Annotated in this window: 58 protein-coding genes and 2 pseudogenes (1 of these 60 running past the window's edge); 24 read left to right on the top strand and 36 right to left on the bottom strand. The window is 66.3% G+C overall.

Annotation, left to right across the window (positions count from 1 at the left end):
* The 3 genes from A5752_RS01915 to A5752_RS01905 all read right to left on the bottom strand — a co-directional run.
* On the bottom strand, window positions 1-1,143 hold the 5' portion of the coding sequence (locus A5752_RS01915) for a class I adenylate-forming enzyme family protein (RefSeq protein ID WP_067081154.1). 408 nt of this gene lie to the left of the window's left edge; only the first 1,143 of its 1,551 coding nucleotides appear in the window; its start codon is at window positions 1,141-1,143; its stop codon lies beyond the left edge, outside the window.
* 65 nt (window positions 1,144-1,208) lie between these two features.
* Complete coding sequence (locus tag A5752_RS01910) at window positions 1,209-2,168, bottom strand: esterase family protein (protein WP_067081151.1); 960 nt, start codon at window positions 2,166-2,168, stop codon at window positions 1,209-1,211.
* Between the two features lie 352 nt (window positions 2,169-2,520).
* Window positions 2,521-3,243 carry a hypothetical protein gene (locus tag A5752_RS01905; protein WP_197500519.1) on the bottom strand — a complete coding sequence of 241 codons (723 nt, stop codon included), beginning with the start codon at window positions 3,241-3,243 and terminating at the stop codon, window positions 2,521-2,523.
* 205 nt (window positions 3,244-3,448) lie between these two features.
* Here A5752_RS01905 and A5752_RS01900 point away from each other — a divergent pair, with 205 nt between their 5' ends.
* Entirely contained in the window at window positions 3,449-3,694 is a 246-nt protein-coding gene (locus A5752_RS01900) for a hypothetical protein (RefSeq protein ID WP_067081149.1), read from the top strand.
* A gap of 3 nt (window positions 3,695-3,697) precedes the next feature.
* Here A5752_RS01900 and A5752_RS01895 read toward each other — a convergent pair whose 3' ends face one another.
* Complete coding sequence (locus A5752_RS01895) at window positions 3,698-4,366, bottom strand: MOSC domain-containing protein (protein ID WP_067081146.1); 669 nt, start codon at window positions 4,364-4,366, stop codon at window positions 3,698-3,700.
* Window positions 4,367-4,491: 125 nt separating this feature from the next.
* Here A5752_RS01895 and A5752_RS01890 point away from each other — a divergent pair, with 125 nt between their 5' ends.
* Window positions 4,492-4,923 carry a DUF4383 domain-containing protein gene (locus A5752_RS01890; RefSeq protein WP_067081260.1) on the top strand — a complete coding sequence of 144 codons (432 nt, stop codon included), beginning with the start codon at window positions 4,492-4,494 and terminating at the stop codon, window positions 4,921-4,923.
* Between the two features lie 74 nt (window positions 4,924-4,997).
* Here A5752_RS01890 and A5752_RS27350 read toward each other — a convergent pair whose 3' ends face one another.
* Window positions 4,998-5,138: a hypothetical protein gene (locus tag A5752_RS27350; RefSeq protein ID WP_156613527.1), complete on the bottom strand. Its 141-nt coding sequence runs from the start codon at window positions 5,136-5,138 to the stop codon at window positions 4,998-5,000.
* Window positions 5,139-5,288: 150 nt separating this feature from the next.
* Between A5752_RS27350 and A5752_RS01885 the strand changes: the two genes are divergently transcribed.
* Both A5752_RS01885 and A5752_RS01880 read left to right on the top strand, forming a co-directional pair.
* Window positions 5,289-5,696, top strand: a complete 408-nt coding sequence (locus tag A5752_RS01885; RefSeq protein ID WP_067081144.1) for a hypothetical protein — start codon at window positions 5,289-5,291, stop codon at window positions 5,694-5,696.
* 21 nt (window positions 5,697-5,717) lie between these two features.
* The gene (locus A5752_RS01880; protein ID WP_067081143.1) at window positions 5,718-6,017 is read left to right on the top strand and encodes a hypothetical protein; all 300 of its coding nucleotides are present in this window, start codon (window positions 5,718-5,720) and stop codon (window positions 6,015-6,017) included.
* Between the two features lie 11 nt (window positions 6,018-6,028).
* On the opposite strand, the gene A5752_RS01875 is transcribed toward A5752_RS01880, so the two are convergent.
* The 3 genes from A5752_RS01875 to A5752_RS01865 are packed head-to-tail and all read right to left on the bottom strand — an operon-like array spanning window position 6,029 to window position 7,703.
* Window positions 6,029-6,340: a hypothetical protein gene (locus A5752_RS01875; protein ID WP_067081141.1), complete on the bottom strand. Its 312-nt coding sequence runs from the start codon at window positions 6,338-6,340 to the stop codon at window positions 6,029-6,031.
* A complete protein-coding gene (locus tag A5752_RS01870) occupies window positions 6,337-6,990 on the bottom strand; it encodes a DJ-1/PfpI family protein (RefSeq protein WP_067081258.1) in 654 nt (217 codons plus the stop codon). The genes A5752_RS01875 and A5752_RS01870 overlap by 4 nt, the downstream gene beginning before the upstream one ends.
* Before the next feature lie 5 nt (window positions 6,991-6,995).
* The gene (locus A5752_RS01865) at window positions 6,996-7,703 is read right to left on the bottom strand and encodes an HD domain-containing protein (RefSeq protein ID WP_067081139.1); all 708 of its coding nucleotides are present in this window, start codon (window positions 7,701-7,703) and stop codon (window positions 6,996-6,998) included.
* Between the two features lie 171 nt (window positions 7,704-7,874).
* On the opposite strand from A5752_RS01865, the gene A5752_RS01860 reads away from it, so the two are divergent.
* From A5752_RS01860 to A5752_RS01850, 3 genes are all read left to right on the top strand, one after another.
* The gene (locus A5752_RS01860) at window positions 7,875-8,393 is read left to right on the top strand and encodes a hypothetical protein (RefSeq protein WP_067081136.1); all 519 of its coding nucleotides are present in this window, start codon (window positions 7,875-7,877) and stop codon (window positions 8,391-8,393) included.
* Window positions 8,384-9,967 carry a threonine/serine exporter family protein gene (locus A5752_RS01855; RefSeq protein ID WP_067081134.1) on the top strand — a complete coding sequence of 528 codons (1,584 nt, stop codon included), beginning with the start codon at window positions 8,384-8,386 and terminating at the stop codon, window positions 9,965-9,967. The genes A5752_RS01860 and A5752_RS01855 overlap by 10 nt, the downstream gene beginning before the upstream one ends.
* Before the next feature lie 86 nt (window positions 9,968-10,053).
* The gene (locus A5752_RS01850) at window positions 10,054-10,401 is read left to right on the top strand and encodes a hypothetical protein (RefSeq protein WP_067081256.1); all 348 of its coding nucleotides are present in this window, start codon (window positions 10,054-10,056) and stop codon (window positions 10,399-10,401) included.
* Window positions 10,402-10,412: 11 nt separating this feature from the next.
* Here A5752_RS01850 and A5752_RS01845 read toward each other — a convergent pair whose 3' ends face one another.
* Window positions 10,413-11,060, bottom strand: coding sequence for an FKBP-type peptidyl-prolyl cis-trans isomerase (locus A5752_RS01845; protein WP_156613525.1), 648 nt, complete (start codon window positions 11,058-11,060; stop codon window positions 10,413-10,415).
* Between A5752_RS01845 and A5752_RS28195 the strand changes: the two are divergent.
* Window positions 10,999-12,225: pseudogene (locus A5752_RS28195) on the top strand (FAD-dependent oxidoreductase); the annotation flags it as partial. The gene A5752_RS01845 and the pseudogene A5752_RS28195 sit on opposite strands and share 62 nt — an antisense overlap.
* A 295-nt stretch (window positions 12,226-12,520) precedes the next feature.
* Here the strand turns inward: A5752_RS28195 and A5752_RS01830 are convergent.
* The 4 genes from A5752_RS01830 to A5752_RS27660 form a co-directional block, all read right to left on the bottom strand.
* Window positions 12,521-13,435 (bottom strand): MBL fold metallo-hydrolase, encoded by a 915-nt coding sequence (locus A5752_RS01830; RefSeq protein WP_067081124.1) that lies wholly within the window; start codon window positions 13,433-13,435, stop codon window positions 12,521-12,523.
* A 243-nt stretch (window positions 13,436-13,678) separates the two neighbouring features.
* Window positions 13,679-14,320: a hypothetical protein gene (locus A5752_RS01825; RefSeq protein WP_156613523.1), complete on the bottom strand. Its 642-nt coding sequence runs from the start codon at window positions 14,318-14,320 to the stop codon at window positions 13,679-13,681.
* A 251-nt stretch (window positions 14,321-14,571) separates the two neighbouring features.
* Window positions 14,572-16,260 (bottom strand): MOSC and FAD-binding oxidoreductase domain-containing protein, encoded by a 1,689-nt coding sequence (locus tag A5752_RS01820; RefSeq protein ID WP_067081118.1) that lies wholly within the window; start codon window positions 16,258-16,260, stop codon window positions 14,572-14,574.
* 65 nt (window positions 16,261-16,325) lie between these two features.
* Complete coding sequence (locus A5752_RS27660) at window positions 16,326-16,532, bottom strand: hypothetical protein (protein ID WP_197500524.1); 207 nt, start codon at window positions 16,530-16,532, stop codon at window positions 16,326-16,328.
* On the opposite strand from A5752_RS27660, the gene A5752_RS01815 reads away from it, so the two are divergent.
* The 5 genes from A5752_RS01815 to A5752_RS01795 all read left to right on the top strand — a co-directional run bounded on the left by A5752_RS01815 (window position 16,434) and on the right by A5752_RS01795 (window position 21,758).
* The gene (locus tag A5752_RS01815) at window positions 16,434-17,306 is read left to right on the top strand and encodes an alpha/beta fold hydrolase (RefSeq protein ID WP_067081251.1); all 873 of its coding nucleotides are present in this window, start codon (window positions 16,434-16,436) and stop codon (window positions 17,304-17,306) included. The two genes, A5752_RS27660 and A5752_RS01815, sit on opposite strands and share 99 nt — an antisense overlap.
* Before the next feature lie 65 nt (window positions 17,307-17,371).
* Complete coding sequence (locus tag A5752_RS01810) at window positions 17,372-18,727, top strand: TetR/AcrR family transcriptional regulator (protein WP_067081115.1); 1,356 nt, start codon at window positions 17,372-17,374, stop codon at window positions 18,725-18,727.
* 168 nt (window positions 18,728-18,895) lie between these two features.
* On the top strand, window positions 18,896-19,768 hold the full coding sequence (locus A5752_RS01805; RefSeq protein ID WP_067081113.1) for a DUF427 domain-containing protein: 873 nt from the start codon (window positions 18,896-18,898) through the stop codon (window positions 19,766-19,768).
* Window positions 19,765-20,211, top strand: coding sequence for a VOC family protein (locus tag A5752_RS01800; RefSeq protein WP_286159378.1), 447 nt, complete (start codon window positions 19,765-19,767; stop codon window positions 20,209-20,211). Before A5752_RS01805 ends, A5752_RS01800 begins: the two co-directional genes overlap by 4 nt.
* Before the next feature lie 53 nt (window positions 20,212-20,264).
* Entirely contained in the window at window positions 20,265-21,758 is a 1,494-nt protein-coding gene (locus A5752_RS01795; RefSeq protein ID WP_067081111.1) for a dihydrolipoyl dehydrogenase family protein, read from the top strand.
* A 13-nt stretch (window positions 21,759-21,771) separates the two neighbouring features.
* On the opposite strand, the gene A5752_RS01790 is transcribed toward A5752_RS01795, so the two are convergent.
* From A5752_RS01790 to A5752_RS01760, 7 genes are all read right to left on the bottom strand, one after another.
* Window positions 21,772-22,452, bottom strand: coding sequence for a DUF998 domain-containing protein (locus A5752_RS01790; RefSeq protein ID WP_067081109.1), 681 nt, complete (start codon window positions 22,450-22,452; stop codon window positions 21,772-21,774).
* Window positions 22,453-22,479: 27 nt separating this feature from the next.
* Entirely contained in the window at window positions 22,480-23,343 is an 864-nt protein-coding gene (locus A5752_RS01785) for a class I SAM-dependent methyltransferase (protein ID WP_067081106.1), read from the bottom strand.
* 294 nt (window positions 23,344-23,637) lie between these two features.
* On the bottom strand, window positions 23,638-24,291 hold the full coding sequence (locus A5752_RS01780) for a TetR/AcrR family transcriptional regulator (protein WP_067081104.1): 654 nt from the start codon (window positions 24,289-24,291) through the stop codon (window positions 23,638-23,640).
* Window positions 24,284-25,537, bottom strand: a complete 1,254-nt coding sequence (locus tag A5752_RS01775) for a cytochrome P450 (RefSeq protein WP_067081102.1) — start codon at window positions 25,535-25,537, stop codon at window positions 24,284-24,286. The genes A5752_RS01780 and A5752_RS01775 overlap by 8 nt, the downstream gene beginning before the upstream one ends.
* A gap of 180 nt (window positions 25,538-25,717) precedes the next feature.
* Entirely contained in the window at window positions 25,718-26,632 is a 915-nt protein-coding gene (locus tag A5752_RS01770; protein ID WP_067081099.1) for an MBL fold metallo-hydrolase, read from the bottom strand.
* A gap of 64 nt (window positions 26,633-26,696) precedes the next feature.
* Window positions 26,697-27,506, bottom strand: a complete 810-nt coding sequence (locus A5752_RS01765) for an LLM class F420-dependent oxidoreductase (RefSeq protein ID WP_067081096.1) — start codon at window positions 27,504-27,506, stop codon at window positions 26,697-26,699.
* 91 nt (window positions 27,507-27,597) lie between these two features.
* Window positions 27,598-28,158: a TetR/AcrR family transcriptional regulator gene (locus tag A5752_RS01760; RefSeq protein ID WP_067081093.1), complete on the bottom strand. Its 561-nt coding sequence runs from the start codon at window positions 28,156-28,158 to the stop codon at window positions 27,598-27,600.
* Window positions 28,159-28,242: 84 nt separating this feature from the next.
* On the opposite strand from A5752_RS01760, the gene A5752_RS01755 reads away from it, so the two are divergent.
* Window positions 28,243-29,139, top strand: a complete 897-nt coding sequence (locus A5752_RS01755; RefSeq protein ID WP_067081090.1) for an SDR family oxidoreductase — start codon at window positions 28,243-28,245, stop codon at window positions 29,137-29,139.
* A gap of 10 nt (window positions 29,140-29,149) precedes the next feature.
* On the opposite strand, the gene A5752_RS01750 is transcribed toward A5752_RS01755, so the two are convergent.
* Window positions 29,150-30,826: a GMC family oxidoreductase gene (locus A5752_RS01750; protein WP_067081088.1), complete on the bottom strand. Its 1,677-nt coding sequence runs from the start codon at window positions 30,824-30,826 to the stop codon at window positions 29,150-29,152.
* A gap of 758 nt (window positions 30,827-31,584) precedes the next feature.
* Window positions 31,585-32,475, bottom strand: coding sequence for a LysR family transcriptional regulator (locus A5752_RS01740; RefSeq protein ID WP_067081082.1), 891 nt, complete (start codon window positions 32,473-32,475; stop codon window positions 31,585-31,587).
* A gap of 125 nt (window positions 32,476-32,600) precedes the next feature.
* On the opposite strand from A5752_RS01740, the gene A5752_RS01735 reads away from it, so the two are divergent.
* From A5752_RS01735 to A5752_RS01725, 3 genes are all read left to right on the top strand, one after another.
* Entirely contained in the window at window positions 32,601-33,341 is a 741-nt protein-coding gene (locus A5752_RS01735; protein WP_067081079.1) for an SDR family oxidoreductase, read from the top strand.
* On the top strand, window positions 33,338-34,075 hold the full coding sequence (locus tag A5752_RS01730; protein WP_067081077.1) for an SDR family oxidoreductase: 738 nt from the start codon (window positions 33,338-33,340) through the stop codon (window positions 34,073-34,075). Before A5752_RS01735 ends, A5752_RS01730 begins: the two co-directional genes overlap by 4 nt.
* A 468-nt stretch (window positions 34,076-34,543) precedes the next feature.
* Window positions 34,544-34,945: a hypothetical protein gene (locus tag A5752_RS01725; RefSeq protein WP_067081074.1), complete on the top strand. Its 402-nt coding sequence runs from the start codon at window positions 34,544-34,546 to the stop codon at window positions 34,943-34,945.
* A gap of 18 nt (window positions 34,946-34,963) precedes the next feature.
* On the opposite strand, the gene A5752_RS01720 is transcribed toward A5752_RS01725, so the two are convergent.
* From A5752_RS01720 to A5752_RS01705, 4 genes are all read right to left on the bottom strand, one after another.
* Window positions 34,964-35,785 carry an acyl-CoA thioesterase domain-containing protein gene (locus A5752_RS01720; protein ID WP_067081071.1) on the bottom strand — a complete coding sequence of 274 codons (822 nt, stop codon included), beginning with the start codon at window positions 35,783-35,785 and terminating at the stop codon, window positions 34,964-34,966.
* 37 nt (window positions 35,786-35,822) lie between these two features.
* Entirely contained in the window at window positions 35,823-36,524 is a 702-nt protein-coding gene (locus tag A5752_RS01715) for an SDR family NAD(P)-dependent oxidoreductase (RefSeq protein ID WP_067081068.1), read from the bottom strand.
* 38 nt (window positions 36,525-36,562) lie between these two features.
* Window positions 36,563-37,138, bottom strand: a complete 576-nt coding sequence (locus A5752_RS01710; RefSeq protein WP_067081066.1) for a TetR/AcrR family transcriptional regulator — start codon at window positions 37,136-37,138, stop codon at window positions 36,563-36,565.
* 85 nt (window positions 37,139-37,223) lie between these two features.
* Entirely contained in the window at window positions 37,224-37,838 is a 615-nt protein-coding gene (locus A5752_RS01705; RefSeq protein WP_067081063.1) for a class I SAM-dependent methyltransferase, read from the bottom strand.
* Between the two features lie 100 nt (window positions 37,839-37,938).
* On the opposite strand from A5752_RS01705, the gene A5752_RS01700 reads away from it, so the two are divergent.
* Both A5752_RS01700 and A5752_RS01695 read left to right on the top strand, forming a co-directional pair.
* Window positions 37,939-38,817 carry an alpha/beta fold hydrolase gene (locus A5752_RS01700; RefSeq protein ID WP_067081059.1) on the top strand — a complete coding sequence of 293 codons (879 nt, stop codon included), beginning with the start codon at window positions 37,939-37,941 and terminating at the stop codon, window positions 38,815-38,817.
* Window positions 38,818-38,908: 91 nt separating this feature from the next.
* Entirely contained in the window at window positions 38,909-40,381 is a 1,473-nt protein-coding gene (locus A5752_RS01695; protein WP_067081056.1) for an MFS transporter, read from the top strand.
* A 10-nt stretch (window positions 40,382-40,391) separates the two neighbouring features.
* Here the strand turns inward: A5752_RS01695 and A5752_RS01690 are convergent, their stop codons facing one another.
* The gene (locus A5752_RS01690) at window positions 40,392-40,820 is read right to left on the bottom strand and encodes a type II toxin-antitoxin system Rv0910 family toxin (protein WP_067081053.1); all 429 of its coding nucleotides are present in this window, start codon (window positions 40,818-40,820) and stop codon (window positions 40,392-40,394) included.
* Between the two features lie 287 nt (window positions 40,821-41,107).
* Here A5752_RS01690 and A5752_RS01685 point away from each other — a divergent pair, with 287 nt between their 5' ends.
* The 4 genes from A5752_RS01685 (at window position 41,108) to A5752_RS01670 (ending at window position 45,292) form a co-directional block, all read left to right on the top strand.
* Window positions 41,108-42,304 (top strand): ABC transporter ATP-binding protein, encoded by a 1,197-nt coding sequence (locus tag A5752_RS01685; protein ID WP_197500521.1) that lies wholly within the window; start codon window positions 41,108-41,110, stop codon window positions 42,302-42,304.
* Window positions 42,305-42,392: 88 nt separating this feature from the next.
* Window positions 42,393-43,571 (top strand): polyamine ABC transporter substrate-binding protein, encoded by a 1,179-nt coding sequence (locus A5752_RS01680; RefSeq protein ID WP_067081050.1) that lies wholly within the window; start codon window positions 42,393-42,395, stop codon window positions 43,569-43,571.
* Window positions 43,572-43,574: 3 nt separating this feature from the next.
* A complete protein-coding gene (locus tag A5752_RS01675) occupies window positions 43,575-44,450 on the top strand; it encodes an ABC transporter permease (protein WP_067081047.1) in 876 nt (291 codons plus the stop codon).
* Entirely contained in the window at window positions 44,447-45,292 is an 846-nt protein-coding gene (locus A5752_RS01670) for an ABC transporter permease (RefSeq protein WP_067081044.1), read from the top strand. Before A5752_RS01675 ends, A5752_RS01670 begins: the two co-directional genes overlap by 4 nt.
* Here the strand turns inward: A5752_RS01670 and A5752_RS01665 are convergent, their stop codons facing one another.
* Window positions 45,293-46,159, bottom strand: a complete 867-nt coding sequence (locus A5752_RS01665; protein ID WP_067081040.1) for an EamA family transporter — start codon at window positions 46,157-46,159, stop codon at window positions 45,293-45,295.
* Between the two features lie 57 nt (window positions 46,160-46,216).
* Window positions 46,217-46,639 carry a hypothetical protein gene (locus tag A5752_RS01660; RefSeq protein ID WP_067081037.1) on the bottom strand — a complete coding sequence of 141 codons (423 nt, stop codon included), beginning with the start codon at window positions 46,637-46,639 and terminating at the stop codon, window positions 46,217-46,219.
* Between the two features lie 181 nt (window positions 46,640-46,820).
* Between A5752_RS01660 and A5752_RS01655 the strand changes: the two genes are divergently transcribed.
* Window positions 46,821-47,333, top strand: a complete 513-nt coding sequence (locus A5752_RS01655; protein ID WP_067081245.1) for an Rv2253/PknI dimerization domain-containing protein — start codon at window positions 46,821-46,823, stop codon at window positions 47,331-47,333.
* 5 nt (window positions 47,334-47,338) lie between these two features.
* Here the strand turns inward: A5752_RS01655 and A5752_RS01650 are convergent, their stop codons facing one another.
* The 7 genes and pseudogenes from A5752_RS01650 to A5752_RS27345 form a co-directional block, all read right to left on the bottom strand.
* Window positions 47,339-48,886 carry an MCE family protein gene (locus tag A5752_RS01650; RefSeq protein WP_067081035.1) on the bottom strand — a complete coding sequence of 516 codons (1,548 nt, stop codon included), beginning with the start codon at window positions 48,884-48,886 and terminating at the stop codon, window positions 47,339-47,341.
* Window positions 48,886-50,130, bottom strand: coding sequence for an MCE family protein (locus A5752_RS01645; protein WP_502686607.1), 1,245 nt, complete (start codon window positions 50,128-50,130; stop codon window positions 48,886-48,888). Before A5752_RS01645 ends, A5752_RS01650 begins: the two co-directional genes overlap by 1 nt.
* The gene (locus A5752_RS01640; RefSeq protein WP_067081029.1) at window positions 50,130-51,578 is read right to left on the bottom strand and encodes an MCE family protein; all 1,449 of its coding nucleotides are present in this window, start codon (window positions 51,576-51,578) and stop codon (window positions 50,130-50,132) included. The genes A5752_RS01645 and A5752_RS01640 overlap by 1 nt, the downstream gene beginning before the upstream one ends.
* Complete coding sequence (locus A5752_RS01635; RefSeq protein WP_067081240.1) at window positions 51,575-52,657, bottom strand: MCE family protein; 1,083 nt, start codon at window positions 52,655-52,657, stop codon at window positions 51,575-51,577. The genes A5752_RS01640 and A5752_RS01635 overlap by 4 nt, the downstream gene beginning before the upstream one ends.
* Window positions 52,657-53,679: an MCE family protein gene (locus tag A5752_RS01630; protein WP_067081027.1), complete on the bottom strand. Its 1,023-nt coding sequence runs from the start codon at window positions 53,677-53,679 to the stop codon at window positions 52,657-52,659. The genes A5752_RS01635 and A5752_RS01630 overlap by 1 nt, the downstream gene beginning before the upstream one ends.
* Complete coding sequence (locus A5752_RS01625; protein WP_082963695.1) at window positions 53,676-54,896, bottom strand: MCE family protein; 1,221 nt, start codon at window positions 54,894-54,896, stop codon at window positions 53,676-53,678. The genes A5752_RS01630 and A5752_RS01625 overlap by 4 nt, the downstream gene beginning before the upstream one ends.
* Before the next feature lie 7 nt (window positions 54,897-54,903).
* Window positions 54,904-55,025: pseudogene (locus A5752_RS27345) on the bottom strand (ABC transporter permease); the annotation flags it as partial.

Raw genomic sequence — 55,025 nt, 5'->3', positions numbered from 1 at the left:
GTTTTCGTCGAAGGTCTCCCACCGCTCGCGCTTGTTGTAGCCGGCCATCACGCCGATCCCGCGGATCAACAGTTCGCCGACCTCGCCGTCGGGCACCGGGGCGCCATCGTCGTCGACGATGCACATGTCGGTGAACGCGAACCCGCCCGCGGTTTCGGACATGGTGCGGTGCACGGGATACCCGTCGGGGACGTCGACCATCGCGATGTCGAGCGGCCCGTCGCGCAGCATCGGGGCGCTGGACAGATCCCGGTCGGCAAAGCTCGGGTGTTCGCGCATGCGCTGGGTGAACGCGGGCCATCCGATGACGCCGGCGGCCCGCTCGCGCTCGATCAGATCCAGCGCGCCCTCGGCCTCCAGACGGGGCAGGACGAGCACGGTGACGGGTTCGTGCAGCGCACCGGTGGCCGCGAGTAGCCCGCCCACCCAGAAGAACGGCATCGCGCACAGGACCCGCACCGCGCCTTCGCTTTTGGTGACCATTCGGATCGCGGCGGGCCACGTGGACGTCTGCCGTACGAGGGTGCCGTGGGTGTGCATGACGCCCTTCGGGTCCGCGGTCGAGCCCGAGGTGTGAATCACGACCGCGAGATCGGCTGGCGAAACCTCGGCCTCGGCTGCGGACAGCACCTCGGCGGGCACCCCCTCGCCGTCGCACCCGGCCGCCCAGGAGGGAACAGGGCCGTCGACGATTACGACACGACGCAGGTACGGGGCGGCGATTAGCGCCAGCCGTCCACCCTGTTGGGTCGTCAGCTCCGGCCATGCCGCTTCGAACCGCTCAGCGACGTCGATGCTCAGGACGCGGCCGGGAGCGACGATCACCGCGACGTCGGCCAGCCTTGCGACTTTGGCGATCTCCGCGGGCGCGTAGAGCGTGCTGAGTGGGACGGCCAGCGCGCCGACGCGCGAGATGGCCAGCCACCAGACGATCCAGTCGACGCCGTTGGGGAAGTACAGCCCGACGCGGGTGCCCTTGCCGACACCTTGGCCCAGGAGCCACCGCGCGAGGACCGCCGAACGCTGGTCGGCGTCGCGGTAGGTGAGGCGTTCGGTCGGGGTGACCAGATAGGTGTGGTCGCCGAACTCGGTGGAGGCGCGCGCCAGGAGCGCGGGAACGGTCGGTCGCGGCTGCTGCGTCACGCAGTGATTGTCTCCAACGCGAACTGGGCGACCGCACGAGGCGGTCGCCCAGTGGCGTCAGGACCTCAGGCGCCCAGCGTGGCCTGGATGTCGCCCTTCATCGCGGCCAGTTGCGAACCCCAGTAGCCCCAGCCGTGCGTGCCGTTGGCGGGGAAGTTGAACGTGCCGTTGCTTCCGCCAGCGGCCGCATAGGCCTTCTGGAAATTCTTGTTGCTGTCCAGGGTGATGGTCTCGAGGAACTGACCGGCGATATCGCCGCCGCCGCCGAGCTCGGAGGGGACGCCGTTACCGCAGTACACCCAGATGCGGGTGCCGTTGGCCACCAACTTGCCGACGTTGACCGTCGGGTCGTTGCGCTTCCAGGCCGAGCTGCCGGGCGGGCCCCACATCGCGGTGGCGCTGAATCCGCCCGCGTCGCGCATCGCGACGCCGACCAGCAGCGGCCAGATGCCGTCGGAGAGGTTGAGGAAGCCCGAAAGGGACGCCGCGTAACGGAACTGGCCGGGGTGGTAGGCCGCAAGGATCAGCGCCGCGCTGCCCGACATGGACAGGCCGACCACCGCGTTGCCGCTGGGCGAGATGCCCTTGTTGGCCGAGAGATACGCGGGCAGTTCGGACGTCAGGAAGGTCTCCCACTGGTAGTTGTAGCTGCCGCCGTTGCCGACCGCGGGGCCCTGCCAGTTGGTGTAGAAGCTCGACATGCCGCCGACCGGCATCACGACCGACAGCCCCGACTCGAAGTAGGTCTCGAACGCGGCGGTGTCGATGTCCCACCCGCTGTTGTCGTCACGCGCCCGAAGGCCGTCGAGCAGATACACCGCGTGCGGTCCGCCGCCTTGGAACTTGACGGGGATGTCGCGGCCCATGGCCGCCGAGGGAACCATCAGCGTCTCGACGGGCAGGCCGGGCCGCGAATAGGCCGCGGCGGTGGACGTGCCACCCACGACCGCGACAAGGCCCGGTATGAGCAGGGCCGCCAGCGCGCCGGCCATCATGCGGCGCGTCCATCTGTGTAGCAATGTCATCGCTGTGAACTTCCTGGTTGTGTGATACCGCCGAGCGGTCTCGCGGACGAGGCACACCGGCGCCTGGTCTCGGCTGCCGATTCAGGTGCGGATGCTTCACACCTGCCGCGTCGGGAACACCTGCCGCGCGTAGCCGCTGCTGAGGGATATGTCGGCATCGGCGGCGGCCCCGTTACCGGGCGTGGGGTGCGTCACTGTTCCGTAATGGTGGTCCCGGGGGCGGGCCGGCCGGATCGGCGGCGGCGTGGCAGGCGACCCGCACAGGCGCCAGTGTCCTCGTGCTCGGTCGCACCTTCTGTTCTGGGAGGGGTGGCCTGTTCTGGGAGGGGTGGCGCGATCCGAAGGCGCGCGACTAACCGCGCGGCAACAACGAGATCTTCTGTCCGATCTTCCTCGACAGCTGGGTGGTCAGATTCTCGATGTCCGAAACGGTTTCGAGCACCACGCCGTCGGTGGTGTGTTCGGCGCACAGCGCCGCCGTCTTGGCCGTCAGGCTCAGCAGTTCGGAGCAGTAGTTGAGGTAGTGGTGGAGCTGCTCGGCGTCGAGCCCGTGCGGCGTGCTCTGCGCGGTGGGTACGTAATTCGGGTTGACCTGCTCGGGATCCTTCGACAGCTGGTGCATATCGATGACGTGGGTGAGTGACCGCAAGCGGTGCGAGAGTCCGAGCAGGGAACGGCGCTCGAGTCTTTCAGGGAATGCCCACAAGAACACCACGGCGATCGCGGCGAAGATGAGGTCGTTGACCACGCTTTCGGTCAGCGGCACCCAGTCGGCGGTGCGGTCCAACCCGTCGAGAACCGCCGAGCGCAGGCCGTACCCGAGGGCGATGAGGGCGGCGACAACGATGGCGATGCCGGTGGCGCGTGCGGCCAGCGTGGTGCGGCGCAATCGTGCGTGGGACAGGGTCGCCTCGTCGTCGACCGACATCACGAGCTGGCCGAGTTCGCGCGCGGTCTTGGTCAGGCCACGCTGTCCGAACCGCGCGTCGATGCGACGTTCGAGTTGCTCGACGGTGGCCGCGACGTGTGCGCCGTTGAGCCGCACCCGGTCATCGACTGGACTGGTTTTCGCCACGTCAAGACTCTAGAGCGGGAGCGGTTGTCGATACGCGTGGGATGCGCACATCGCCACCCTGGCGAAATTCAGTTGAGAATCCGACGTGAAGCGGGAATGTTCCGGTTGTGCGGGCGGTTGTCGAATCCGTATATGACAGCGCCGTTTGGAACAGAAGAGCTCGGCGTTCAGGTTTGCCGAGATATTTCGAGTGGAGCGATCAGACGTGAATTCGAGGCGATTGAAGCTGTTGTTGGCGATGGTCGGCACCGGGGCCGTGTTTGCGAGCGGGTTGACGCTGGCCTACGCCGAGACCCACTCCGCGACCGGGGCGCCGGCGGTCGCGGCACCGCAGTTGACCACGGGGGAGACGTCGACCAAGTCGACGGCACCCTCGACTCCGGAGACGTCGGTCGCGGTCCCACCGATCACCACGGCGCCCTACACCATTCCGACCGGCGAACCTCAGTAGCCGTCACTTCCCGCTGGCCGCCAGGCGCCGCCGTGCGTATCCCTTGAGTTCGGCGGACAACGCGTCGGCGGCGAGCAATTCCGGAAGCAACGACGAGTCGGACATCCTTGCGCGGAAAGCCAACTCGACGGTCACGTCGTGATCCGGGCGGTGCTCGACGACGATCTCGTCACCTGCGCCCACCGTTCCGGGTGAGATAACGCGAAGATACGCACCGGGTTCGGCGGCCGCGGTGAACGTTTTCATCCAACGGTCGATCTGCAGGAAAGCCGCGAATGTCCGACACGGCGTGCGCGGCGCGGAAACCTCGAGCAACAGGCCGTCGGAGCCCACGCGCCAGCGTTCGCCGATGCGCGCCCGTGTCACCTCAACGCCTGTGGTGGTGAGGTTTTCGCCGAACATGCCGTTGGTCAGCGGACGCTCGAGTCGGCTTTCCCACTCGTCGAGGTCTTCTCGTGCGTAGACGTAGACCGCTTGGTCGTCGCCGCCGTGCAGCTTCGTGTGGCCGATGGTGTCGCCGACCAGCCCACTGCCCAGGCCACCGCGCAGCGGTCCCGGCGCACGCACGGCCACCCGGTCCGGCACGGCGATCTTGTCGATGCCCGTGTTCCTCGATGGCGCATCGGGATTGACCCGGACCCGCGCGATGTTGACCGACAGCACTTCAGACACCCGGACAGGGTATCTACGGGCGCCGGACATCGCGTCCCGAGATTTTCCGGTCGAGCCCTTAACAAGGACTACTACCGAGCGTAGTATTTGCGGTGTCAATGTCGACGAACACGGAGGATGCATCCCTGAAGTGGAGTTTCGCCCAGATCGGCCTGGTGGTCATCGCCGCCTTCCACGTTGTCCAGGCGGTGATCGGGTTCATCGTCGAGCCGAGCTTCGCGACAGGCCCGGACGCGCCGACCGCGCAGATCTTCGGTATGGACTACAACGGGTGGCACGCCGTCGCCGGGCTCGCCCTTTTCGGACCGGGGCTGGTCTTCGCGTTCCGCAAGTCCTGGTCGGTGTTATATCTGCTCGCTGCGGCGGTGGCCGGGGCGCTGCCGGGCATTTGGGCCTTCTTCTCGCACCAGGTCGCGTACGTGTTCACGTTCCCCAACAACATCACCGATGCGGTGGTGCACTTGGTGACCGCCGCGGTGATGTTGGCGGTGGCCGGTATCCAGATTCGCATGGACGGCGGTCTGCGGAATTCGCTTGCCGATCTGCACGGCAGCTAGTGTGCGTTCAGATCGCTGAAACCCTTGATGGGGTATTGATTTGCGATCTGCATGCACACTAGCGGCATCCCCGTTTACTCGGTGCCGTCCTTGTCGTCGGCCGAGGGCAGGCCCTCGGGCGGCGGCGTCGAGTACGCAGGAGCGGTCGGCGGAATGCCCTGCTCCGAGCTGTCGTCCTGGTTCGCGTCGTCGGCCGGTTGTTCGGGTGAGCTCATCGGTTCTCTCCTAGTCCGTGATCGTCTCGCCGAGCGATACCCCCGCCCATAACCGGAGAAACCGCGTAGTTGGGATCGGTAGCCGACCGGTTTCCGTCTACTTGCCTGTACGACGCCTGTCGGCGCCGATACTGAGCAAGAGGACCCAACATGAAAGCACCTCGTACGCCGAAGCGATTCTTAGGCGCGGCACTGATGTCGCTCGCGCTGGCGAGCGCGGGTCTCGGGTCGGTGCCGGGCATCGCTTCGGCGCTGCCCGGTGGGCCGGCGCCCGAGCAGGCTTGGCCCGGATGCCCGAATTCGAATCCCTCGGGACCGTGCCACTGGTGCCCGGGCGATCCGCCCGTGCAGACCGGAAACCTGCGCGTGAACCCGGTGGTGTGGGACAACAACGTGTGCCACACCTATTGGTACGTCTACCACGGGCAGGGCAACGTGGCGCAGAACATCTTCGAAGGCGAGGCGCCACCGCCGCCGCCTCCGCCGCCGCCCAACTTCACACCGCCACTTCCGCCGGGCTGGTGCTGGTCGCTGTTCCTCGCCGGACCGTGCCCCTGAGGACACGGCTAGTATCGGCCGATGGGTGAGCCGCAACTGACCGATGACGGCCACTTCATCGTCGTCAACGGCCGCCGGTGGCGCGCCACCGATCCCGCCATACCCGAGGACCGACGCGCGGAGTTGACGCGAATACTGATGGCATGGCGCCGAGAAGTGCGCCGCACCAAAGGAACTGACGGCGAGCAGGCGGCGCGCGCCGGTGTGGAGGCGGCCAAGGTCGCCCTCGGTGAGCGAGGCACACCGCCGTGGTGGGAGCAGACCGGCGAACAGCGGCGCCGACGGTGGGAGGCACCGGTCGCGTCGCCAGACGACGAGTGACCCTTCGCCTGTCAGACGCGTCGCACCCCGGACACCGTCGACCGAGGCAGCCGTCCGGCACGGGAATGGCCGCTCATCCGGTCACCACGCACGTGAACATCGAAGTCGAGCTTGAGCCTCATCGGTTTGGTCACCGTCTGCCGCCACGTGACCCGTTGCCCCTCAAGGTCTTCGACGACGGCGATGTCGACCAGCGGCACGCTCTCGGCATTACTCGCCGCGGTGCCGCTGATCCCACCGGCCTGGTTGGTGAAGCTGTACACGACGTGCAGGGTGCCGACCGGCGTCTTGATACTGACGTCCCAGTCGCCGACCACGCTCATGCGCCCGACACTTCGCGGCCGGTGTCGGTCCACACGGTACCGCGTCGCTCGTAGGCGAACAGTTCCTCGACGGCGAGCGCGATCCGCGGACCGTAGCTTCGATCAAGCAGATGCAAAGCCAGGTCCAAACCGGACGTGACCCCGCCGGCGCTCACCAGGTCACCGTCGTCGACAACCCTGGCCGACACCGGAATTGCGCCCGTCGCTTCGAGAACGTCCACACCGAGGTGGTGGGTGTTGGCGTGGCGACCATCGATGAGACCGGCCATCGCCAGCGCGAGTGACCCCCCGCAAACGGTCGCGACGGTGACGTCCGGGTTGGCGAAGGCTTCGCGCATCAATGGCACGGCCGCGGTATCGCCGAAGCGGGCTAGCAGAACGGGAATGGTGGCAACCTCGTCCGGGTCGCCGTCGAGCGGTCCCGATGCGCCGGGGACGATCACGTACCCCGGCTTGGTGGGATCGAGTCGGCCGGTGGCGTTCAGGACCATCCCGCGCGAACCGCTGACCACCGACCGCGGGCCTTCCGCCGAGACGAACTCGACGTCGAGTTCACCGCCGACGAAGTCGCTACCCGCGACGAGCACTTCGAACGGGGCGATCGCGTCAAGCGGGTCGAAGCCGTCGAACAATAGGATCTGCGCGTGCATCGGCGTCACTGGGGGACTGCGCCGGTGCGCAGCGGTCGGTCGCCCCACCCGGAACCATCCAACAGATCGAAGAACGTGATCGCCGACCCGGTGATCAATTCGTGAAGATGGGCGGGAAACGACAACGGTGGAGCCTTCATCGGGTTGTCGCGCACATCGCGGACGATGGCGTCGGCGATCGCGTACCCGAGATCGTGGCGCGGCCACGCGGCGTGAACGCGGTCGGCGAAACCAGGGGAGAGCAGATGCTTGTCCATGCCGTTGATGTCGAGGGCGATACCGCTGAACGTCACCGCTTGCTCGGGCCCGAACCGGTGTGCCAGCCCGACGCTCGTGTGTAGGGCGATGGCCTGCCACACCGTGACGATCCCCTGCCCCGAAAGGCCGTGCCGGCGAAGGAAGTCCGCGGCCGCGTCGGCGCCATCGACCTCGAACCTCTGATCCCCTCCGCCGACGCCGGTGACGCCGAGGTCGTGCAGGACGCAGGCGAGGAAGACGAGTTCGTCGTCGTAGTGCGCGCCGCTGCGCACCCCTTGCGCCGCCGCGATCTCCCGCGCGAACAGGTAACTGCGGACACAGTGGTTGACGACGAATTCCGGAGACACCTCGGATACGAATCGCATTGCCGCCGAGCAGATCTGCGAGTCGGGGAGATTCCACCCACCGGCAAGGGGTTCGATGTCGGCCAGCGTGGCCGATTCTTCATTGCCCATACCTCTCACAGTGCCCGGCGCAACCGCACCCGGCTAGTGGCAAAAGAGACAATGACCGACGGAATCTAGCCAACAGTCTTTGCCACCTCGGACGCAGGGCCGATCCTCCGATATCGCTGTGTGACAGTCGAATACGCGCGGTATCGCCTCGCGCCGCTATCGTGGGTTGGCATGCAGGACTGGACCGCCGCCGCGGCGATAGGGGGCTCGGACTGCGAGCGCATCGGTGACGCGTTCCTGGCCCAGCCCGTGCTCGCGCTCACCAGCCTGATGTACGTCGGCGCGGGACTTGCCGCGCTGTGCTGGGCGCTCCGGGGGCGTGCACTGGCGGCCGGGGCCGTGGGAGCCGCACTGGTCGTCGTCGGTTTCGGCAGCTTCGTCTATCACGGTCCTCAGCCGGCCTGGGCAGGGCCGGTCCACGATTGGCCCATCGCAGTCTTGGCTGCGGCATGCGTGGTCGCGCTCATCCGAGGCGCGCGACGGCGGCGGACGGTTGTGGTCGTCGCGGCCGCGAGCTTCGCGCTCGGGCTCGCCGCGTATGCCGCCGGACGCACGGGCTCACCGCTGTGCCGGCCCGAAAGCGTGTGGCAGTACCACGGCGCGTGGCACATCTTGTCGGGCGCCGCAGCGGGATTAGCCGCCTGGGCCACTGTGCGCGCACGTCAGTATCGTTCACCTCGATGCCGCTAGATCGAACGCCAGGCGGTCGCGTCCGCCGTAGCCTGCGAAGCGCGCTGCGCGGCCCGCGCGACCCCGCACCCATTGCGGGTCAGCGGCGCCGGCGTTCCGACGGAATGGGCGATCTGCACACCCGCAAGGTGCTCGACCTGACCATCCGCCTCGCCGAGGTGATGCTGTCCTCCGGATCGGGTACCGCCGACGTCGTCGCGACCGCCCAGGACGTCGCCCAGGCGTACCGGCTGGCCGACTGCGTCGTCGACATCTTCGTCACCACCGTCATCGTGTCCGCGCTGCCGACCGCTGACAGCCCACCCGTCACGATCGTCCGAGCCGTTCACAACCGCTCGACGGACTACACGCGACTCGGGGAACTCGACCAGCTGGTGCAGCGGATCACCTCGGGCGGTGTGACCGTCGACCAGGCGCACGACGCGATGGACGAGTTGACCGAACGCCCGCACCCTTATCCGCGGTGGCTGGCGACCGCGGGGTGGGCCGGTTTCGCGCTGGGCATTGCGATGCTGCTCGGCGGTGGCTGGTTGACCTGCATCCTGGCCGCGGTGACGTCGGGGGTCATCGACCAGGTGGGCCGACGGTTGAACCGCATCGGCACGCCGTTCTTCTTCCAGCACGCCGCGGGTGCGGCGATCGCGACCTCGGTCGCCGTGGCCGCCTTCCTCTACGCCGACCTCGGGCCGACGGTCATGGTGGCCACCGGCATCGTGATGTTGTTGTCCGGGTTGACGTTCGTCGGCGCGATGCAGGATGCGGTGACCGGCTACATGCTGACCTCACTCGCACGTCTCGGGGAAGCGGTGCTGCTGACGTCGGGGATCGTGGTGGGCATCCTCGCGGGACTGCAGATCGCCCAGATCGCCGGCGTCACGATCTCACTGCACGTCGACGCGACCGAGTCGTTCATCGCGCCGAGCGGAGCGGTGCAGATCTCGCTTGCGGTGTTCGGCGCGGGGTTGGCGGGCGCCTGCCTGACCGTGGCGAGCTACGCGCCGTTGCGGGCCATCCTCACCGCCGGGCTGGTTGCCGGGCTCGCCGAGGCGGTGCTGATCGCGCTGGGCAACGCGGGATTCGGTCAGGTCTTCGCCAGCGGCGTGGCCGCGGTGGGAGTCGGCCTCGTCGCCACGCTGATCTCGATCCGTAGACAAGCGCCCGCCTTGGTGACGGCGACCGCGGGCATCATGCCGATGCTGCCCGGCCTGGCGGTGTTCCGCGCGGTGTTCTCCTTCGCCGTCGACGGCAACTTCGACAACGGGATACGGCAGATGATGTCGGCGATCGCCATCGCGCTGGCCCTCGGCAGTGGGGTGGTGCTGGGTGAGTTCATCGGCTCTCCACTGCGTTTCCGGGCGGGCCGGATCGGCGACTTCGTCCGCAAGGAAGGCCCGCCGGGGCTTCGTCGTGCCGTGGGCCGCGTCGTGCAGTTGCGTCCGGCCGAGGATCAGCCGACGGAGATCATCCCGCGCACACGCAGTGTCGCGTTGGAGCCGGAATCGACCGGGGACTCGGAAGAAGAACCCGAGGAACCCGACGCGTCCAACGGCGGCGAGAGCCCCGAACGACAGTAGGCGGCGACACGCCCCGGGTTTGGCCGCAGCAAATGCAGGCTATAAATTCGAAGCATCGGATTCGCTCGACCGCTGGAGGCATGCTCATGAGGTTGTCCAAGACCACGCTGGCTGCCATCGCAGGCGGATTGACAGCGACGACACTGGGGCTGAGCGCTCCGGCAAGCGCACAGCCCGCTCCACCGCCGCCGCCTCCGCCGCCGGCCCTGGCCGCCGAAATGCCTCCGCCACCGCCTCCGCCGGGTGTGGCTCCGCCGCCGCCTGCGAGGCCGATGGCCGGGGAGCCGGTTCCGGCATGGGCACCGCGCAAACCGGCGGAGACCTGGCTCGGAGAGCCCGTCGTCTGGTTCTCCGGTTGGGGCGGCCGTTGGGGCGTGTGGAAGAACGGCGCCTTCATCACGCTGTCGATGAATCCGGTCACCGGCGGCGGCTGACCGTTCCGGGTCTACCTCGAGGCGTCGAGGATCTTGATCGCGAAGACGAGGGAGTCGCCGGCCTGGATGCCCGCCGCGGGTTGACCTTCGGGGTAGCCGTCGGCTGACGTCATCGCGACGGCGACCGTCGACCCGACCTTCTGTCCGGCGATGGCCTTCTGGAAGCCCGGTACGACGCCGTCGAGCGGGAAGTCCACAGGCATACCGCGCTCGTAACTGCTGTCGAATACGGACCCGTCGCGTCCGTTGACGCCCATGTAGCAGACCAGGACCTTCGCCGTATCGGAGACGACCGGTCCGTCGCCGGGCTTGAGTGTGTGCACCTGGGTCTCGGTGACGCTGAACGGCGACTGTACCTCGATGAGCGGTGCCGCCGAGTCGGTGGATCCGGTGACGTTCACGCTGCCGGTGTCGCCGCTGAGCGTCCACTCCGGAGTGCCGCCGGGCTGCGGTGCCCCTGTCGGACACATTGCGCTGGCGGGGTCGCCCGTCTCGACGGGCGGTGGAACCAACTCGTCGGCCAGCGACGACGTGCTCGTCGAGGGCGGCGTGGTGGTCGACGACGCCTCTGTGTCGGAGCCGCATGCGGCGAGGGTCATGACCAGCGATGCGGTGCAGGCCAGCAGTCCGGCGGGGAGTGACACACGCGAGGGATTCACGGCCGTCAGGCTACAGACTGCCCGGCCGGTCGGGTCTCAGTGGTCGCGGACTGGCCACTCTTGGCCTGAAACCGCACTCTCGACGGCGCTGTGTGCCACCGTTTGGGGTACGGCCGGGCCGAAGAGGGGCGCGATGACGACGCGAGAAGCCGTGGTGTGCGGCGCGAGTATGGGTGGGCTGCTCGCCGCGAGAGTGCTGTCGGATGCTTATGACTCGGTCACGCTGGTCGAACGGGACAGACTGCCCGAGGACGTGTCGCAGCGAGCCGGGGTGCCGCAGGGACACCACGTGCACATGCTGATGAGCCTGGGCTTGAAGATTCTCGAGGGGCTGTTTCCCGGAGCGACGAAGGAGCTGCAGGACGCCGGCGCCCCGATCTTCGACAACCGCGACCTGTCGGGGGTGTACGTCGAGGTTCGCGGGCATGCGTTATGTCGAACGGGGGCGCTCGCCAAGCCCGATGACATGCCGGTTCAGCCTGCGAGCCGTCCATTGTTGGAATCCGTTGTGCGCGAACGGGTTTGTGCACTGCCGAATGTCAAGGTCCTCGACGGCCACGACGTCGTCGGACCCGTGTTGAACGACCGCACGGTGACCGGAGTTCGTATCGTCGACCGCACCGGCGCGCATCAAACGATACTGTCCGCCGATCTCGTGGTCGACGCAACCGGTCGTTCGGCACGTACACCGGCGTTCCTTGCAGCGCATGGCTTTCCGCGTCCGGTCGAGCAGTCGTATCGGGTGCGACTGACCTATACCAGCCAGCTCTTCCGCCTGACGCCGGACGCCCTGGGCGACAGGGTGATCTTCGTCAGCCCGACGAAGGAACGACCGACAGGCGTCGGGATGCTCGCCCACGAGAACGACACAATGGTCGTGACGCTGATCGGCGTGGCCGGACACCAGCTGCCGACCCGGTTGCCCGAGATGCTGGCAGCAGTGGCGGCATGTGTCCCGCCGGAGGTCAGCACCGCACTCGCGGCCGCAGAACCGGTCGGGGAGACACACCACCGACAGTTTCCGACCAGCGTGTGGCGTCGCTACGACAAGTTGTCCTCGTTCCCGGAGCGTCTGTTGGTCATCGGCGATGCGGTGTGCAGCCTCAACCCGATGTACGGGCAGGGCATGACGTCGGCACTGCTGCAGGCTCTCAGTCTTCAGGAGACGTTGGCCGCCGACGGCGCCTCGGCGACCCACGACTATTTCCGCGGTGTCGCTCGGCGGCTGACGCCTTTCTGGTGGGCCAACCGGCTCAACGACTTCAGCTTCCTACCGACGAGCGGATGGAAAGCGTGTCCGCAGCGGGCGCTCAACTCTTACGTCACCGCCTACATGGCAGCCGCGTCGAATGACATTGCGATGTCCGAGACCTTCCTTCGGATGCTGCAAGGCGTCGATCCCGGGACAATCCTGATGCACCCCAGGCAGATCGCGCGGGTGGTCGCCACGCGCCGAACCGTCAGTAGCCCCAGACCTCGGGCACGCACCGGAAGACGTCGCCGGCGGTCGCCACCCGGCAGACCGACGGGAACGGCAGATGGGTGGCGACCAGAGCCTCGCCGGTTGCGGCCAGCTCGCGCAGCAGCTCGATGCGGACGCGGGCGGACTCCTCCGGATCGTGTTCGAACCCGTTGTGCCACTCCGGATTGTCGAAGCCCGGAGCGAACACGGCGTCACCGGCGAACGTCAACCGGTCACCCCGTGAGTCGAGTCGGACGATGGCGTGCCCCGGGGTATGGCCGCCGGTGCGCGCGACCAGCACGCCCGGCGCCAGTTCATACTCCGATTCGAAGGTCCGCATCTGGCCGCGATATTCGGACAGGAACCGCGACGCGATCGATCGCAGCGCGTCCGGCACCGGTGCCGGCATGTCGGTGTGGGAGAAGTCGGGTGCCTCCCAGAACTCGGCCTCGGCTGCCGCGACGTGGACCCGCAGATCCGAGCGCAGCCGTTGCTTGAGACCCTCGGTCAGCAGCCCGCCGACGTGGTCCATGTGCAGATGGGTCAGCACCACGTCGGTCACCGCCGACGGATCGATGCCGGCGGCCTCCAGGCGATGCACGGTCTGCCCGGCGCGCGGGAAGTCGGGGAACTCCACACCGAGCCCGGCGTCGACCAGGATGGTCCGGTCGCCGCTGCGCACCACGACGACGTTCAGCGGCCAGTCGAGCACGTCGTGGGGGAGGAACCGATCGTCGAGCCAACTCCCGAACTCGTCCTGGTCGGCGTTGGTCGCCATCGTCCGGGCCGTTATCGGTAGCACGCCGTCGCTGATCACCAGAACCTCGATGTCACCGATCTGCACCGCATAACGCGACGGAACCAACTCGTCGAGTCCGGTCGTAGCCGAACCCGAGATGCTGTCGACGCTCATGGCTGTTCTCCTCGTGAAGTCGCATTTACCTGGCTGTGTCGTGGAACGCACGGTGGCAACGTGATTCATCCCGGAGTACTTCATTCTGGTGCTGGTGATCGGCGCTCTGCTGATCACCTTGCCGGCGGTGAGCGCAGTTTCGGGTGGCGGACCACCTGTGCCACCGCCGCGATGACGGTGGCGGCCGGCCTGACGGGGGTGGTATCCCTCAGCGCTCTCTAAGCAGTTACGCCACTGTCGATGTCAACGGGGTGCGGTGACCACAAGCTCGTGGTCACCTGCGGCCCAGGCAGATTCGAACACATCGGTCGTGACGTGCTCGCCCTTCGTATCGTCGCCGCCGCTGTCGCCGAGATAGACGGCGTCGTTGTCGTAATCGATCGCGGCGACCGTGACCAAGTGACCGCATCCCGTCTTGTCACCATCGGTTTCCCAGATGGTATTGGAGTTCACACACACGATCGCCTGCCGGTCGTCACCCAGATATCCCGCCAAGGCGTCCATCCCCGTCGCGAGCCCACCCTTGGAAGCGGTTTCGTCGTTGGTGTAGTCGGCTTCGATGCCGTAATGCTTGAGCAGGAGCAGAAGATCGGTTGTGCACGTGCCATGGCCGACACCGCCGTCACTGGGGTCGACGCTCTCGTCGTACACCGGCTGCCCTGGATCGCAGTCGCTGGGCGTTTTCGCTGCGAGGTCGATGATTTCGCGCTCGGTCGGCGCGGACCCGTTGATCTCGCCGATCACCATGCGGGTGGCCATCAGCCCGCAATCGCTTTCGGTCTGCTCCTCCCAGTAATCGATGGCGGCCGCCGGATCTCCGTAGACGCCACCGGTGAACTGGGGTTGGGAATCCTGCTGCTCGTCTTTCGGCTTGTTCTCGGCCACCTCGGCCGGCGGGGCCGTGGTTGATTCGTCGGCTTTCGCCGCCGGGGACTCGGAGGGCTCGGTAGAACCACCGCAGGCCGCACCGCCGACGACGGTCAGGCTGGCGATCACGGTCGCGGCGAGAACCATCCGGCCTCGCTCGCGTCGCTGGCGAAGTAGCACTTCGCGAAGCTAGCAGACGGCTGTGCGTTTTCTTGGCATTTATTGACGCGTCTGTCGCTGAATCCGACCCAGCCCGATGGATCCGCCGCTCATAGGTCGAGCACGACATCGGTTAGCGGTGCCGCACAACAGATCAGCGTCGAATCCCGTCCCGGTAGCTCCAAGGGCTGTCTCGGATACGCCACGCTCCCGGCGACGAGTCCGGTGACGCACACATGACAGACACCACTGCGGCACGAGTACCGCGTCGGCACATCACAGGCTTCGGCCAGTTCCAACAAGGTCTGATAGGACTCGCTCCAGCGAACCGTCAGACCGACTCGCGAGAACGTGACACGTGATCCGTCCGCAGACTGCATCTCGGGCGGATGCGGGGGTACTGGAGGACCAACGGCCTTCAACCCGGGGTTGATCGGTGGAAGCGTCCCGAACGTTTCGGCTCGAATCCGTGCCGGCTCGAACCCGACGTTGGTCAAGGCCTCACGCATCGCCGCCATGAAACCCGTTGGTCCGCAGAGGTAGACGTCAGCGTCCTGCGGCAGGTCCAATGCGGCGAGGAAGTCACGATCCAACCGGCGGCCCGGCCTTCCGCCGGTGTAATGGACGTACTGCTCAGCACGCGGCAACTGCCGCAGGAGACCGGCGGCCTCCTCGATGAAGGCGTGAGACTCTCTGTCCCTGGCGCTGTGGATCCATACGATGCGTTGTGAAAACGCCTGGGCGGCGAGTTCATAGAGCATGGCGAGCAGGGGCGTGACCCCGATTCCCGCCGACATCAGCAGTATCGGGCGCGCCTCGGGGGAGAGGTGAAAGTCGCCGCGCGGCGCTGCGGCGTCGATGGTCGCCCCGGGGCCGATCCGCTCGTGCAGCCATCCGCTCACCACGCCGCCAGGCTCACGCTTCACGCTGATCCGATAAGTGCCCGCGGTCGAATCGCCGGATAGTGAGTAGCTCCGCAGCGGCGGCGGGTCACCGGCCCCGGTGGCCCGGACCACGAGATGATCACCGGCCTTCGCAACGGGCAGCGGCTTGTCGGCGCCGAGTTCGATCGACATCACGGCGGGCGTTTCGTGATGGACGTCAACGACACGAAGTGGCATGAATCCGTCCCACGACGGAGCGCCCGTTGGCTCGACGGGCGGGTCGAGGAGGTCGCGGAAGGACTCCTTCCAGCCCGGGCTCAGAGCGGCGACATCCAACGCCAGGCGCAAACGGTCCGGATCACGGTCGGGCAGGTAGAGAAGCGCGTCGACCTCGGCGACCGTCAGTTGGTTCCGCCCGCGCTCGGTGAGGACGATGTCATCGCCCGCTTGTACCCGTCCCTCGTGAAGCACGCGGAGGTAGAACCCGGGTCGGCCGTGAGAAACCATGAGCTGTGGGAGATTTGGCTCATCGAGACGCATCCCGACACGGAAACAGGTGACCCGCGGTTGCGTCACCTCGAACAGCGCTTCCCCGATGCGGTACCGGTCACCGATACACACCTCGTCGTCGGGCAATCCACTGACAGTGAAGTTCTCGCCGAATGCTCCGGCCCGCAGATCGTCACGCCCGAGGTGGGACTTCCAGTGGTCATAGGCCTCGATTTGATAGACCAGGACGGCCCGATTCTCACCGCCGTGGCCGTGAAGGTCGCCTTGGCCGTCGCCGTCGAGATTGAGGCGCCTGGCAACGACCGGTCCGGAGACCGTCGTTTTGAAGATTCCGGTGTGCACCGTGCGTCCGCGCCACGGCACGTCCCTCGGCAACCCGACATTGACCGCGTGGAGCGTCGGCACGGGCGCCTCCTCTCCACGGCATGCCCAAGGGGCATGACCAGACTCTACGTCACTGTGTTCAAGAATCAATGCCCGTCGCCGTCTAGAAAGTGGTTGCCGGGCACGCCGGTTGCGCGCATAATGGGTGGCTTGACCCACTTTTTTAAACATCCAGCCGGAAAGGCGGATTGCTGATGGTCAGTGTTCATCACCGCTACACCACCGTTGACGGGCATCGTTTGTTCTTCCGGGAAGCTGGCGACGGCGGTGCGCCCACAGTTGTTCTCTTGCATGGATTTCCCACCAGCTCCCACATGTTTCGCCATTTGATACCGCTGCTGGGCGAGGACTATCACGTGGTAGCCCCCGACCACCTCGGGTTCGGGCTGTCAGATGCGCCGACCGCCGAGAAGTTCGCGTACTCGTTCGATGCGCTGACGGACCTGACGGCGGGCCTACTGCAGAAACTGGGCATTGGTCAGTACGCCATGTATGTCCAGGACTACGGCGCACCTATCGGATGGCGTCTCGCGCTGAGGGATCCAGCGGCGATCACGGGGATCATCAGCCAGAACGGAAACGCCTACGACGCCGGATTCGTCGAAACCTTTTGGAAGACCGTGTGGGCGTACCACGAACGAAATGACGAGGACACCGAGTCTGCGATTCGCGCCTTCCTGACGCTGGACGCCACGCGATGGCAGTATCTCACCGGGGTCTCCGATGAGAGTTTGGTCGACCCGGAGGCTTGGCTCCACGACTTCGCTCTGCTCGCACGGCCCGGGAACGCCGAAGTGCAGCTCGCACTGTTTCGCGACTACGCGACGAATCCGCCGCTCTATCCGCGGGTGCAGGATTACTTCCGAAATTCCGGCGTCCCACTTCTGGCGGCGTGGGGGCGCCACGACCCAATTTTCGGCCCGGCCGGCGCCGAGGCCTTCGCCGCAGACCTGCCCGACGCCCAGATTCATCTGCTCGACGGCGGGCATTTCCTTCTCGAGTCGGCACTCGACGAGGTCGCAGCGCTTGTGCGGAAGTTCCTCTCCCAGCTACCGAGAGACAGCTGACGATCGACTGCTGTCGGCCAGTCCGCCGTCCTCGAGCCCCGCCACCAGGTATCTTCATAGGGGAGATGACCACCGCGGATGCTTCGAAATCGCGAAGTTTCACAGCCAAGGGATTCGCGACGCGAGAGAAGATCTTGCGTGCCGCAGCAGATGTGTTGCTCGAGACGGGTCTGTCGGCCTTCAACCTGGACAAGGTGCGTCGCGCGGCGTCTGTCAGCGGCTCCCAACTGAACCATTACTTTGTCGACCGTCAGGAACTGATCCGGGCGGTGATCAGACGGCAGACCGAGACGGTGCTGCAATTCCACCGCCAGCCGAAGGTCGGCGGACTCGACACGTTCGAGGACTGGTCGCGGTGGGCCGACCTGAACCTGCGGTACTTGCGCAAAATCGGGTACCGCGGCACCGCCACGTATCACGCATTGGCAGGCCAGCTTGCTAAGTCGAACGACAGTACCCGCCAGACTTTCGCCGAAGGTTATTGGCGGTGGGTGAATCTCCTCGAGGATTCGTTCGCCCGGATGAAGAACCGCGGCCTGCTGATCAAGTCGGCCGAACCGCGTCAACTCGCGTTGATGGTCGTCAGCATGCACCAGGGCGCCGGAATACTGTCCTTCGCTTATCGTCAGGAATGGCCGTTGGCCGATGCCACCGGCTTCATCGTCAACTATCTGCATCTATTGGCCAAGGACCCGGCTTTACGGACCGTCCGTGCTCCGCGCCGCCTGAGCAGACGCGCCGCCATCGCCTCGACCGCACCCGATGATGCGGCCCGATACACGGCGAAAGGCATGGCCACGCGGGCACGAATCATCGACGGCGCCGCGGAACTCATCCTCGAACGCGGGGTCAACGGCACCAGTCTGGAAGACATTCGACGCGCCGTCGGAGTCAGCGGATCTCAACTGTCACACTACTTTTCCGACAAGCAGGCGCTCACCCGTCAGGTGATCGCCGCCCGCACCGAGTTCGTCGTCGACTTCCACACCCAACCCCGGATGGGCCGTCTGGATACCATTGATTCACTTCGGAAGTGGGCCGATCTGTGCTGGACTCAGGACGGTCAGAAGTATCTGCGCAACGGGTGCGTCTACGGGTCGTTGACCGGTGAGCTACTCGAGTCCGACGATGTGGTTCTCGACGACCTCGCCGCCGGATACGACCGTTGGCTCAGCCTTTTCGAGGACGGACTGACGGCGATGCGTGAACGCGGTGACCTGACATCCGAGGCCAATCCTCGTCATCTGTCGGCCGTGCTCGTCACCGCTCATCAAGGTGGCACTCTGCTCACACACATCACCGGTTCGTCCGAGCCCTTCAAGGCGGTCGTGGAAGCCGCCCTGAACTACGTTTCCTCCTTCGCCGCCTCCACGCGCACACGCAGAAACTCTCCTGCCGCCGGGCGGGCACGCCCCTCCTGAGGGCGATAATCTGGGCATCAGCAATTTCTCAGCGAGGGTCTGGACTTTTTGGGTTATATAGCCCAGAATTATGGGAGGAACATCCCAATATTCCGATATGTGTTCCAGGGGCTGCGCTGAGCATGCGACGTGGCGCCATTCGCGATGACCGTAGTAATTGGAGGAATCATGGGATTGGCTTGGCAGCAGGGCCCGTTGGCCGTCGGATCCGTCGGCCAGTTCCTCGCCGCCGAACCGATTCCAAGGCTGCTGTTCGCCGAGCCGCTCAGACGCCGCATGCGTGTTCGCCTGGGAGGGACGTGGATCGCCGACAGCGAGGATGTCGTGCTGCTGCATGAGCCCGGCCGCTACCCGGTGGCATACTTCCCGAGTCGCGACGTCGAGGCTGGTGCGCTGGTCGAGGACGGCCACAGGACCGAACACGCCGACCTCGGACCCCTCAGATGGTTCAACGTCAGGATTTCCGGGCAGGAGGTGCGGCGCGCGGCGTGGCAGTTCTCCGACCTCCCGTCGCACGGGGCCGTGCTCGCCGGACGCGTCGCGTTCGCATGGCGTGCCATGGACGCCTTCTACGAAGAAGACGAACGCATTCTGGGACACGCAGCGGACTTGTACCACCGTATCGATATCCGTTTCACGTCAAGGCATTTGACTGTACGGGACGGTGACCGGGTGATTGCGGATACCGTCTCCCCGTTGGCGCTTTACGAGTCCGGCTTCGCGCCGCGCTGGTACGTGCCTCGCAACGACGTGGACGAGGCAGCGCTGACACCGGCCGACGGACAGACTTTCTGCCCCTACAAGGGACTTGCCAGCTACTACCACGTGGGGGAGCGCCGCCGCGCAGCGTGGTCCTACACCGACGCCTGGACGGAGGTCGACCGGGTGCGCAATTTCGTCTCCTTCGAGCCGGACAAAATCGACGTGCAAATCGACGGCGAGCAACTTCACCTCGAGCCGGGACAGACGGTGATCGCCCATGGGCCCGACCGGGGACTCGACACCGATGAGCTCAACCGCGATCGCCTGGTGACGCGGTGATCCAAGATGCCGCTCTCGAGGTGGTCGTACTCCGTGTGACGGACGTGGACCGCGCCTTGCGCTTCTACCGCGACGTGGTCGGATTTCACCTCGACGTCGACTACTCGCCGTCGCCGAGCTTTCGTGTGGTTCAGTTGACACCCAACGGATCCCACGCATCCATTCAGTTCGGTGTCGGCCTGTCCGACGTGCCCCTGAATTCCGTCGCAGGTTTGTACCTGATGGTCGATGACGTCGAGGCGTGCCGTGAGGGGCTCATCGCCTCGGGAGTGGCGGTGACCGACGTCCACCACAAGGACACCACCGCCGGCAGTTGGCCGGGAACGTTCCGATCGGGCGTGGACCCGGAGCACGCCGACTACGCGAGTTTTGCGAAATTCTGCGATCCCGACGGCAACCGGTGGGTGCTGCAGGAAAGGGGCCACGACCGAGACGTCACGTAGATCCAACACGATTCGACCGATCCGACAATCCGAGAGAGTGAGAAACGGTCACCATGGACACAGCAGTAGAACGGGACGATGCGGGGTCGGTCGGCGGCGAAGCGACTCAGTACGACGTCGTGGTGCTGGGTGCGGGCCCTGTAGGCATCAACGCCGCCGCGCGGGCACACGCCGAGGGTTTGTCGGTGGCCGTCCTGGAGCGCGAGCTCGTCGGCGGCGAATGCAACTTCTGGGGCTGCGTGCCCAGCAAGTCGATGCTACGTCCGACGTTGGCCGTCGCCGACGCTCTCCGGGTCGACGGCGCCCGCGAAGCGGTAACCGGGCCCGTCGACCCCAAAGGTGTGTTCGCCCGGCGCGACCGCTATGTGACGAACTACGACGACGCGCCTGTTTCGGATGACTTGACCGCGATGGGTCCGACGTTGTTTCGCGGCCATGCCCGCCTGGTGGGTGAGCGCCGGGTCGCGCTGGCCAGCACGGACGGCCGACTCAGGTCATTCGAGGCCCGTCATGCGGTGGTGATCTGCACGGGGAGCACTGCCGCGATCCCTGACATCCCGGGCGTCGCCGAGGCGGCGCCGTGGACGAACCGGCGGGCGACCGACAGCAGCGCCGTACCGGCACGGCTCGCGATCGTGGGCGGTGGCGGGGTGGGCGTCGAAATGGCCACCGCCTGGCGAGGTCTCGGATCATCGGTCGCGCTGTTGGCGCGTACCCGGGGTCTGCTGCCCAAGATGGAGACGTTCGTCGGAGAGTATGTGCGTCGGGGCCTCGTCCAGGCCGGAGTCGACGTGCGGACCGGCGTGACGGTCACCGAGGTTCGCCGCGCCGAGAGTGCGGGACCGGTGAAGGTGCTTCTTGACACCGGTGACCAATTGGACGTGGACGAGATTCTTTTCGCGACGGGACGAGATCCCAACACCGCGGACATCGGCCTGGAAACCGTCGGCCTGCAGCCGGGGGACTGGATGGATGTCGATGACACGTGCTTGGCAGCCGGAGTGGAAGGAGAGTGGCTGTATGCACTCGGAGACGTCAACCACCGGGCACTGCTGACACACCAGGGCAAGTACCAGGCGCGCATCGCCGCTGCCGTCATCGGCGCGCGCGCCCGCCGACAATCACTGGACAGCTCACCGTGGGGCCGCCACGTCGTCACCGCGGACGATCTGGCCGTTCCACAGGCGTTTTTCACCGACCCTGAAGCCGGTTCGGTAGGCCTCAGCAGCGCGGAGGCGAAGCGTCGCGGTTATCGGGTGAAGGTCGTTGACGTCGAGATGGGGGAGGCGGTGCCGGGGGCAAACTTCTACGCCGACGGGTATACCGGGCACGCCCGGATGGTCGTCGACGAAGAACAGGGCCACGTTCTAGGCGTCAGCCTCGTCGGCCCGGGCGTGGCCGAACTGCTGCACGCGGCGACGATCGCGGTCGCCGGGCGGGTTCCGGTGTCGCGCCTCTGGCATGCAGTGCCGTGCTTTCCCACGATCAGCGAGGTGTGGCTGCGCCTGCTGGAGGCGTACCGCGATGCTGATGAAGAGGCCGGCTGATGGCCTAGCCCGGTTACCCGGACAGAGCACGCAGCGACAGAGAGCTCAGCCAGCCGAGTCCGGTCGCGATCGAGACACGTTGCAGGACACCGCTCTTGCCGCCTAGCCCCCATCGACCACCGATCGCGACGCCGAAGAGAATAAGGCTGCCAGTCATCGCTGCGCTCGACGCCGCGGAGTAGCACGCCCAGCGGTGGTTCCCGCTCCGCGCCGCAGAGGCGGCACTCGCCAGAGCGGCGACGGGTATGCCCACGAAGACCGGAATCCCGAAGAGATCGTGCAGTCGCCCCGCAGGGGTGCGCGGGCGCACGCCTGCGGCAAACGGGGGGTTGTCGGTGTCAGTTCCGTCGTCATTCAGAAGGTTTCCGACGTAGTCGGTGACGAACAGGCCCGAACCGACCATGCCGACCCCGACCGCCGCGACGATCGCCGGGACCGCGCGCGGTCCTATGCGGCGGCGATCGGACCGCCAGAGGCGCTCGGCAGCGCACAGGTAGAGGGTGCCGGCCGAGACGAAGTTGACGCGCTGACGCCAGCCGTGACGCCCGACCGCCAGAGAACTGACCGGGTAGCGCCTCCAGTCGTAGCCGCGTCGCGTCGCGCCGATGACGCTGTAGGCGGTGACGAACGCCGGGCCCGCAGCTGCGCCGGCGAGGAGCTGCGCAGCCTGCGTACGGTGCGTGCGGCGAGACATGGGTTCAGGCTACTGAGGTTTCAGACCTCAGCGTCGCGCATACAAAATCCGACTGGCTTGCAGAGTGCGAGTCGGTTCCACACCGAGGTGGGGAGGTTCGCCGAGGTACAGAGCGATGACATCCTCGGCGGTGCGGTCATCGATCTCGGTGAAGCCGAGGTCGCGCAGCTCCCGCGCGATGCCGTCAGGCGTGAAGTAGCTGACGAAAGGTTCACCCGAGGATGCGAGCCGATCGGAGCGGGCTTGCAGATGCGCGCGCTCCTCGTCGGTGGTCGCCGAGTGCAGGTAGTCGAAGACGACCTCCGTGGGAGACGCCTGACCCGCGATGTATTTCAGCGTGGATCGGGCGGCGTCGGGTGTTAGATAGAAGACGACGCCCATCCATAGGAAGATCGCGGGTGCGGTTCGCGCGAACGCGGTCGACTCCAGTCTCGTTGCGAGGTCATCCGTTTCGAAGTTCACCGGTACGAAGCTCAGCGTTTCCGGGCAGTCGATCCCGGCCGCGAGCAGACGGTCCCGTTTCCACGCCTGGGTCGACGGATGGTCGACCTCGAAGACTCGCACGTCGGGATGGGGGTTGCGGTAGGCGAAGGTGTCGAGTCCGGCGCCGAGGATGACGACCTGCCGGACGCCGGTGGCCACAGCCCGAGCGATCGAGTCCTCGGCGAAACGGGCGCGGGCGGCGAAGAAGAGCCGGCGGCCCCGGTCGCCGACCACGGCACCGAGGCGATCGGCCGTACGGGAGCCCAATGCGGTGAGCTCGTCGGAGGTGGTACCGAGCAGGGGAGCTGCCAGCGGGTCGGTGAGAATGGTTGGCTTATCGGCGATCTGGTGGTGGGCGTGAGCATAGGCGGTAACAAGGGCTGTCCGGCTGGGTCCGTTGTTCTCCATACGGGCGAACGTACTCTCGACCACACGCGCGTGGCCTATAGGTCCGCGGTGTGCACGTCTCAAAGCCGCACCATGCCCACGTGGCCGACGCTGATATCGACGATCTACGGGCTCGGTTGGCCGCCGCGAGGCTTCCGGATACCGAGACGTCGCTCGATCTCGAGCTTCGGGTCGACGTTCCGTCGGCGATCAGTGTGTATCCCGCCATATCGAGAAGTGCCCACGTCCCTGGGCCCGTCGCTCGAGACACCGGGATATTTCGTCAAGGATATGCAAGAGAGTTTCGCAGCGGTGTTAGCCGCCGAACAATGAGCCCGCGGCATCACCTTCGTGGATCATCAGTGACGTCATCCGCGGGTAGAGGATCGCCGGCCCGAGCCATCGCGCAACAAAGCGGCGTAGTGCGACACTGTCACGCATCGGCTGTCCAGGATCGGTCAGCATGGACTGCACTGTGCGCAGGACCATTTCGGCCAGATCTTCGAGGGCGACCCTATCGAAACCGTGCAGCCGCCAATCGACATCGAGACGGTTGAGGAACGACTTGCAGAATGCTTTCGCCGTGTCGGAAGTCAAGGAGATGGCCTCTTCACCCTCCTGTCGTCGGGCCAAGATGTTCTCCAGCTGAGGATCACCGACGAGGTTCTCGACCGCGAACGAAACGCATTCGACGAGTGCAGTGACCGGGTCGTTGACGCCGCTGACGTGACCTACGACCTGGTCGATGAATCCGTCCACGGCTCGCATCGCGCTGGCGATCAGCAGAGCGTCAGCGTTGGGAAAGTAGCGGTACACCGTCTGCCGCGTGACGCCGAGCCTGCGTGCCACGTCGGCGAGGCGTATCGCTGGTCCGTGTTCGGCGATGACGTCGTCTACCGCGTCGAGAATTCGGTCTATGGCCTCCTCGTCCGTGGCGGGTGCCGAACCCGCCCAGCCCCGACTACGCATGGGCGCCCGCAGGATCGTTACTGGTAAATGTGATCGGAAGTGTTGTGGGACCGGTCATCCCAAGTAGCGGCTTCCATGGCGCCGGACCGACGCGACGGGGGGTATTCAGGCGCTGGGTGAGAACTATCAGTGCTTCAGCCAACTCACGCCGGGCGAGATTAGCTCCCAGACAGTAGTGGGCGCCGCCACCGAACGTCAGGATCGGAGGAACGTCCTTGCGCGTGATGTCGAAGCGCTCGGCGTCGTGGTAGATCGCCGGGTCGCGGTTCGCCGCGAAGGTGTTCACGAGGATGAAGGTTCCAGCCGGGAACATGTAACCGCCGAATTCGACATCTTCCGTCGCGGCGCGCGGTGCGATACTGGCTGCCGGTGAGTGGCGCATGCTTTCTTCGACCGCCTGCATCCCCAGCTCGGGTTGCTCGCGCAGCGTCATCCACTGATCGGGGTGCTCACAAAGCACCTGCACTGATGCCGCGAGTTGATTGCGCGTCGTGTCGGTTCCTGCCATCAGGAAGCCCGCGACCAGCATGCGGAGTTCGTCGAGATTCAGCCGGTCGCCATCGCTTTCGGCGCGAATCAGTTCGGACAGCAGGTCATCGGTCAGGTTGCCTCGGCGAGCGGCGACCATGTCGTCGACGTAGGCGTCGAGTTCACCCCACGCCTGCATGATCGCGGACTCGTCGAAGTTGACGTCCGGTTGGAAGCTGATGGCCTTGAAGACCTCTTCGGTCCAGTCTGCGAACAGGTGCCAATCCTCGCGCGGCGCACCGATGAGTGCACAGATGATCGGGGTGGGGTAGGGACGGGCGATGTCGGTGACGACGTCGCAGTGGCCGGCGTCGACCACCCGATCGATCAATCCGTTGACCACCTCACGGATCGTGTCCTGAAGACCTGCCGTTGCACGAGGGGTGAACGCCTTGGACACGAGCTTGCGTAAACGCACATGTGGTTCACCCTCCAAGCCCAGGAGGCTGTTCGCCATCTTCTCGAACAACGGCCCCGAAGTGATGCCCTGAGACGCCAAAGTGATACCGGGGGGCAAACGGAACCGATCGTCGCGCAACATTTCTCTCGCCAGGTCGTATGACAGGACCTCCGGGCCGAGAGGGCCGATCGCGATGGGCGCGCGATCTTGGGCCGTTCGGACGTCCTCGAGGATGTCGTGCGGGGCGGCGTTGAGGTCGTAGGTGAAGGTGGGGAGATCAGCCTCGAAGACATTGGGCGCGGTGCTGGTCACGACCATCGAGTTCAACCTCCGGCAGTGTTGGACATTACTCGGCAAAGCGTATGACCATTACCCTCCAGGGTCAATGAAAACCTCCTAATTCAGGACATGAATTGCCTGCTCATCCACCAGAGATCATACAAATACAGATCAGACGTCTATCCAATGAACTGGGAGCGTCCGGCGATGTGCGCCGATTTACAGGGCGCTGATCTGGAGCCAGTCGTCGATCGTGAACGCGTCGCCGCGCGCCGAGACGGTAGCCCCACCGTGCCCCGGATAGTGCGCAGGAAGGACCACTGCGCGGCGCTCCGACGCCTCGGCGAGCACACGCCGGCGCGACACCGCCGCTTCATCGAAGTTTTCGTCGAGCACGCACGAATCCGTGGGTCTGTGTAACTGCATGGGGCTGTGGGTGAGGTCGCCGACAAACACCGCAGGACTGCCCGCATCGAGCCAGAGCACCGATGACCCGGGTGTGTGTCCGGGCGCGGGGCGCAGCCTCAACGAGTCGCTCACCCAATAGCCGTCGGACCACAGTTCGAGCTGTCCAGCCGCGTCGATCGGAAGAATGCTGTCGGTGAACAGGATTCGGCTCGCATCGAGTCGCGCCTGATGCTCCTCCGAGCGGCCCGGGTCCCGCGCGTCGGCGTTGTCGGGATGGTAGTAGCGGTAGTCGACTTCCGGCACGAGGTAGCGCGCGTTCGGAAACGTCGGAACCCATGCGTCGGTCTCGCGCCTGGTATTCCAGCCCACGTGGTCGGTGTGGATGTGGGTGTTCACGACGACGTCCACCGACTCCGGGGCGACGCCCGCAGCGCGCAGCGATTCCAGAAAATCGGTGTCGAGATTGGCCAGAAACGGCATCGCCGGCCGGTCGCGGCCATTACCGACGCCGGTGTCGACCAGAACCGTGAGCCCATCCACCTCGATCACCCACGTCTGCACCAGGGCGTGCCAGTTACGGGCGTCCCAAAACGTGGGGCTCAGTTCGGTCGCCAGCTCCTGCCACACCGTGGGTGGGGTTTCGGGAAACATGTTGAGCGGCAGGTCAAGCCGCCACTCGACGACCCGCGTGACGGTCGCGGCGCCCAGCTGCGTGCGGTCGGTCATACCCGCAAAGATTACGAGCTGTGGGCCAAGGCGGAATCCGGTTGAACTCCAGCCTCAGGCAGCGTCATCCGTTGTCCCGCCATGTGACCACCTGCTTGAGAGGCGTGAGGTCATAACCGTTGTCGGCGGTGAGTTCGGTCTGGAACAGCGTGACGCCGACCTCGCGGAAGGCGTCGGCGCTATCGGCCCCCTCCCACAGCGTCGAGCGCTCGATATCGGCGCCATCGCGACCGAATGTGGCTGCCAGTTCGTCGACGCGGTCACTGGATCTGCGGAACGCGTCGAGGTCCTGGAACGCGTGCCAGATGTCGGCATGCCTTGCCACAGCGGGCAGCGAGCGCTTTGGTCCCGTACCGCCGATGAGAATCGGGATCTTGCGCACGGGCTGCGGAATCAGAGCCGCGAGCCGGTTCTCGATGCGGATCAGGCTCTCGTCGAAAAGATCGAAACGGGAACCGAAGGTGCCGAAATCGTAACCGTATGTGGTGTAGTCCTTTTCGTACCACCCCGCGCCGAGGCCCAGGATGAGCCGGCCGCCGCTGATGTGATCGACGGTGCGCGCCATGTCGGCGAGAAGGTCGGGGTTGCGGTAGCCGACACCAGTAACGAGGAGCCCGATCTCGGCATGTGAGGTGATTTCACCCCACGACGCGAGCGCGGTCCAGCCCTCGAAGTTGGCGACGTCGGGTTGCTCGTCTGTCAGGACGGGCTTGCCGTCGACGATGCCCTCCATCGCCGGGCGGTGAAAGTGGTCGTAGCCGAAGATCACGTCGACGCCGAGGTCGTCGGCGGCCAGCACGGCGTCGCGCCACGTACGGTAATCGGGTGTGCCGCCGGGCTGGATCTGCACGGCGACGCGTATGGGACGAGTCATGAATGCTCCTGTTCGGGCAAAGGGCGACTCTTGAGCCAAGTCGAGGGGCGCGGTGTTTATTCCGGGCTCGGATGCGCCGCTCGGGCCGTGTTCAGTTCCCGGCGACCGACTTGAGTTCCGCCAGCGTCTCCTGAATGTGCACTGCGATGCTGCGTTCGGCGGAATCATCGAGCCAGCGGGCGAAGGCGACCTTGAACACTGAGGTTCCCGCCTCTGCGGCAAGGCCGGCCGCTGGGTCCGGGACTCCTCGATCGCGTAGTGCCTGCCCGATCAACTCGACCATCTTCGCGAGTTTGATGAGTTCCCGTTCGCGCAGTGCTGGATGGGCATCGATGACGTCCTGGCGCTTTCGCGACTGCGATCGCCGACCCTCGAAGAACTCGGCGGTCGATTCGAATGCCACGGCGACGGCATCAAGAGGGGACAGGTCGCCGGGTGCCGCCCGCAGCGCGTCGGCGACGTTTCGGGCCAATTCGTCACCGCGGAAGAGCACTTCGCGCTTGTCGGAAAAGTGCCGGAAATAGGTGCGCTCGGTGACGCCTGCCCGTTCGGCGATGTCCGCGACGGTGGTCTCGTCGAAACCGCGTTCGCCGTAGAGCTCGAGCGCTGCGCGCTCGAGGCGGCCTTTCGCGTCCGGCTCCCATCGACCCATGAGGGAATAGTACGGGGATGACAGGCGCTGACATGACGTATAAATCTGATGTCAGTCACTGTCATCTTGGTGGAAGGAAAGCAAATGCGAGTATTCGTCACCGGCGCGTCGGGCCACATCGGTTCATTGGTGGTGCGCGAGCTTCTCGACCACGGTCATCAGGTCTCGGGTCTGGTCCGTTCCGACTCGGGGGCAGTGGCGGTGGAGCAGGCGGGAGCCCGGCCCGTTCGCGGCACACTCGACGATCTCGACGTGCTGGCGAACGCGGCGGGGGAGTCCGACGGAGTGATTCACCTGGCGTTCAAGCATGACTTCGACGACTACGGCAGCGCCGTCGAAGCCGATGTTCGGGCGGTGAAGGCAATCGGGACGGCGCTGGCCGGCTCGGGTAAGCCCTTCGTCAATACGTCCGGCACCGCAGTGCTGGCCTCCGGTTCGTCGAGCGCGTTGGCAACCGAGGAGACCGTGCCGCCCGCGGGAGCACCCCGCGTACCGTCGGAGAAGGCCAGCCTTGAATTGGTTGACCAGGGCGTGCGCGCGTCGATCATTCGGCTGGCGCCGACGGTCCACGGGCCCACCGACCGTCACGGGTTCATCCCGACGCTCATCGAGAATGCACGAAAGACGGGGCAGGCCATCTACATTGGCGTTGGAACCAACCGCTGGCCCGCCGTCCACAACGTCGACGCCGCACGGTTGTACCGATTGGCCGTTGAGTCCGCACCGGCCGGGTCCCGATTGCACGGGGCCGCCGAGGAGGGTATTCCGTTCCGGGATATCGCCGAAGCCATCGGCAAGCAGCTGGACGTACCAGCCGTCAGCGTCACCGCGGAGGAAGCGTTGGAACAGCTCGCCTTCATCGGATTGATTGCCTCGCTGGACAATCCGACGTCGAGCACGATCACCCGGGAACTGCTCGGATGGACGCCCGAGCAACCGAGCCTGCTCGAAGACCTGAACGCGGGGCATTACTTCGCCTGACCGGGTCGACTCACTTCAGGATCGCCCGCGCAGCACGCTCCGCGATGAGCATGACCGGCGCGTTGGTGTTCCCAGAAGTGATGGTGGGCATTGCCGAAGCGTCAACCACGCGAAGGCCGGCGACACGAAACACGCGAAAGTCAGTGTCCAGAACCGTGGTTGCCGAGTGCGGCAGGCCGCGTGGGTCGAACGCTCCCATCTGGCAGGTGCCCACGGGGTGGAAGATGGTGGTTCCCAGTTCGCTGGCCGCCTTCAGCAGGTCTTCGTCGCTCACCGCCTGCTGACCGGGAAGCATCTCTTCAGGGCAATAGCGGGCAAGCGCCGGCGCCGCCATGATCTGTCGAGTCATCCGGAGTCCTCGCACCGCGATCTCACGGTCGGCGTCAGTGGACAGGTAGTTGCACGAGACCTTCGGCTTCGCCAGCGGATCCGGATCGGCCATCCGCACATGTCCACGCGAGCTGGGGCGCAGATTGCAGACCGAGGGAGTGATGGCGGCGAACGGGTGCAGAGGGTCGCCGAACTTCGGCAGGGACAGAGGCTGCACGTGCCACTCCAGATCGGGGCTGGCCAGCGCGGGGTCGCTTTTCGCGAAGGCTCCCAGCGTGGACGGCGGCATGGTCAAGGGCCCCGATCTCAGCAGCAGGTACTGAATTCCCATGCCCACGCGGGTGATCCAGTTCCGATACAGCGTGTTGACGGTCCGGGCACCGCGGATGCGGAAGACCATTCGGAGCTGTAGATGGTCCTGGAGATTTTCACCGACTCCGGGCAGGTCGACGGCCACGGGCACTTGATGCTGAGTGAGCAGCCCGGCTGGGCCCAGGCCCGAAACCTGCATCAGATGAGGGGAGCCGATGGCACCGGCGCTCAGGATCACCTCACGGCGGGCGTGAACGTCGATGAGTTGGCCGTCCTTGAGCAGATGCACGCCGGTGACGCGGTGCCGGGCCGTGGTCCAGGCGCCGCGACGCTGATCCTCGTGGACCTGCTCGTCCATCAGCAGCCGTAGAGCTTGGGTGTTTGTGTAGACGGTGAGATTGGGTCGGTGGGCGACGGGGTGCAGGAAGGCGTCGGCCATCGACCAGCGCCTGCCGCGTCGTTGATTGACGTGAAAGTACGCGCTACCGGAGTTGTCTCCGCGATTGAACTCCTCGATCGGCTCGATGCCCAGCTCGGCAGCGGCGGCCTGCCAGGCGTCGAGAATCTTCCAGCGCACACGCGGCCGCTCGACCCGGATCTCGCCGGCGTCACCGTGCCACTCGTCGGCTCCGCCGAAGTAGTTCTCCAACTCCTTGTAGATCGCCAGTGTCTCGCCGGGACGGCCTGGACCGCCCCAGAGCCATCGCTCGTCGCCGGTGGCTTGTGCCCACAGCTCGTAATCGCTTGCCTGCCCCCGCATGTGGATCATGGCGTTGATCGATGAGCAGCCGCCGATCACACGACCCCGCGCGTAGATGATGCTGCGGTCGGCCAAGCCTGGGTCGGGTTCGGTCGTGAAGCACCAGTCGGTGCGGGGGTTGGCGATCGTGTACAGGTAGCCGACCGGCACCTTGATCCAGAACCAGTTGTCTTTGCCCCCGGCCTCGACCAGCAGGACGCGGTGATCAGGGTTGGCGCTGAGCCGGTTGGCGAGCAGACAGCCCGCGCTGCCCGCACCCACGATGATGTAGTCGTATTCGGCCACGGGTCATAGTGTGCGTGATGACGGGGCTCGGCAGGCGCATTACCCCGGCCTCGGAGTTGAGATGGGCGGCCAGCCAACAAGCGTCGCTGACGACCGCGAGTACGAGGCACACGACAGATATGCGGGGCAGGGCCGCCGACTCCACAAAACTTGACATAATGTGGCTTATCGGCATTTTCGTTACCTGGGCTGTCACGAGAACTCCTGACTATGGCCCCTTACCGGCGTTGATTGCCCAAACCTCGTGCGAGTAATCCATCCCGTAGCGTCGGCGCGAGTCGCCTCCACACGGTTGGCCGCTCAACTCTGGCCGCCGGTGCACGCAGCCGAGGCCTACGTTGTGATGACGACCGACCGGCCGAGACTCGCCGCGGGTTGCCGCTCTCCGGTTCCCCCTGTTGCCCAGAGTAATTCGTCACAGTGACGAAACGCCGCCCCTTCGACGGGATGTTCAATCTCACCGTTGAGGATGGAAACCGGGTGCCGGGCAGGCGAATTGAACCGACTGTGTCGCCAGACGGAAACATGTACGAAGTGACGGCTCCTGCGCGCGGTCTGCGCGGCAGTCGCCGCAGTCATGGGCGAACCCGTATGACCTACGGCACGGCCGGACTCCCCCGTCGGCCGCTAACAGGTTGATTGCTTGCGTCAGGTACGTGCAAGCAACCCGTCAAGACGTCGACCGGGATGACCGGCCTTACCACCCTTGAAACGTCACTGTGACGAATTGTTGTGTGGCGCAGTGCTATTCGATCCGCTCACCCGTTGAGGTGTTCGCGTGCCGCAGCGACGAACTCGGCGACCAGCGGGTTCGCCTCCCCGATGCGGGTCGCGACAACGACGGTGCTGGCGGGGAACCCGCTCAACGGCACGGTGGTCAGGTCGGGGCGCACCGAGCTGCGCCGGTCGCCGACCGGGAGGACCGCGACCGCCTGTCCGGCCGCGACGAGCTCCAGCCTGTCCTCGAAACTCTCGATGAGCGGTCCGGCCGACAACGGGCCGGGATCGCTTGGCCGATAGGAGCCCGCCGGAAAGATCGCCCGGGTACCGCCGTGTGAGCAGATGACCGATTCGCCGGGTGCGAAGTCCTCCAACCACACCGACTCGCGGCCGGCCAGTGGGTGATCCACCTGCAGCACCAACATCCGCGGCTCTTCATAGAGCACCGTGGTCCGCACCCCGTCGGTCGGTATGAACAGCGGCGCCCTAGCGACCAGCACGTCGACTTGGCCATCGGTGAACGCGCCCTCCTCGTGACAGCCGAGATGGCGGGTTCCGATGTCGGCCTCAGGGTGGCGGCGGCGCAGTTCCCGAACAGCGGGTGTGATGACAAGATCCTCGACGTATCCGACGACGATCCGGCCGGTGGGCGTGTATGCGCGGGCGGTGAGCGTCGCCTGGCGCGCGGCCCGCAGCAGCGCATGCGCCTCGGGGAGAAACGCCTTACCGGCCTCGGTGAGCAGCGCCCCCTGCGGGGTGCGATCCAGTAGGGAGACGCCCAGATTGTGTTCCAGGCGCCGGATCTGCCGGCTCAGCGCGGGCTGTGCCAGGTGCAACTCCGCGGCCGCGCGGCTGAAGTTCAGATGCTCGGCGAGCACCGTGAAGTAGCGGACCAGGCGTAACTCCAGGTCGGCCCCGGAATCATTCACCGGTCATCTCCATACGCCGTCCAACCTGCCGTCATCCGGCCATATTCCGCGCTATGCATTTTCGGCATACCGCGGTGCCGAGCAGGTCTTGGACAGCGGCACGGGACGGCCGAACACTCGGGTGCATGAGTAGATACGAGGGCAAGAGTGTGGTCATCACCGGCGGGAGCAGCGGGCTCGGGTTGGCGGCCGCGCAGTATTTGGTGGACAACGGTGCCCGGGTTCTGGTCACCGGGCGCAACCAGGACACTCTCGACGACGCCGCCCGTCGCCTCGGCGACAACGGCATCGCCGTGCGCAGCGACACCGGTTCGCTCCCGGATATCGAGGCGCTGGCCGACCGGGTGCACGACGAGTTCGGGACCGTGGACGCGCTGGTGGCCAACGCGGGCATCGGTAGCTTCGACCCGTTCTTCGACGTCACCGAGCAGACGTTCGACGAGGTGTTCGCGATCAACACCAAAGGGCCGTTCTTCACGGTGCAGAAATTGGCGTCGCTGCTGTCCGACGGCGCCGGCGTGGTACTGACGACCTCGATCGCCAACCAGACCGGCTGGGACGCTCTCAGCGTGTATTCGGCCAGCAAGGCCGCGCTGCGCTCGATGGCCCGGACGTTGAGCCGGGAACTCCTGCCCCGGGGCATCCGGGTCAACGCCCTGAGCCCCGGCTCGATCGACACGGGGAAGTTGGACAAGGAGGTTCCGGACAAGGCCGCTGCGCTCAAGGCCGAATTCGAGCAGAGCAGCCCGATGAAGCGGTGGGGCCATCCAGACGAATTCGCTCCGGCGGTGGCTTTTTTGGCGTTTGACGCGACGTACGTCGCCGGGATCGAACTCGTCGTCGACGGTGGGGAATCCCAACTGTGAGCGACTATGCGGGCAAGCGGGTCGTCATCACCGGCGGGACCAGCGGCATCGGTCTGGCTGCCGCCAGACTGCTGGTGGCTGGACGGGCCCGCGTGCTGGTCACCGGACGGACACCGTCATCACTCGAAACCGCCAGGGCCGCACTGGGTCCGGATGCGGTCGTGCTGGCTTCCGACGCCGTCACCGGCATCGATGCCCTGGCCGCACGCGCCGCCGCAGAATTCGGTGCCGTCGACCTGTTGGTGCTCAACGCCGGCATCACCGCCACCGCGACCATCGAGGACACCGGTGCGAAGACCTACGACGAGCTGTTCGCGGTCAACACCAGGGCACCGTTCTTCACCTTGCAGAAGTTCCTGCCGCTCATGCCATCCGGCAGTGCCGCGGTATTCACGACATCGGTGAGCAACTCGAAGGGCATCGCGACCACGAGCGTCTACTCCGCGACGAAGGCGGCCCTGCGGTCGCTGACGCGGACGTTCGCCCGGGAACTGATCGACCGGGGTATCCGGGTCAACGCCGTCTCCCCCGGCCCGATCGACACCGGCATCCTGGAACGGACCATGCCCGCGGCGGCGGCGCGGGAATTCCTGGAGCAGGTCAAGGCCACCAATCCGATGGGGCGGTTCGGTAAACCCGAGGAGGTCGCCAGGGCGATCCTCTACCTGGGGTTCGATGCCACCTATACGACCGGCACCGAACTGGTCGTCGACGGCGGGGCTTCCGACCTGTGACCGGTGCACCCATCTGGGAGCCCGTGCCCGTAGACAGCCGTCACAATCCCGCCGTAGAGCCGGTGCCTCTCGCGGTGGTTGGCGCTTAACGGGTCGATTGCCCTCACCTGATGCGTGCGATCAACCCGTTAACGCCTCGGCGAGCCCGACGCTCGATGCGCGGCGGCGGCGAAACGGCGATGACGATTCGTCGCCGTCGGACTGACCGCGAATGATGATCCCTCGAACCGGGTTTCGGAGTCACGCTCGGCGCGGAGCCATTGCACCGACCGCTTCGTCGAGCAGCGCTGTCCCGCGGCACGAGCCTCGATCACGTCGCCCGCTACGCCTGGGTATGGCGGGTTGAGGCCCCGAACAACCCGACGGCGGGCTCATTTTTCGTCACGTGACGTTTTGCGCCCTGTCCGCCACGCGAATGGTTCGCGGTAAATACCGGACAACCCGGTCGCCGTGCGGGATCGTTGTCGCATGAGCCCCAAGGTTCCCTCTCCGAAAGAGATCAGAGAAGCCGCGCAGGCCGCTGCCGAGACCGCCCAGGCGGCCGCCACCGAAGCGATGCGCATCCCGCCGGCGTCCGTGAAGATGATGGCCCAAGTGCCCGACCTGATCGAGAACTTGGCCGCTGCGACCGAGCGCCTCAACGCGGCCATCGACCGTGCCGAACGCTATCTTGCACTGGCCGATCCGATGATCCGCACGATGGATGCCATCCTGCCGCAACTCGAGGCGCTGATTGCCACCGGCAACGACGTCTACAACGCGGTAGGACGAATCCCAGGTGTCGCGACCGTTGGCCGCTTCGCGTCGCGGACCTCCAATCAGCAGTCAGACAAGAAACCCCCCGGCGGGCGGACCCGCAGGAAGCCCTGACACCGAATCGTCAGGTGATCATTCGTAGTTGACCTCACCGCGCGGGAACGGTCGACCCCGAAAGTCAATCTGCGCCGATGGGTTCGCCACCGCGGTCACCATCCCGGACCCGAACGCGCCCTGCCGGTCGAACAGCGTCGCTGTACCGACGGAGATGCCGTCGGCGACCCAATGCGAGTCACCCTGTACGAGGATCCAGTCGTCCAACGGTAAGCGCGACAACGCCACCGTCAGGTCGCCGTTGATGTATCCGATTCCGTCGGTGCCCAGATTGGTCACCAGGCTGGTCGACTCGCCGATCGTCACCGCCCTGACGAACGGCGTGACCGGTTCGCCCGGAACGATGTTCGCGCAAGCATGAAAGAACCGTTTGCGAGACGTGTTCTGATGAGCCTCCGGCGAACGCGTCCACCCGCCGTCGTCGCTGCCGATGAACGGCACCAAATCCTCGTCCGGCGTGGGAAACTCCGGCAGGTTCACCGGCGCGATCCACTCCTCGCCGGGAGGCGCGGACGATCGCCGATATTGCACCAGCGTCGCACGCGCGACTGCCCGACCTTCCTGCAGCACTTCGCATTCCGCATTATGCACCCGGCGGCCATCCCGAATCACCCGCACCTCGACGGTGGTTGGCAGGTTCCGCGCCGCCCGGAACAGGTCCACCGTGATGCGCGTCGGCATGAACTCGGGCGAACCGCAGTCCTTCTCGAGCGCCTGCGCCGCCAGCCCGACGATGGCCGGCCCGTTGAGGTGATCATCGCCCCAGTGGCTCTGGGCGAATCTTGACGGCATGTACGCGCCGTCAGCCGTCGGCGTGAAATACGCGGCATCAGTGCTCATCTGCGGATCCTCGCACAGGGCTTCCGGCCCACCTCAGCTAGGTGTTGCGACCGCCGTTGACGCCGATGATCTGGCCCGTGATGTAACCGGCCTCTTCCGAAACGAGGAACGCGCACGTCGCCGCGATGTCCTCGGGTTTACCCATGCGGCGCACGGGGGTCGCATCGATCGTCGTCTGGATGTCGCCGAGGTACCCGCGCTTCTCGGCCGCACGCAACATCGGCGTGTCGATGAAACCCGGCGGCACGGCGTTCACCGTGATGCCGGCCGGCCCGTACTCGAGAGCCAACGTCTTCGTCAGTCCGTTCACCGCGGATTTCGCCGCCACATAATGCGCCATGTAGGGCGCGCCGGAATGCGTACTCGACGACGAGATGTTCACGATCCGACCCCAGCCGGCCTCCACCATGTCGGGCAGCACCGCCTGGACGCAGTGGAACACCCCGTTGAGGTTGACATCGATGACGCGTTGCCACTTCTCGAACGTGATGTCACCGAACCGCGAGAACCCGTCCAGCCCTGCGGCATTGACCAGAATCGACACCGGCCCCAACTGCCCGCGGATGCCCGAGAGCGCGGCATCAACCTGCCCGCGATCGGTGACGTCGGCGGTGAACGCGAACTCGTCGTCGTTGGGCGCCAGGTCGATGATGGCGACGTGGTAGCCGTCGGCGCGCAGACGGTCCACGATCGCACGTCCGATTCCCGAGCCGCCACCGGTGACGACAGCTGTCTTCATTCGCTTGTCCTTTCGTAACTGACTGTCGTAGAGGCTGTTTAGGTCGGCCGACGCGGCGCACGCAGCCCCAAGGTCCGTCTGCCCGCATCTTTGAGATTTTCCGCAAGCGCGCGATCGTCGAATTTCACCCACGCCGGTCCCACCGCACCGGCCATGCCCGCGAAGACCATGGCCGCGCGGATCTCGCCCGCGGGCCCCGCCTCGACGTCGGCGAGCAACCGCAGTTGCCGCGTGATCAAGTCTCGCCAGTCGCCGTCCTGCTGCAGAGCAGTGGCGACGCTGGGGTCCACCGCCAGCACGGCGACCAGCCCGCGGTTGCGCACCGCAAGATCGGCGTAACCGCTGAGCATCCGTTCGGCCCTGGCGCGGGGCGTGCGCTGCGCCTCGGCGGCGTCGACGATGAGGCGCAACTGCGCGAACATCGGCTCCAGCACCGCGCCCAGCAACTGCTCGCGAGTCCGGAAGTGGTGATAGATCGCGGCTTTCGTGAAGCCAAGCTCGTCAGCGATCATCTGCAGCGACGTACCGGCATAGCTGTGCCGGGTGAACAGATCGACGGCGACGTCGATGAGACGCTGCCGAGTGCCGCTCGGCTCGACGTCGACCACCGCCATCCTGGCTCCTTTACGATCGACAAGGAGACTACTAGCCGATCGTAAAGTTGCGTCACGCGGCCTCAGCGCCCCAGAACCCAGGAACCTACGGACGCACCGCCTGGACCGCCCACACCTTGCGTCGTCCCGCCTTGTGGCCGCCGACCGTCACGTCAGTGAAACCCGCCGAGCGGCACAGCGCTGCGAACGACTCCGCTTGCCGGCGCGTCCAGCCGTGACTGGCCAGCCCCGTCGCATCGGGTGTCGTCTGACGTTCCATGGCGAGCAGGCGACCGCCCGAGGCGAGCACTCGGTATGCCGACGCGATTCCATCGTCGACGTCCTGCCAGTGGTGCACCGTCGCCAGCGACCACAGCACCGTCGCCGAACCGTCCGGCAACGGCACCTGCTCGGCCGTCCCGGTCGCCCAGTTGATGTTCCCGCTCCGGGTGAACCTGCGCGCAAGCCGCAGCATCACCGGCGCCGGATCGACCCCCGTCGCCGCCGCGCCGCGCCGCGCCGCTTCGCGGACCGCTCCGCCGGGCCCGCACCCGATGTCGACGACCGTGTCCTCGCCCGTCACCCCTGCCAGATCCGCCGCCAAGCGCGCGCTCGCGCGGCCCATCAGCAGCAGGACCAGCCCGACGCACATGCCCATCGCGCCCGAAAAGCCGGGATGGTCCGCGTGATGGTTGACCGGCAACTCGTTCGGTGATCCCATGCATACGAGCTTGCCGCGCCGCATCGGCTCACAGTCAAGTACCAAATAGCGGCCGGCGTTTGTGGGTAGTCCGGGAGGACCATCCGGGAGGGACCCACTCATGACCGAGTTGAAGTACCTGGAACTGCACGGCGACCGCGTGGCCTACCGAGACGTCGGCGGTGGTCAGGACGTGCTCCTGCTGATCCACGGGATGGCGGGCAGCTCCGAGACCTGGCGGGCCGTCGTCCCGCAGCTCTCGCGGCGGTACCGGGTGATCGCTCCCGACCTGTTGGGCCACGGCCAGTCGGACAAGCCGCGCGGCGACTACTCGCTGGGCGCATTCGCGGTGTGGCTGCGCGACCTCCTCGACGAGTTGGGAGTGTCTCGCGCCACGATCGTCGGCCAGTCGCTCGGCGGCGGTGTCGCCATGCAGTTCGTGTACCAACATCCCGACTACTGCCAGCGGCTCGTCCTGATCAGCAGCGGCGGCCTCGGGCCCGACGTCGGGCTGACACTTCGACTCTTGTCGGCACCCGGAGCCGAGTTCATCCTGCCCGCCATCGCCCCGCCACCCGTTCTCAAGGTCGGCAACACACTACGCGGCTGGTTCCGGTCGGCCGGCATCCAGTCGCCCCGCGGGGCCGAAATGTGGAGTGCCTATTCGTCATTGGCGGACCGCCAAACCCGCCAGGCGTTCCTGCGCACGCTGCGGTCGGTCGTCGACTATCGCGGCCAGGCGGTCAGCGCGTTGAACCGCCTGCACGTGACCACCGAGCTGCCGGTCATGGCGATCTGGGGCGACGAGGACCGCATCATCCCCGTCGCCCACGCGTACGCGGCACTCGAGGCGCGGCCGGAATGCCGGCTCGAAGTGCTCGAGGGCGTCGGGCACTTCGCCCATGTCGAGCGACCATCCGACGTCGTGGACCTCATCGACGACTTCATCAACACGACCGGTCGACCGGCCGAGCAACCGGTCACCCATCCCGATCCCTAGCGGCTCGACGGTTCGCACCACCTGATGCGGTCAGCGACAGGAGGACGGACATAATCGACGAAACGGAGGTTGTCTAAGGATCGGAGTGGCTGTGGTCGAGACCAGCGCGTCGCAGTCGCCCGTGATCGGTCGCGAGCGCTCCCCCGGCCTGCTCATCGCCGGGTTGTCCGTCGTCGTCCTCACCGTCGCCGTCCTGCAGACCGCCGTCGTTCCGGTGCTCGGCATCATCGCCGACCAACTCCACGCCTCGATCGTCGGCGTGAGTTGGGCGGTCACCGCCAACCTGCTCGCCGCGGTCGCGGCCACGCCGCTGCTCGGCCGCCTCGCCGACCTCCACAGCAAGCACCGGGTGCTGCTCGGCGTGCTCGTCGTCGTGCTGGCCGGATCGTTGATAGCGGCCCTCACGTCGTCGCTGCAATTGCTGATCATCGCCCGCGTGCTCCAGGCCGCCTCCTACGCGCTCTACCCCATCAGCATCGCGATCCTGCGCGAGGAGCTGTCCGAGGAGCGCCTGATGTCGGCGATGGCCGTGCTGTCCGGGACGCTGGGTTTCGGCGGCGGGACCGGACTCGTCGTGGTGGGGCTGTTGATGAACGGGGACGCCGGCTATCACCGCGTCTTCTGGCTGACGACGGCGTTCACCGTCGGCGTGATCGCCATCGTGCTGTTCGTGGTGCCTCGACGACCGCACGACGTCGCCGGATCGATCGACTGGCTCGGCGCGACCGGGTTGGCGGTGGGGTTGTCGGCCCTCCTGCTCGCGATCACGCAAGGCCAGACGTGGGGATGGGTATCGCCCGCGACCCTCGGCTGCATCCTCGGCGGTGTGGCGGTGCTGGCCGGCTGGTGGTGGTGGGAGCGCCACACCCGTCGCCCGCTGGTGTCGACGGCAATGCTCACCCGCCGACCGATCCTGCTCACCAACATCGCGACCATCTTCGTCGGCATGGGCCTGTACTTCGCGTTCCTCGGGTTGACGCTCTTCGTCCAAATCCCGCGTGAGGCAGCCGGTTACGGCTTCGGTGCGACGGTGCTGGAAGCGAGCGTGGTGTATCTGCTGCCGGGCGCGTTCACGGGCTTCGTCGTCGCGCTGATCAGCGGGCGGTTCATCGACCGGTTCGGCGCCCGGCCGGTGCTCGTGGTCGCGGCGCTCGCCGGTATCGCCGGATTCCTGTTCATCGCGTTGGTGCACTCGTACACCTGGCAGATCATCGTCGCGAGCATCCTCGCCAACGCCTACATCAGCCTCGGTTACGGCGCCCTGCCGGCCCTCGTCGTCAGCGAGGTCGACGCCGGCGAGACGGGCGTGGCCACGAGCATGAACGCGATCGCGCGCACGATCGGCAGTTCGATCGCGGCGGCCGTGGTCGCCATGCTGCTCAGCCGGTCGGTGCCGGGAGCGGGGGTGCCGATGGAGAGCAGCTTCCTCGCGATCTTCCTCGGCGGCGCGATCACCTCGACGCTCGCGCTGGTGTTGATCGCCGTGTCGCGTCCATCGTCGCGGTCAGCGGATTCCGCGGAGGCACGCTACGAAACGCGTGCCATGAACCACGAGTGGGGCTGAGAACGCTCGGTCAGCGCAGCGAGGCGAGGTTGGACACCGACTTGCGCACGTCGGATTCAATCACCTTGGCCACCAGGTTGCCGACCCGCGTGTTCAGCAGCCCGCCGGACAGATCGGCGACCACCTGAAACGTCGACCCCGGTTGGTCGTCGCGGACGCAGAGCGTCAACCCGATGCGGATACCCGGCCTGCCCCTGCCGACCATCTCCACCACCTTCGGCTCGTCGTAGCGCTTGACCTGCCAGTGGATGGTGTTGCGGAATCCCTTGACCTTGATCAGCGACGACACGCAGGTGCCGACCTCGATGTTGTCGGGCACCTCGCTGCGCCACCCGCCGAAGATCGTCAGCCACTCGTCGAACCGGCTCAGGTCCGAAGCCAACTCCCACGCCTTGTGGGGGCTGAGATCCGACGAAACCGACACGTCCACTGATGCCATGCCTAGACCCTTACCCGGCGAAGCCGGGCAGGTAAACGGCGGTTCTGCCGAAACGGCGCAGTTCCGGCTGGAAAACTGACCGCAGAAACCGGTTCAGCGTCGGCGCCGGGTGCGGTAGCCGGCCAGATATCCGACTGCTCGGACACAGCGAATTTGGTGCCCGGGATCACACCAGACAAAGGATTCCATTGTGGATATGTAAATTCCGTGCGGAATCGCTTGCGAAGGACCGCTTGATCCGCGATTGTTTACCCACAGCTGGGGGGCAGCCTGTAGGAGGATCCGCACTGACCGGCTCACACACCACCGCCGTCGACCAATCTTCGGGGCACAACGAGGCGACCCGCCCGAGTGGGGCCCCGGTCATCGAGATCGACCACGTCACGAAACGCTTCGGTGACTATGTCGCGGTCGCCGAGGCGGACTTCTCGATCGCCTCGGGTGAATTCTTCTCGATGCTGGGTCCGTCCGGCTGCGGTAAGACCACGACTCTGCGCATGATCGCGGGGTTCGAAAGCCCGACCGCCGGCGCGATCCGGCTCGAGGGCGTCGACGTTTCGAAGGTCCCGCCGCACAAACGCAACGTCAATACGGTGTTCCAGCACTACGCCCTGTTTCCGCACATGTCGGTGTGGGACAACGTGGCCTACGGACCGCGCAGCAAGAAGCTGGCCAAGGGTGAGATCCGCAAGCGGGTCGACGAACTCCTCGAGATCGTCCGGTTGACCGACTTCGCCGACCGTCGCCCCGGCCAATTGTCCGGAGGGCAGCAACAACGCGTCGCGCTGGCCCGCGCACTGGTGAACTACCCCAGCGCGCTGCTGCTCGACGAACCGCTCGGCGCCCTCGACCTCAAGTTGCGCCAGGTGATGCAGTTCGAGCTCAAGCGCATCCAGCGCGAGGTGGGGATCACGTTCATCTACGTGACCCACGACCAGGAGGAAGCGCTGACGATGAGTGACCGCATCGCGGTCATGAACGCCGGCAACGTCGACCAGATCGGTACACCCACCGAGATCTACGACCGGCCCGCCACCGTGTTCGTCGCGAGCTTCATCGGGCAGGCCAACCTGTGGGCGGGTCGCCAGACCGGCCGGGCCAACCGCGATTACGTGGAGATCGAAGTGCTGGGCTCGACGCTCAAGGCGCGTCCGGGCGAGACCACGATCGAACCCGGCGGCCACGCGACGCTGATGGTGCGCCCGGAACGGATCCGGGTGTGCATGGACGCCCCCACCGGCGACTTCGCCGGTGTGCCTGCGACGGTGACCGACCTGACCTTCCAGGGTCCGGTGGTGCGGCTGTCGCTGGCCGCGCCGGACGATTCGACGATCGTCGCCCACATCGGTCCCGAGGAGGATCTGCCGATGCTGCGCCCCGGCGACGACGTTCATGTCTGCTGGACGCCGGACGCCTCGCTCGTGCTGCCGGCCGCCGACATCCCGACTGCCGAGGATCTCGAGGAGATGCTCGACGATTCCTGATCGTCATGTGGCGCACCGACACCGCCGCGAGCGGCGCCCTCGAAAGCTGTCGGCCCCTCCCCTCCCTCCGACGAAAGGCACAGTCGCCATGCCCTACGAGATGGACCCCCGCCTCGCCCGCTTCGCCACCAACCGCACGTCGCGCCGCCGCTTCATCGGCGGCGGCGCCGCCGCGGCCGCCGCAATGGTTCTCGGCCCGTCGTTCCTCGCGGCCTGCGCTTCGGACAGCGGCACATCCGGGACCACCACGGCCGAAGGTGGACCCGCGAGCGGCACCCTGCGGATCTCGAACTGGCCGCTGTACATGGCCGACGGGTTCATCGCCGCGTTCCAGCAGGCGTCGGGAATCACCGTCGACTACAAGGAAGACTTCAACGACAACGAGGAATGGTTCGCCAAGGTCAAGGAACCGTTGTCGCGCAAGCAGGACATCGGCACCGACCTCGTGGTGCCCACCGCGTTCATGGCGTCCCAGATCCGATCGCTCAACTGGGTCAACGACTTCAGCGAGAATGGCATCCCGAACAAGAAGAACCTGCGCCCCGATCTGCTCGACGCGCAGATGGACCCGGGCCGCAAGTGGAGCGCCCCGTACATGACCGGCATGGTCGGCCTCGCGTTCAACCGCGCGGCCACCGGTCGCGACATCACCAAGATCGACGACCTGTGGGATCCGGCGTTCAAGGGTCGCGTCAGCTTGCTCTCCGACTTCCAGGACGGCTTGGGCATGATCATGCAGTCGCAGGGCGGCGACCCGGCGTCGCCCAACACCGAAACGGTGCGGAAGGCGGTCGATCTGGTCCGCGAACAGAACGACAAGGGACAGATCCGCCGATTCACCGGGAACGACTACGCCGACGACCTGGCGGCAGGCAATGTCGTGATCGCGCAGGCCTATTCGGGCGATGTCGTGCAGCTGCAGGCCGACAATCCAGACCTTCAGTTCGTCGTACCGGAGTCCGGTGGCACCGACTTCCTCGACACCATGGTGATCCCGTACACGACGCAGAACCAGAAGGCCGCCGAGGCGTGGATCGATTACGTCTACGACCGGGCCAACTACGCCAAGCTCATCGCGTTCACGCAATTCGTGCCGGTGCTCTCGGACATGACCGCCGAGCTCGACCAGATCGACCCCAACCTCGCCAAGAACGAGCTGATCAATCCTCCGCAGTCCACCCTCGACCGCGTCAAGGCGTGGGCTCCGCTCAAGGACGAGCAGAAGCAGGAGTACGCCTCGATGTACGCCGAAATCACCGGCGGTTGATGAATGGCAGGCGTCGCCAGTAGCGGCCGGCAACGCAGCAGGATCGCCCCGTATCTGATGATCCTGCCCGCGATGGTGTACCTCGCGGTGTTCTTCGTCGTTCCGTTCGTCTCCCTGGCGCGGATGTCACTGTCGACGACGAGCGGGTCGATTTTCCTTCCCACTCTGACGTTTTCGTGGGACTTCGCGAACTACGGTGAGGCGTTCAGCAAGTATCACGAACAGATACTGCGGTCGTTCGGCTACGCCACCACAGCGACGGTGCTGTGCATCCTTCTGTCGTTCCCGTTGGCGTACGTCATCGCTTTCAAGGCAGGCCGGTTCAAGAACCTGCTCCTGGGCCTGGTGATCCTGCCGTTCTTCGTGACGTTCCTGATCCGCACCATCGCGTGGAAAACCATTCTCGCCGACAACGGTTGGGTGGTCGACGCGCTGGACGCCATCGGGCTGCTGCCCGCCGACGGACGGTTGCTGTCGACCAGCTGGGCCGTCATCGGCGGGCTCACCTACAACTGGATCATCTTCATGATCCTGCCGCTGTACGTCAGCCTGGAGAAGATCGACCCGCGGTTGATCGAAGCCAGCAAGGACCTCTACTCGTCGAACACCCGCAGCTTCACCAAAGTCATCCTGCCGCTGTCACTTCCGGGCCTGCTGGCCGGCAGCCTGCTGGTCTTCATCCCGGCTGCGGGCGACTTCATCAACGCCGAATACCTTGGCAGCACGCAGACAACGATGATCGGCAACGTGATCCAGCAGCAGTTCCTGGTCGTCAAGGACTATCCCGCCGCGGCGGCGCTGAGCATGGTGCTGATGGGCATCATCCTGGTCGGCGTCCTGCTCTACACGCGGGCTTTGGGCACGGAGGAACTCGTATGACCGTGCAGGCGATGGAAGCCGCGACGAACCCGGCCCCGGCGAGTCGGGTGAAGGGCTCGCCGAAGTGGGGCGACTGGCTGCTGCGGATCGTCGCGGGCCTGGTGCTGCTGTATCTGTTCCTGCCCATCTTCGTGATCGTGCTGTTCTCGTTCAACGATCCGAAGGGCAAGTTCAACTACAGCTGGCAGGGCTTCACCCTGGAAAACTGGGCCGATCCGTTCAAGTACCCGGCGCTGACCGAGGCCCTGAAGCTGAGCATCAACGTCGCGGCGGTCTCCACTGCCATCGCGTTGGTGCTGGGCACACTGGTGGCCATAGCCCTTGTGCGCCAACGGTGGCGGGGACAGCGCGCGGTCGACACGTTCCTCGTTCTGCCGCTGACGGCGCCCGAGGTGGTCATGGGCGCCGCGCTGCTGGTGTTGTTCCTCGACCTGGGCTGGGCCACCGGCTATACGACGATCGTGTTGGCCCACATCGCGTTCGAGGTCAGCTTCATCGCGATGACCGTGCGCGCGCGGGTGCGCGGTTTCGACTGGACGCTCGAGGATGCGTCGATGGATCTGGGCGCCAGCCCCACACGCACGTTCTTCCGGGTGACGCTTCCGTTGATCGTTCCGGGGATCGTCGCGGCGGGCATGCTGTCGTTCGCGTTGTCGCTCGACGACTTCATCATCACCTACTTCGTCAGCGGTTCGACGGTGACGTATCCGCTGTATGTCAACGCCGCGGTCAAAGCCGCGGTGCCGCCGCAGATCAACGTCCTCGCGACGGCGATCCTGGTGATCAGCCTCATCCTGCTGGCCCTCGGCACGCTCTACCGGCGCAAGCGGATCGACGTCTAGCTACACACCGACCTCGGCCGGCACCGCGGGCTGGCGCGCGCCGCTGCGGGCGGCACCGATCCCGGCGGCCACGACGAAGCACATGCCCAGCACGCCGAGCGCCGCGGGCACCTGACGCAGGATGACGAGGCCGACGCCCATCGCGAAGCCCGGTTCGAGCGCCATCAGCGTGCCGAACGCCGCGGTGGTGAGCCGTCGCAACGCCAGCAACTCCAACGCGAACGGCACGACGGGCAACAGGATCGCCAGGCCCAGCCCGATCAGCAGGATGTCGACCGAGAGGCGCGGCAACACGAGGTGCCCGACGGCCAGCGTGGCCACGATGCCCGCAACCGGCATCGACACGGCGAGCCCGTTCATGCCCGACACCTCGTCCCCCACCCGCTGGGTCAGCAGGATGTAGCCGGCCCAGCAGACCGCGGAGGCCAGCGCGAACAGCACGCCGACACCGTCGACGTGCCCCGCCCACGGCTGAGTGAGCAGGATGACCCCAACGGCGGCGAAGCCCGGCCAGAGCACGCGACCGCGCCCCGTACCGTGCACCACCGCCACACCCAACGGGCCGAGGAATTCGATCGCGCTGGCGGTGCCCAACGGGATGCGGGCCAGTGCGGCCATGAAGAGCAGGGTGATGCCCGCGGTCACCACTCCGAGCACCACACACATCCGAAAGCTCGCCCAGGTGAAGGCTTTTGGGCGCGGCCGGACGATCAGGAGCATGAGCACACCCGCCCAGGCCAGGCGCAGCCACGCCGCTCCTTCGGCGCCGATGCGGTCGATCAGCGTGACGGCGATCGCCGCGCCGGTCTGCACACACAGCATCGACGCGACCGCCATCAGAGCGCCGGTGCGTGCGTGGCCCGTCATTAGTGCATTGAACGGGATGCCGACCGGATCCGTCCACGGGATTTCCGTGGCTGCAAGCTAAAGGCGAGCGAGGCTGAACGGGTAGGTGAAGGTCCCGCCCGGCGCACCGTCGCAGCCGGTCGCGAACGACGATTCGAGGGTGCCCGACCGAGTCGCCGCATCCCACGAATAGACATCCCGGGTCGGGATCACCGGACCGTAGTAGACGTTGCCGCACCGCAGTCCGTCCGGAACGTCGACGGTCAGCGTGTACCGGCCATCGACGAGGTGTGCATCACCGCGGTAGGCAAACGCTTTCGCGATGGGCTGCGGGGTCGCCTGGATGTGCACGCAGTCGCCGGGGCAGCGCGAGATGGCCCACAGCCACGTGTGGAAGTCGTAGCGCCCGTCGATCACGAGATGGAAGTTGCCGTAGACGGTCTCGGCGCGGGCTGGCCCCGGGGCGAACAACGCCGCGACGGCCAGCGTCACACCGATCAATGCGGAGGCGACGGAACGGCGTCGGACAGGCACAGTGTCCTTGATACGTCATGTCGACGACGACCGACGGCGGTGGTGCCGCTCAGCGGGATCACCTGTTCCACTGAGCGGACGCGGATCGTCCTGCGCGCCGGAACCGGCCTAGGTTGATCATTCGTCACGATCGGTGAAGGAGACGGCGATGCGGATGACCGGTGTCGCGGTGGGTGTCGTCGCTGCCGCCGTGACGGGCATCGGCTTGACCGGTGCAGCCCAGGCCACCGACAACGAGTGGGGCCTCAACGGCCGCTACACCGCCACCTCGAACGGCGAATACGCCAAGACCAACGACAGGTTCCGCGACGAGGCCAGCCTGCGCAGCACCTGGACCATCACCACGACGTGCAGCTATCCGACCGAGTGCACCGGCACGGTCGTCAGCGACTTCGGTTGGACCGCCCCGATCTACAAGACGGGTGGCGTCTGGTACGTCAAGCACACGGTGGAGGACTGGATTCCGTGTCCCGATGGCACGGCGGCCCCCGGTCTTCAGGTGTTCCGGTTCGTCCCCGTCAATGAGGACGGCAGCCTGACCGACCCCGCATCGACGACGCTGGCGGGCGAAGACCAGACCACCGGCCCCAGCGGCGCGTGCGGCGTCAGCAAGCCGGTCTTCATCAACATGCCGTTCAAGCTCGTCAAGAACGACGCCTGACCCGCTTACCCATTCGGGACGAGTAGGTCCTGCCACGACTTCGGGCCCGCCGGCGCCGCCAGGTCGGCTTGCCGGAACACCTGTCCGTCCGGCGTCGCGTACTGACCCGTCTGCGGATCGTAGGGGGCGAAGGCGACGGACGGGCCACCCGAGCTCGAGGAACTCGGGGCCGTGGCGGGAGCTGCACCGCCGGGCGGCGGCGGTGGCGGTGACGGTGACGCAGCTTCGCCTGGTTGGGCGGGCGGCATCGGCGTGCCTTGCACCGGACCGTAGATCCGCTCTTCGAAGTCGACGCGGTCGTCGGGTGCGAAGCCCTGGGCGATCAGGTTCGGATCGATCGGGTACGCGCCCAGCGGATGCTGGCGCATCGCCAGCGGCTCGAACGGCTTGTCGCTCTGGCACATTTCGGCGGTCGGCGCGCGCTTGCCCGGATGCGCCAGGCACGGATAGTTGCGCGCCCCGCGCACCCCGATGGGCGAATCCTGCGGCAGTTTGCAGTACAGGCCGTCGGGCGTGTCGACGATCGTCTCGTCCTCGGGTGAGCGCCACTGGTTCGGCGGTAGGAACCCGACCGTGCACGCGGGCGGGTCGCTGATCACCAGCGTGAAATCGCCCATCGCCATGCCGGTGGGGTTGTTGCGCGCAACGCCGACGGTCTGCGTGGCCGCCACATACGGCGGAAACAGCACCAGAAGTTGTTCCAGCGCGGCGTGATACGTCACGCCGACCTCGCCGACCGACGTCAGGTTGGCCAACAGCACGGGGAGGGTCGCCTTGACGTCGTTGAACAACCGCGAGGCCTCGTCGGCCGCGCCGGGACCGACCTCGAGAATCGTGCGCACCTGCGCGTCATCGGCCTGGAGTTGACCGGTGATGCCCGCCACGCTGCGCGCCCAGCTGCGGATGGCGTCGGCCGATTGCGCCTGGCCGTCCAGCAGCGGACGGCTGTCGTCGATCAACGCCCGTGTCTTGTCGGCGATCGCGTTGCCGTCACCGACGATCTTCGCCGACGAGTCGATCAGTGAGCCGAAGTCGTATCCGGCCCCGTCGAATGCCTTGAACGACTCGTCGAGCAGACCGCTGATCTTGTCCTTCGGAATGCTGTCGATCAGGGCGCTGACCTGATCGAGCATCGGGCCGACGGCTTGCGGTACCGAGGTCTTCTCCCGGGGGATCACCGAGCCGTCCTGCAGGAACGGTCCGTGCGTGTCGTCGGGCACCAGGTCGACGTACTGTTCCCCGACGGCAGACACGCTGCGCACGGCGGCGCGGGTGTCGGCCGGAACCTTCGGTGAGGTGTTCAGCGACAGCGTCGCGACGGCCCCCTCGCGGGTGGCGCGCACGTCGAGGACCTTGCCCATCTGGACACCGCGATAGGTCACGTTCGAGAACCGGTAAAGGCCACCGGTGCCGGGCAGTTCGAGCTGCACCGTGATGCGGCCGATGCCCAGCAGCGTCGGCACCTGCATGTAACCGAACACCATCAACGCGATGCCGATCACCGAGGCGATGGTGAAGATGATGAGCTGATTGCGGACGAAGCGCGTCAACATCAGTTGCCGCCTCCCCCGGCAACACCCGCGCCGTCCGCCGCGAGGCCGGATCCATGGTCGACGACGACCGCGGCCGAATCATCTGAGCCGTCGGCGCTTTCGACGAGCGGTGGTGGCTCGGCGACCTCGGTTGGCGCCGGTGTGATCGGCGCGTTCAACGGGTCCAGGGTGTAGGTCAGGTACCAGGGATCGCCCGGCGCGGGCACCATCGGCGCGCCCTCCTGCCCCCAGCGGGTGCCGAGGAACAACCCCCGCTTGAGCCGCGGAATGGTGAAGTCGAAGATGATGAACTGGTTCATGTAGTCGCCGCGGATCGCACGGTCGATGAAGCTCTGCGTGTAGGGGAACGTCGGCGCGTAGGCCAGGACGGTGCCCAGGTTCGGGCCGACGTCGGCGAGCGCGCGCAACGTCGGTTCGAGGTTGGCGAGGTTGCGCACGATGTCGTCTTTCGTGTCGTTGATCAGTCCGGTGGCCGTGTCGCTGAATCGTCCCAGGCGCTCGAGCGCCTCGGTGATGCGCGGCCGTTCCTTGATCAGCACATCGAGAGCGGGCGGAATGCGTTGCAGCCCAGCCGTGATGACGTCCCGTTCGGCGGCGAACGTGCTCGACATCCGGTCCATCGCGGCGATGGAGGCGTTGATGTCATCGCGTTGGGTGTCGAGCATCCCGATGAAATCGTTCAGGCGGACCAGCAGGTCCCTGATCTGGTCCTCGCGTCCGTTCAGTGCGGCGTTGAACTCACGGACGATGTCACCCATCTGCCCGAGGCCGCCGCCGTTGACCACGACCGACAGCGACGACAGCGTCTGTTCGGTGGACGGGTACGTCGATGACCTGTCGAGTCCGATGGTCGACCCGGCTTCCAGCGCGCCGCTGGGTGCCTGCCCCAGGGGCGGGTCGAGCGCCAGGTGCATCGAGCCGAGCAGGCTGGTCTGTCCCACGGTCGCCACCGCGTTCGCGGGTATCACGACGTCGGGCCGCACCGACACCTCGATGTCGGCGTGCCAGTTCGTCACCTTCATCCTGCCGATGCTGCCGACGACCACGTCACCGAGGAGGACCGGTGAATTGGGTTCCAGCGAACCAACATTCGCGACCTGGACGTGATACACGGCGGCGCCCTCACCCCGGCCCACCGTGCCCGGCAGCGGCAGCGAGTTCACGCCTTCGAACGTGCACCCGGTCACCGCGAGGGCGACGCAGCACGCCATGACTACGAGGCGGCGGATCGAGCGGGCACTCATCATGACGGCCCCATCGGGGTCGCGGGCGGTGCCGGCGCCTCGGCAGGCAGCAACATGTCCTCGAGCGTCGTCGGCTGCGAGACCGTCGTCGGCGGGCCCGGCGGGATCGGCGCGCCCGGATACAGGGCGGGTTGGGGTGCGGCCGGCAGCCCGTTCGGGGCGTAGGCGCCGGGCGGACCGGGCGCGGTGGCCCACCCCGCGGGCGGCGGCACATCACCGGCGCCGGTGTACGCCGACACCGCCGGTGGGGCCTCAGGAGGTTGCGGAGCCCCGCCGGCTCCCCCGGGTGCCAGCGCAGGATCCGAATAGATCAGGTTGCCCGGGCTCGGCGACTTCTGCAGGTAGGCGTTGAACGGCATCGGCAGATAGTTGAAGTTGAGCAATCGCAGTGCCGGACCGAGGTATTCGGCGCACGCCTTCGACGCCTCGGGCGCCGTGGCGTTCTTCACCGCGGCGATCGACGAGCACACCAGCTGCACCGGGTTGGCGAAGTTCGCCAATGCGAAGCCGCCGATCATGGTGCCGGTGTCGGGGTTGTAGATGTTGTATCCGTTGCCGATGGCGTTGGGCGCGACGTGGAGCACGTTCTCGAGGGTCAGCCGATTGTCGGCGAGGTTCTGTGTGACGGCGCCCAGGCGCTGGATCTGTTCGGCGGTCTGATCCCTGCTGCCCGCGATGAACCGCTGCACCTCGCCGACGGCTTCGGCGAGATACGTGAGTGCGGCGTCGAGATCGGACCTGCTCGAATCGATCACACTGCCCACCGTGGCGAGGCGGTCCTGGAACTGCACGATCTGGGCGTTGCTGTCGCGCAGTGCGTTGACGAAGGTCTGGAGGTTGACGATGACGTCGACGATGTCGCCGCTCCCGTCGGCGAGGATTCGGCCGACCTGCGCCAGCTGCGTGATGGTCTCGCGGAGTTTGTCGCCGTTGCCGTTCATGGCGTTGGCCGCGCTGTCGATGAAGCGGCTGACCGATGTCGTCGAGATGTCGCCGCTGGGGCCGAGTTCCGTCGCCAGCCGCGTCAGTTGCTCCTTGACCTCGTCCCACTCGACAGGCACCGCGGTCCGGTCGACGCCGATGACGGCGTTGTCGGGAAGTGTCGGGCCGCTGGTCTCGTAGGCGGGGGCGAGCTGGACATAACGGGCGGACACCAGGTTCTGCGCGACGATGACCGCTTTGGCGTCGACGGGGATCGGCACGTCCCGGTCGACAGACAGCCGCATGCGGGCCAGGGCTCCGTCGGGCTCGATCGCTTTGATCGTGCCGACCCGCACTCCCGCGACGCGCACCTCGTCGCCGGGGTAGATCGCGGTGGCGGAGGTGAAGTACGCGGTGATGGTTCTGGGGCCGAAGAACGCCTGGCGGATGACCATCGCGGTTCCTCCGACGAGCAGGCCCACCAGGACCACCAGCAGCACGGTCGACAGCGTTTTGCGGCCGATCATCGCGACCCTCCCGGAATACCGTTGTACGGGAAGGGGAATTCGGCGCGGGGCCCCGCGTTGTCCGGCGGCTGTCCGGCGTTCACGCCGCGGCGATAGCCCAGCGCATAGTCGAGGAACGGTTGCAGCGACTGCGCAGGAAGCAGGTTGCCGACGAACGCGTTGTAGTAGAACCCGTTGTTGACCGCCTCGCCCTGAGTGACTTGATATTTCGCCAGCCCGGACAGCGCCTTGGCGATGTTGTCGCGGTTACGCTCGAGCATCTCGTAGACCGCGTTGAGCTTCTGCAGCGTCGGCGCCAGTTCCTGCTCGTTGTCGTGCACCAGGCCGGTCAACTGTTGGGCGACCACCGAGGTGTTGGCGAGCAGGCTGACGATGGCGTGCCGGCGGGTCTCGAGAACACCCATCAGGTCGTTGGCGTTGAGGATCAGGGTGTTCAGCTGCTCGCTGCGCTCGGACAGCACACCGGTGACGTCGGCGGCACTCTTGAGCAGTCGGCCCAGCGACTCGTCGCGTCCGTTCAGTGAGCGCGACAACCGGCTCAGCCCGTCGAAGGTCGGTCCGAGTTGGGGCGCGATCCGGTCGATCGTGTCCGACAGCGTGTCGAGGGCCTGGTTGATCGATGCGGTGTCGGTGTCGGCCGTGTTCGCGGTGAATTCGCTGACCGCCTCGGTCAGCGAGTACGGCGACGAGGTCCTCGACACCGGGATGACGTACAGCGGCTTCACCCGGTCATCACCCGCCGGTTCCAGGGCCAGCGTGCGCTCCCCCAGCAGGGTGCCGGTGCGGATGTGCGCCGTGGTCTGCGATCCGAGGCGGACCTTTCCGTCGACGGTGAACGTCACGAGGGCCTTGCCCTTGTCCAGGGATACCTCGGACACCGAGCCGACCGTCATACCGGAGACCTTCACGTCGTTGCCCGGCGCCAGACCGCCGGCCTCGGTGAACAGTGCCTGATACCTGACGGCGGTCGCCCACGACCACAGCCGCTCGGGTTGCAGCCCCACAGCGATGATCAGGACGATGAGAACAACGCCGATGAATCCGGCTCGAATCAGCTCTGGGGCACGGTATTTCAGCATCAGGGCTCCCCGCATCTTCCGTTGTTCTGCAGGATCCATGGGAAGTGCGCGGTACGCCCCTGAAGGTCGGTGACCCTGACCGATATTCCGCACAGGTATTGGTTCAGGAAGCTGCCGTACGCGCCGAGACGCACGAGCTTCTTGTAGTTCTGCGGCGCCTTCTGCAGGGAGATGTCGAGAAGCGGTATGTCCTTCTCGAGCAGCGGAGCGACGCGGTTGAGCTGGTCGACGCTGCCGGCAAGTGGTGGCCGCGCCTGGGTCATCAGATCCGCGAGCGACGCGGTCCCGCTGTCCAGTGCGGTGATCGCCTCCCCGATCGGGTCACGGTCGGCGGCCAGGCTCGTGATCAATTTCTCGAGGCGGTCCACCGCGCCAGAGAACTTCTTCCCGTCCTTGGCGATGGTGGCCAGCACGGCGTTGAGGTTGTCGATCAGGTTCCGAACCGTCTCGCCGTTGTCGGCGATCGAGTTGGTGAAGGACGCGGTCTTGGCGAACAGCGATTCGAGGTTCCCGCCCTGCCCCTGCAGGACCTGGATCAAGGAGCGGGTCAAGGCGTTGACGTCGTCGGGGTTCAGGCCGCGGATCACGGGCTTCAGCCCACCGAGAAGGAGGTCGAGGTCCAGGGCCGGCTCGGTGCGGTCGGCGGGGATTCGTGAGCCGGGTCCGGCGACCCTCGTCGAGCCGGGTCCGTCGAGGAGTTCGAGGTAGCGATCCCCGACGAGGTTGAGGTAACGCACCGCGGCTTTGGTCCCGGTGGTGAGCACGATGTCGGAGGCGGCGTCGAAGGTGACTACGACGGTGTTGTCCGGTTGCAGGGAGACGTCGTGGACGGTGCCGACGCGGATACCCGAAACCCGCACCGAATCCCCGGGTTTGAGGTCGGAGACGTCGGTGAACACGGCGGAGTAGTCGTGTGCGGACCCGGTGCGGTACTGGCCGAAGATGGCGAACAGCGCGGCGGTCAACAGCAGCATCACCGCGCCGAAAGCGCCCAGTTTGATCGCAGTTTTGGCGCCGCTCATCCCGGTTGTCCGATCTGCGAGGAGTTGCGGGGCGGACCGTCGATCGGGCCGAACAGCGCCTGCTTGAGCGCATCGGAGTTCAGCAGGATGCCCTGGTTGCCGTACTGCGCACGGCTCGCGTCGATATCGCTGACGATGTAAGGTGCCCGGGTTTCGTATCCGACGTCGGGCAGTCCCGCGCACTGGGGCCCGCCCTTGGCCGCGACCTTGGGCAGGTTCTGCGGATAGCGGTAGCGTTCGGAGCCCAACACGAACGAGTCGAGCAGCAGCACCCCGGGGACCGGCGCGGGTGCGGCGGTGGCCAGCGGGGCCATACCTGCCAGAAGGCAATTCAGCGCCGGATGGTACTGGTTGGTCAGGTCGGTCGTCGGCACCAGAAGGTGGAAGACGTCGGTGATCGCCTTGCGGTTGCCGGCGAGCACTTCGTCGCCGATGTCGGCCAACCCGATCGTGCTGAGCAGCAGGGTGTCGAGGTCCTGCTGCTTGTCGACGATCGTGCCGCTGATACTGGTGGCGTTGTCGACGATGTTCAGCAGGTCCGGGCTGGCGTCGGCATAGGCCTCGAGAACCTGTGGCATGACCGCGATGTCGTGACTCAGATTATCCAGGCTGGGATCGATCGTCGCGAGCATTGCATCCAGATCGGACATCGTCTGCCCGAACTTCTCGCCGCGTCCGCTCAGACCCGAGGCCAGCGCCCCGAGCGTCTCGTTAAGTTTGGCGGGTTCGATGCGGTTCAAGACCGACACGAGTTGTTCGAAGACGGTGTTGATCTCGACGGTGACGTGGTCGGCGTCGAGCACCTGGCCGGCGCGCAGCACCTCCGGTGACGGGTTCGCAGGCGGAACCAGCGCAACAGATTTCGCGCCGAACACCGTCGACGACGCGATGTCGACGCGCACGTTGGCGGGGATCAGCTCCATCGCGGAGGGGTCCATTGCGAGGTGGATCGCGGCACGGCCGTCGGGCAGGGGTTCGACCGAGGCGACAGTGCCCACTTGGGCCCCGTGCAGCTTGACCCTGGCGTCGGGGTTCATCACCAGACCGGCGCGGTCGGTGATCACGGTGACCGGTTCGGTCTTCGTGAAATCGCCCCGGAAGAGCGCGACGGCGATGGCGACGATCGCGACGATCGCCAGGACGGCGACGAATCCCGCTGCCGGTCTTGCGTATTCACGCGGCTCCGCGGGGGCGGGCGTCTGCTGGTTCGTCGTCAACGTGCCACTACCCGGACAGGTTGAAGTTGCCGTTGGAACCGTAGATGGACAGCGAGACCAGCAAGGTGACCGATACGACGACCACCAGCGAGGTACGCACCGCGTTGCCCACAGCAACCCCCACACCCG

Source organism: Mycobacterium sp. 852002-51961_SCH5331710 (assembly GCF_001665535.1).
Classification (GTDB): Bacteria; Actinomycetota; Actinomycetes; order Mycobacteriales; family Mycobacteriaceae; genus Mycobacterium.
This window is presented reverse-complemented; position numbering and strand designations above follow the sequence as displayed.

What these genes read in the sequence shown, in the direction of transcription:
- A5752_RS01700 (WP_067081059.1), top strand. Translation starts at nt 37,939, where the DNA reads ATGACCGAGTTGAAGTACCTGGAACTGCACGGCGACCGCGTGGCCTAC.
- A5752_RS01725 (WP_067081074.1), top strand. Translation starts at nt 34,544, where the DNA reads ATGAGCCCCAAGGTTCCCTCTCCGAAAGAGATCAGAGAAGCCGCGCAG.
- A5752_RS01765 (WP_067081096.1), bottom strand. Translation starts at nt 27,506, where the DNA reads ATGACTCGTCCCATACGCGTCGCCGTGCAGATCCAGCCCGGCGGCACA.
- A5752_RS01815 (WP_067081251.1), top strand. Translation starts at nt 16,434, where the DNA reads ATGGTCAGTGTTCATCACCGCTACACCACCGTTGACGGGCATCGTTTG.
- A5752_RS01805 (WP_067081113.1), top strand. Translation starts at nt 18,896, where the DNA reads ATGGGATTGGCTTGGCAGCAGGGCCCGTTGGCCGTCGGATCCGTCGGC.
- A5752_RS01755 (WP_067081090.1), top strand. Translation starts at nt 28,243, where the DNA reads ATGCGAGTATTCGTCACCGGCGCGTCGGGCCACATCGGTTCATTGGTG.
- A5752_RS01715 (WP_067081068.1), bottom strand. Translation starts at nt 36,524, where the DNA reads ATGAAGACAGCTGTCGTCACCGGTGGCGGCTCGGGAATCGGACGTGCG.
- A5752_RS01705 (WP_067081063.1), bottom strand. Translation starts at nt 37,838, where the DNA reads ATGGGATCACCGAACGAGTTGCCGGTCAACCATCACGCGGACCATCCC.
- A5752_RS01720 (WP_067081071.1), bottom strand. Translation starts at nt 35,785, where the DNA reads ATGAGCACTGATGCCGCGTATTTCACGCCGACGGCTGACGGCGCGTAC.
- A5752_RS01875 (WP_067081141.1), bottom strand. Translation starts at nt 6,340, where the DNA reads ATGAGCGTGGTCGGCGACTGGGACGTCAGTATCAAGACGCCGGTCGGC.
- A5752_RS01770 (WP_067081099.1), bottom strand. Translation starts at nt 26,632, where the DNA reads ATGACCGACCGCACGCAGCTGGGCGCCGCGACCGTCACGCGGGTCGTC.
- A5752_RS01775 (WP_067081102.1), bottom strand. Translation starts at nt 25,537, where the DNA reads ATGGTCGTGACCAGCACCGCGCCCAATGTCTTCGAGGCTGATCTCCCC.
- A5752_RS01880 (WP_067081143.1), top strand. Translation starts at nt 5,718, where the DNA reads ATGGGTGAGCCGCAACTGACCGATGACGGCCACTTCATCGTCGTCAAC.
- A5752_RS01670 (WP_067081044.1), top strand. Translation starts at nt 44,447, where the DNA reads ATGACCGTGCAGGCGATGGAAGCCGCGACGAACCCGGCCCCGGCGAGT.
- A5752_RS01860 (WP_067081136.1), top strand. Translation starts at nt 7,875, where the DNA reads ATGCAGGACTGGACCGCCGCCGCGGCGATAGGGGGCTCGGACTGCGAG.
- A5752_RS01665 (WP_067081040.1), bottom strand. Translation starts at nt 46,159, where the DNA reads ATGACGGGCCACGCACGCACCGGCGCTCTGATGGCGGTCGCGTCGATG.
- A5752_RS01760 (WP_067081093.1), bottom strand. Translation starts at nt 28,158, where the DNA reads ATGGGTCGATGGGAGCCGGACGCGAAAGGCCGCCTCGAGCGCGCAGCG.
- A5752_RS01735 (WP_067081079.1), top strand. Translation starts at nt 32,601, where the DNA reads ATGAGTAGATACGAGGGCAAGAGTGTGGTCATCACCGGCGGGAGCAGC.
- A5752_RS01790 (WP_067081109.1), bottom strand. Translation starts at nt 22,452, where the DNA reads ATGTCTCGCCGCACGCACCGTACGCAGGCTGCGCAGCTCCTCGCCGGC.
- A5752_RS01850 (WP_067081256.1), top strand. Translation starts at nt 10,054, where the DNA reads ATGAGGTTGTCCAAGACCACGCTGGCTGCCATCGCAGGCGGATTGACA.
- A5752_RS01680 (WP_067081050.1), top strand. Translation starts at nt 42,393, where the DNA reads ATGCCCTACGAGATGGACCCCCGCCTCGCCCGCTTCGCCACCAACCGC.
- A5752_RS01675 (WP_067081047.1), top strand. Translation starts at nt 43,575, where the DNA reads ATGGCAGGCGTCGCCAGTAGCGGCCGGCAACGCAGCAGGATCGCCCCG.
- A5752_RS01870 (WP_067081258.1), bottom strand. Translation starts at nt 6,990, where the DNA reads ATGCACGCGCAGATCCTATTGTTCGACGGCTTCGACCCGCTTGACGCG.
- A5752_RS01630 (WP_067081027.1), bottom strand. Translation starts at nt 53,679, where the DNA reads ATGAGCGGCGCCAAAACTGCGATCAAACTGGGCGCTTTCGGCGCGGTG.
- A5752_RS01810 (WP_067081115.1), top strand. Translation starts at nt 17,372, where the DNA reads ATGACCACCGCGGATGCTTCGAAATCGCGAAGTTTCACAGCCAAGGGA.
- A5752_RS01785 (WP_067081106.1), bottom strand. Translation starts at nt 23,343, where the DNA reads ATGGAGAACAACGGACCCAGCCGGACAGCCCTTGTTACCGCCTATGCT.
- A5752_RS01690 (WP_067081053.1), bottom strand. Translation starts at nt 40,820, where the DNA reads ATGGCATCAGTGGACGTGTCGGTTTCGTCGGATCTCAGCCCCCACAAG.
- A5752_RS01780 (WP_067081104.1), bottom strand. Translation starts at nt 24,291, where the DNA reads ATGCGTAGTCGGGGCTGGGCGGGTTCGGCACCCGCCACGGACGAGGAG.
- A5752_RS01795 (WP_067081111.1), top strand. Translation starts at nt 20,265, where the DNA reads ATGGACACAGCAGTAGAACGGGACGATGCGGGGTCGGTCGGCGGCGAA.
- A5752_RS01710 (WP_067081066.1), bottom strand. Translation starts at nt 37,138, where the DNA reads ATGGCGGTGGTCGACGTCGAGCCGAGCGGCACTCGGCAGCGTCTCATC.
- A5752_RS01910 (WP_067081151.1), bottom strand. Translation starts at nt 2,168, where the DNA reads ATGACATTGCTACACAGATGGACGCGCCGCATGATGGCCGGCGCGCTG.
- A5752_RS01655 (WP_067081245.1), top strand. Translation starts at nt 46,821, where the DNA reads ATGCGGATGACCGGTGTCGCGGTGGGTGTCGTCGCTGCCGCCGTGACG.
- A5752_RS01855 (WP_067081134.1), top strand. Translation starts at nt 8,384, where the DNA reads ATGCCGCTAGATCGAACGCCAGGCGGTCGCGTCCGCCGTAGCCTGCGA.
- A5752_RS01865 (WP_067081139.1), bottom strand. Translation starts at nt 7,703, where the DNA reads ATGGGCAATGAAGAATCGGCCACGCTGGCCGACATCGAACCCCTTGCC.
- A5752_RS01650 (WP_067081035.1), bottom strand. Translation starts at nt 48,886, where the DNA reads ATGTTGACGCGCTTCGTCCGCAATCAGCTCATCATCTTCACCATCGCC.
- A5752_RS27350 (WP_156613527.1), bottom strand. Translation starts at nt 5,138, where the DNA reads ATGAGCTCACCCGAACAACCGGCCGACGACGCGAACCAGGACGACAGC.
- A5752_RS01645 (WP_502686607.1), bottom strand. Translation starts at nt 50,130, where the DNA reads ATGAGTGCCCGCTCGATCCGCCGCCTCGTAGTCATGGCGTGCTGCGTC.
- A5752_RS27660 (WP_197500524.1), bottom strand. Translation starts at nt 16,532, where the DNA reads ATGCAAGAGAACAACTGTGGGCGCACCGCCGTCGCCAGCTTCCCGGAA.
- A5752_RS01885 (WP_067081144.1), top strand. Translation starts at nt 5,289, where the DNA reads ATGAAAGCACCTCGTACGCCGAAGCGATTCTTAGGCGCGGCACTGATG.
- A5752_RS01830 (WP_067081124.1), bottom strand. Translation starts at nt 13,435, where the DNA reads ATGAGCGTCGACAGCATCTCGGGTTCGGCTACGACCGGACTCGACGAG.
- A5752_RS01635 (WP_067081240.1), bottom strand. Translation starts at nt 52,657, where the DNA reads ATGCTGAAATACCGTGCCCCAGAGCTGATTCGAGCCGGATTCATCGGC.
- A5752_RS01640 (WP_067081029.1), bottom strand. Translation starts at nt 51,578, where the DNA reads ATGATCGGCCGCAAAACGCTGTCGACCGTGCTGCTGGTGGTCCTGGTG.